Origin of the sequence: Candidatus Palauibacter australiensis, assembly GCA_026705295.1 — a bacterium.
GTDB lineage: Bacteria > Gemmatimonadota > Gemmatimonadetes > Palauibacterales > Palauibacteraceae > Palauibacter > Palauibacter australiensis.
The window spans coordinates 1-46,030 of sequence record JAPPBA010000074.1; the positions used below are offsets into that span (position 1 = coordinate 1).

32 protein-coding genes and 1 pseudogene are annotated in these 46,030 nt (G+C 68.2%); 18 read left to right on the forward strand and 15 right to left on the reverse strand.

The genetic code is table 11. From position 1 onward, the window contains the following. From OXN85_05425 to OXN85_05445, 5 genes are all read left to right on the forward strand, one after another. On the forward strand, positions 1-750 hold a 750-nt coding region (locus OXN85_05425), incomplete at its 5' end, for a hypothetical protein (protein MCY3599390.1). A 6-nt stretch (positions 751-756) separates the two neighbouring features. Further along, positions 757-1,197 (forward strand): arsenate reductase ArsC, encoded by a 441-nt coding sequence (locus OXN85_05430; protein ID MCY3599391.1) that lies wholly within the window; start codon positions 757-759, stop codon positions 1,195-1,197. Beyond that, positions 1,194-1,910 (forward strand): molybdenum cofactor guanylyltransferase, encoded by a 717-nt coding sequence (locus OXN85_05435; GenBank protein MCY3599392.1) that lies wholly within the window; start codon positions 1,194-1,196, stop codon positions 1,908-1,910. Before OXN85_05430 ends, OXN85_05435 begins: the two co-directional genes overlap by 4 nt. A gap of 272 nt (positions 1,911-2,182) precedes the next feature. Beyond that, on the forward strand, positions 2,183-2,851 hold the full coding sequence (locus OXN85_05440; protein ID MCY3599393.1) for a hypothetical protein: 669 nt from the start codon (positions 2,183-2,185) through the stop codon (positions 2,849-2,851). A gap of 663 nt (positions 2,852-3,514) precedes the next feature. Then, positions 3,515-4,270 carry a hypothetical protein gene (locus OXN85_05445; GenBank protein MCY3599394.1) on the forward strand — a complete coding sequence of 252 codons (756 nt, stop codon included), beginning with the start codon at positions 3,515-3,517 and terminating at the stop codon, positions 4,268-4,270. A 321-nt stretch (positions 4,271-4,591) separates the two neighbouring features. Here OXN85_05445 and OXN85_05450 read toward each other — a convergent pair whose 3' ends face one another. Genes OXN85_05450 through OXN85_05485 form a run of 8 tightly spaced genes read right to left on the reverse strand, consistent with a single transcriptional unit; the run spans position 4,592 to position 12,927 of the window. Then, positions 4,592-5,803 carry a kynureninase gene (locus tag OXN85_05450; protein MCY3599395.1) on the reverse strand — a complete coding sequence of 404 codons (1,212 nt, stop codon included), beginning with the start codon at positions 5,801-5,803 and terminating at the stop codon, positions 4,592-4,594. A gap of 10 nt (positions 5,804-5,813) precedes the next feature. Next, a complete protein-coding gene (locus OXN85_05455) occupies positions 5,814-6,617 on the reverse strand; it encodes a tryptophan 2,3-dioxygenase family protein (GenBank protein MCY3599396.1) in 804 nt (267 codons plus the stop codon). 37 nt (positions 6,618-6,654) lie between these two features. Then, a complete protein-coding gene (locus OXN85_05460; GenBank protein ID MCY3599397.1) occupies positions 6,655-8,991 on the reverse strand; it encodes a bifunctional salicylyl-CoA 5-hydroxylase/oxidoreductase in 2,337 nt (778 codons plus the stop codon). Continuing rightward, positions 8,988-10,148: an acyl-CoA dehydrogenase family protein gene (locus OXN85_05465; GenBank protein MCY3599398.1), complete on the reverse strand. Its 1,161-nt coding sequence runs from the start codon at positions 10,146-10,148 to the stop codon at positions 8,988-8,990. Before OXN85_05465 ends, OXN85_05460 begins: the two co-directional genes overlap by 4 nt. Further along, on the reverse strand, positions 10,145-10,945 hold the full coding sequence (locus tag OXN85_05470; GenBank protein ID MCY3599399.1) for an enoyl-CoA hydratase family protein: 801 nt from the start codon (positions 10,943-10,945) through the stop codon (positions 10,145-10,147). The genes OXN85_05465 and OXN85_05470 overlap by 4 nt, the downstream gene beginning before the upstream one ends. A 31-nt stretch (positions 10,946-10,976) precedes the next feature. Further along, positions 10,977-11,384 carry a RidA family protein gene (locus OXN85_05475; GenBank protein MCY3599400.1) on the reverse strand — a complete coding sequence of 136 codons (408 nt, stop codon included), beginning with the start codon at positions 11,382-11,384 and terminating at the stop codon, positions 10,977-10,979. Next, the gene (locus OXN85_05480) at positions 11,381-12,163 is read right to left on the reverse strand and encodes an SDR family NAD(P)-dependent oxidoreductase (GenBank protein ID MCY3599401.1); all 783 of its coding nucleotides are present in this window, start codon (positions 12,161-12,163) and stop codon (positions 11,381-11,383) included. Before OXN85_05480 ends, OXN85_05475 begins: the two co-directional genes overlap by 4 nt. Beyond that, entirely contained in the window at positions 12,160-12,927 is a 768-nt protein-coding gene (locus tag OXN85_05485; protein ID MCY3599402.1) for a creatininase family protein, read from the reverse strand. Before OXN85_05485 ends, OXN85_05480 begins: the two co-directional genes overlap by 4 nt. A 128-nt stretch (positions 12,928-13,055) precedes the next feature. Between OXN85_05485 and OXN85_05490 the strand changes: the two genes are divergently transcribed. Then, a complete protein-coding gene (locus OXN85_05490) occupies positions 13,056-14,669 on the forward strand; it encodes a benzoate-CoA ligase family protein (protein MCY3599403.1) in 1,614 nt (537 codons plus the stop codon). Positions 14,670-14,691: 22 nt separating this feature from the next. Here the strand turns inward: OXN85_05490 and OXN85_05495 are convergent, their stop codons facing one another. Continuing rightward, positions 14,692-15,951, reverse strand: a complete 1,260-nt coding sequence (locus OXN85_05495; GenBank protein MCY3599404.1) for a DUF1015 family protein — start codon at positions 15,949-15,951, stop codon at positions 14,692-14,694. A gap of 205 nt (positions 15,952-16,156) precedes the next feature. Here OXN85_05495 and OXN85_05500 point away from each other — a divergent pair, with 205 nt between their 5' ends. The 7 genes from OXN85_05500 to OXN85_05530 all read left to right on the forward strand — a co-directional run bounded on the left by OXN85_05500 (position 16,157) and on the right by OXN85_05530 (position 25,079). Further along, positions 16,157-16,768, forward strand: coding sequence for a hypothetical protein (locus tag OXN85_05500; GenBank protein ID MCY3599405.1), 612 nt, complete (start codon positions 16,157-16,159; stop codon positions 16,766-16,768). A gap of 16 nt (positions 16,769-16,784) precedes the next feature. Beyond that, positions 16,785-17,561: a DUF6065 family protein gene (locus tag OXN85_05505; GenBank protein ID MCY3599406.1), complete on the forward strand. Its 777-nt coding sequence runs from the start codon at positions 16,785-16,787 to the stop codon at positions 17,559-17,561. A gap of 151 nt (positions 17,562-17,712) precedes the next feature. Next, positions 17,713-17,925, forward strand: coding sequence for a cold shock domain-containing protein (locus tag OXN85_05510; GenBank protein MCY3599407.1), 213 nt, complete (start codon positions 17,713-17,715; stop codon positions 17,923-17,925). Positions 17,926-18,109: 184 nt separating this feature from the next. Continuing rightward, positions 18,110-19,015: a hypothetical protein gene (locus OXN85_05515; protein ID MCY3599408.1), complete on the forward strand. Its 906-nt coding sequence runs from the start codon at positions 18,110-18,112 to the stop codon at positions 19,013-19,015. Between the two features lie 140 nt (positions 19,016-19,155). Beyond that, complete coding sequence (locus OXN85_05520; GenBank protein MCY3599409.1) at positions 19,156-21,921, forward strand: TonB-dependent receptor; 2,766 nt, start codon at positions 19,156-19,158, stop codon at positions 21,919-21,921. Between the two features lie 162 nt (positions 21,922-22,083). Continuing rightward, a complete protein-coding gene (locus OXN85_05525) occupies positions 22,084-23,520 on the forward strand; it encodes an aldehyde dehydrogenase family protein (GenBank protein MCY3599410.1) in 1,437 nt (478 codons plus the stop codon). A gap of 71 nt (positions 23,521-23,591) precedes the next feature. Beyond that, positions 23,592-25,079 carry a CoA-acylating methylmalonate-semialdehyde dehydrogenase gene (locus tag OXN85_05530; protein MCY3599411.1) on the forward strand — a complete coding sequence of 496 codons (1,488 nt, stop codon included), beginning with the start codon at positions 23,592-23,594 and terminating at the stop codon, positions 25,077-25,079. A gap of 217 nt (positions 25,080-25,296) precedes the next feature. On the opposite strand, the gene OXN85_05535 is transcribed toward OXN85_05530, so the two are convergent. The 6 genes and pseudogenes from OXN85_05535 to OXN85_05560 all read right to left on the reverse strand — a co-directional run bounded on the left by OXN85_05535 (position 25,297) and on the right by OXN85_05560 (position 35,571). Continuing rightward, positions 25,297-27,432, reverse strand: coding sequence for a hypothetical protein (locus OXN85_05535; protein ID MCY3599412.1), 2,136 nt, complete (start codon positions 27,430-27,432; stop codon positions 25,297-25,299). A 113-nt stretch (positions 27,433-27,545) separates the two neighbouring features. Next, entirely contained in the window at positions 27,546-27,878 is a 333-nt protein-coding gene (locus OXN85_05540; GenBank protein MCY3599413.1) for an Ig-like domain-containing protein, read from the reverse strand. Between the two features lie 1,230 nt (positions 27,879-29,108). Next, positions 29,109-29,525, reverse strand: a pseudogene (locus tag OXN85_05545) (hypothetical protein). Positions 29,526-29,794: 269 nt separating this feature from the next. Next, the gene (locus OXN85_05550; protein MCY3599414.1) at positions 29,795-31,231 is read right to left on the reverse strand and encodes a calcineurin-like phosphoesterase family protein; all 1,437 of its coding nucleotides are present in this window, start codon (positions 31,229-31,231) and stop codon (positions 29,795-29,797) included. 64 nt (positions 31,232-31,295) lie between these two features. Further along, the gene (locus OXN85_05555; protein ID MCY3599415.1) at positions 31,296-33,980 is read right to left on the reverse strand and encodes a TonB-dependent receptor; all 2,685 of its coding nucleotides are present in this window, start codon (positions 33,978-33,980) and stop codon (positions 31,296-31,298) included. A gap of 205 nt (positions 33,981-34,185) precedes the next feature. Further along, complete coding sequence (locus OXN85_05560) at positions 34,186-35,571, reverse strand: sodium-dependent transporter (GenBank protein MCY3599416.1); 1,386 nt, start codon at positions 35,569-35,571, stop codon at positions 34,186-34,188. A gap of 117 nt (positions 35,572-35,688) precedes the next feature. Here OXN85_05560 and OXN85_05565 point away from each other — a divergent pair, with 117 nt between their 5' ends. From OXN85_05565 to OXN85_05585, 5 genes are all read left to right on the forward strand, one after another. Beyond that, a complete protein-coding gene (locus OXN85_05565; protein MCY3599417.1) occupies positions 35,689-36,645 on the forward strand; it encodes an adenosine deaminase in 957 nt (318 codons plus the stop codon). Positions 36,646-36,725: 80 nt separating this feature from the next. Continuing rightward, positions 36,726-39,902, forward strand: a complete 3,177-nt coding sequence (locus tag OXN85_05570) for a PD-(D/E)XK nuclease family protein (protein MCY3599418.1) — start codon at positions 36,726-36,728, stop codon at positions 39,900-39,902. Further along, entirely contained in the window at positions 39,895-43,101 is a 3,207-nt protein-coding gene (locus OXN85_05575) for a UvrD-helicase domain-containing protein (protein ID MCY3599419.1), read from the forward strand. Before OXN85_05570 ends, OXN85_05575 begins: the two co-directional genes overlap by 8 nt. Positions 43,102-43,645: 544 nt before the next feature. Further along, the gene (locus OXN85_05580; protein ID MCY3599420.1) at positions 43,646-44,884 is read left to right on the forward strand and encodes a Fic family protein; all 1,239 of its coding nucleotides are present in this window, start codon (positions 43,646-43,648) and stop codon (positions 44,882-44,884) included. Positions 44,885-44,920: 36 nt separating this feature from the next. Further along, on the forward strand, positions 44,921-46,030 hold a 1,110-nt coding region (locus tag OXN85_05585), incomplete at its 3' end, for an NCS2 family permease (protein MCY3599421.1).

Sequence of the window (46,030 nt, forward strand, 5' to 3'; positions counted from 1 at the left end):
CGCAACCCCGAATTGAAGTCGGTGGTGAATCTGCGCGCGTCGTACGCGCAGGAGCTCATGTACAACATCCATCCGGAGGAGACCTTCCGCGAGATCCGCCCGCACATCTCCTACTTCACCTTCCGGAGCGAAAAGACGGGAGTGACGCCGGGGTTCGAGGAGTCGGCCCGGCTCCACATCGACAACCACTGGGAGTTCAACGACGGGATGGAGGCCCACACCGGGATGAACTGGAATCGCGAAGGGCTGTACGAGCCCTTCACGATCTACGGCACGGACGTCACCGTGCCCGCCGGCACGTACGATGGATGGGAAACGCAACTGCGCTTCTGGACGAACGAATCGGCGAAAGTCTCCTTCCGCAGTGGGGCGAACATCGGCCAATTCCTGTCGGGTTCGCGCCGCAGCCTGAACGGTACGCTGACGGTGCGGCCGGGTTCCTCGTTCAGCACGTCGCTCCGGCTCGACTACAACAACGTCACGCTGGAGCAGGGGGACTTCGTCACGACGCTGGCGGGGGTGAACTTCGGGTACTTCTTCACGCCGCGGATCTACCTGCAGTCGCTCGTCCAGTACTCGACGCAGCTCGACACCTTCTCCGCCAACGTGCGGTTCGGGTGGCTCAACACGGCGGGGACCGGCCTGTTCATCGTCTACAACGACATCCAGGGGATCCAGGACCTGCACGGGCCGCAGGGGCGTTCGCTGGTCGTCAAGTTCAGCCGGCAGTTCAACGTCCTCGGCGGCTAGCAGCCCGTGCGCCCGCGGCTCCTCTTCGTCTGCGTGGAGAACTCCTGCCGGAGCCAGATGGCGGAGGGGTTCGCCCGCATGCTGGCGGGTGGCGGCGTGGAGGCGTCGAGCGGGGGCTCCACGCCTTCGGGCGTCGTGAATCCGCGGGCGATCGAGTCCATGGCGGAGGTGGGCTACGATCTCCGCGTCCACCGGTCGGAGGGGTTGGACGACGTGCCGGCCGGGCCGTTCGATGCGGTCGTCACCATGGGGTGCGGCGACGCCTGTCCGCACGTGCCCGCGCGGCGGCGCGAGGACTGGGAAGTGAAGGACCCGAAGGACCTGCCGCCGGAGGAGTTCCGCATGGTCCGGGATGACATTCGCCGGCGGGTGGCCGCGTTGCTGGCGGAGCTGGGCGTGGCGCCTGGGGCGCGGGCGGCCGGGCCCGACGGGCCTCCCGGAGCGTGAGTGGGCCGGACCGGTCGCTCGTGATCGTGGCCGGCGGACGTTCCCGCCGCCTCGGCCGCGACAAGCCGCTGGTCGAGATCGGCGGCCGCACCGTGCTGTCGCGGATCCTGGAAGCCACGGCGCAGTTCGCGGACGTGGTGCTGGCGGTGCGCGAGGTTCCGCCCTTCCGGCGCGCCCTCGCCGCGGAGGGCTGGGAGCCCGGCGCCGCCGGCGCGGAGAGCGCGGGCCCGCCCGGCTCGGTCGCGCTCCGCAGCCCGGAGGGCCGCGCCCTGCTCGTCGTGCCCGACCCGGTGCCCGACCTGGGCCCGCTCGCCGGCGTGGCCTCGGGGCTGGAGGCGGCGCGGGGCGCGATCTGCGTCGTGCTGGCGGGCGACCTTCCCTTCGTCACGCCGGAGCTCGTCGACCGCCTGAGCCGCGAACTCGCGATCGACGCCGACCTGGACGCCGTCGTGCCGCACGCGCGCGGCCGGGCCCAGCCGCTGTGCGCCGCCTATCGGCGGGAGGTCGGCCGGCTGGCCAGGCGGCTCTTGTCGCTCACCGCCGCGTCCGACGACCCGTCCCCCTCGATGATGAGCTTCCTCGATCGCCTGCGCCTCCGCCAGGTGCGGGCCGGCGACTTTCCCGCCGGCGTGGACCTTCGGGCGTCGACGCGCGGTGTCGACGTCCCCGACGATCTGGTGTGGGCCGCGCGCCGCGCGGCTCGAGACGGCTGACCCTGATCCTCGCCACGGGCATCCACTCTGGTTCCGGGGAGGGATCGCCAACGCCTCTTTTGCACCGATTTCGTCACAAATTCACCGATTCTGCCCGCTTTCGAGCTGTCGGCGCACTCCTAGATTCATGGGCAGCGTCACGCCTGGAACGTACGAGTTGGGGGCGACGGGGGCGTAGACGGCCCCGGCCGCCGGAGGCTCTGGAGCTTCCAGGCTGACGTCGACGGTCAGGCGTCACAAGAGGTGGCACGTCCCCAATGCGGGAGAACGCGATGAAGCTTCGATCAGGTATCCTCCGCTGGATTGGGTGGGGCGTACTCGTACTTGCGGTCGCCTGGACTGGATACCGCTTTAGCGTCTTGCGGACATTAGCGAACGAAATCGTCGTGCGGGCCCAGGAGCTGCAAACGGAGCAGACACGGTTGACGGGCACCTTGCGAGCTTACGAAGCCGGCTTCCTCCACCGCCCCGCCCGGGCGTTTACGCCGCAATTCATGGAAGCCTCGGAATGGGTATCCGAAACCACCAACATCGCACTCAACTGGGAATGGCCGACCGATGGGATTTTCCTGGTAGTGGACTGGGACTGCCCGTGGTCGGAGGCGGCTGTGGAAGCAGCACTTGCCCTTCGCGAGATGTCGCCGAAACGGGAAGTGTTTCTGCTCGATACGGATCCTCGCAACGGATCCCGCTGGCGTCGGGCGTACGGTGCCGAGAAGTCGAAGTTGCTCCGAGTCGTGACCCCCCATGACGGCTGGTGGTCCGTCGGTACACCTCGCGGTGTCACCCCCGTGTGGTTCGTGGTTGAGGGAGGTGAGTTCACCGGCGTCGGCGTCGGCGCCGACGGTTTGCGCGCGCTGAGTTCGTTTGAATTCGATCCGGCGGCGCCGATCGTAACGTCAATTGGCCCCGTTGAAGAACTGACTCTGAACGAAAGGTGATCTCCCATGCCGGCAAGACACGTTGCATCCTTCGCGCTTGCGCTGATCGCAGCAGCGCTGGTGGCGGTGACGGTCCCGCCGATTCCGTCGCTGCAGGCGATGAGTATGGCGTGCCAGGCGGGCCCCACGACGAAGTGCTGCACCTGCGGAGAGCAGGACGGAGAGCCATTCTGCAAGGGTGGAGCCTACATCGGAGCTGTGTCGTGCAGTGGCTCCTCCTGCCCGGATAATCCAGCCTGTCTGTGGATCCAGTAGGGACAGCGAGTGCTCTCGTCCCCTCGGCTGCGATTCATCGGGCCCCCGCCGCAGTTGCGTGGCGGCTACGTGAGAACTCGACGCTTCCATGCCTTGCGGCAGCTGTTACTGTGTTTCTCGGTTCTTGGCTGCGGAGAGGACAACCACCCGTGGCTAATACCCGGCTTGAGCGAGGTGAGGGCCGAGACGGCGGAGGCGGATTCCTCGTGGGTTGCCGTACCGCTCCGAGAATACGGTAGTCTATCCGGCGAGATATCCTTCGGCGCCCCTGTCGACGCGACGGTTCTCGCGGATGGCAGTCTCGTTGTAGCGGATCTATACGCCTGCACCCTTACGGTGATCGCGCGACCTGACGGTCGTTTGCGCCAGAAGCTGGGTCGTTGTGGCGATGGCCCCGGCGAATTCCGCATGATCCGAATCATCGACGCGTTCGCCGGTTCCCTCTTCGTTTACGATCAGGGCCACGGCGCCGTCGTCGTGTTGGACGAAACGGGCCATGAGACGAGGCGAGTACCGCTGGAGATCGTGGGCGGGCGGGGTGTGACCCTTTCGCATCTGGCCGTGCTGGACGATTCGACGCTAGTGATCGCCACCGAGTCGGTCGACCACGCCGGCGTGGCGCTGGTCGACAGTCGCACGGGAGCGTTTCGCAGGTCCTTGGTGGAAGCTCCGCCTATCGCCGTGCGCTCGGACGGCTGGATCAGGCACATGGCGGCTTGCGTTGAGCCCAACGGCCGGTCGCCTACCATCGTCGCGACAAGTGAATGGGCGCTTGAAGGTGTTGGACTCGTATCCGATACCGGCGAAGAACGGTTTCATTTTCTGACATCGCTGGATCTGCCTCCCACGCTCGCATCGGGCGGGGCATGGGTGCCGGGACCGGCCAGAATCGACGTTGCCTGTGGTCGCTCGCTCGCCCTTTTCCGCGCCGTGACCGTGGATCCGGACGACTTTACGGGAAGCATGGCGGACATCCGTGCATCGTCCGTGATTCTTGAAGCACGCGCGTACGACGGAGCCCTGCTGATGCGACGGTCGATCATGGACACGTCGTCCGTACTGCGGGCGCCCATGGGCGCCTTCAGGGGGGACACGGTTTTTCTCTTGGCCGACAGAGTCCGACCGTACCCGGTAGTGAGCGAGATCGTGCTCCGGCCGCGCTGAGTCGTCGCGGAGATGTGTTCCACGCTTATCTTGACAAGGTGGTGTACCATGAGGGACAAACAGAGCGACCTGGAGGGTCGGCGTTTCTTCGTTCTTGCCTCCGTGATCGCTGCGGGATTGATGGCGATTGTGATGCTGCCGGCTCCCTCCCCCGCACTCGGCTCGAGCGGGGCCGCGTGCAGTAGCTCGCCGACGACCAGATGCTGTGCTTGCGGCGATACTGACGGCGAATTCTACTGTCACGGTGGCGCGTACATGGGGTCGCCGTACTGCGACGAGGGCACCGAGTTTTGCGAAAGAAGACTCTGCAGATCGCCGCAGCTACAATAGACCGGAGCTTTCACCCAGAGCGGCCAGCGTGTCGTCCAGTTGCCGGTCGCTCAGATAGGGAGCCGGACCGAATCGCAGCAGATTGTCCCGATAATCCGTCGCGACGCCGCGCGCCGCGAGGGCCTCGTGGAAGTTGCACGCCCGCGCGGTGCGCAGCGCAAGGAAACCGCCCACCGTCTCGAGCGGCGTATTTCGGTCGCGGTCGATCAGTCCCGGGTCCAGGTCGAGCGCATCGAAACCCGCGGCCAGCCGGTCCACCTGATGCCGGCTCACTCCGCGCAGAAACTCCGGCGTCAGCCCCTGTTCGCGGAAGAAGTCGAACACCTCGGCCGCCCGGTAGTGGCTCGTCGGATCGTAGGTGCTGCCCGCGAACCGTTCAGCTCCGGGTCCGTACCCCACCCGCCCTTCTTCCTCTCCCCCGTGCAGCGCGGAGAACTCCGCGAACCACCCGGTGACGGCGGGGCGCAGCCGGCAGTCCGGAGGTACCCGGAGGAAGCAGTTCCCCTCGCCGAGCTGGCAGTACTTGTACCCGCCCCCCACCACGAACGCGCGTCCGAGTCCGAGGCTCGAGAGATCGAAGGGGATCGCGTTCAGCGCGTGGTAGGCGTCCACGAGGAGGTGGCACCCCACCTGTTCGCAGCGTTCCGCCACGCGGTCCAGCCCGCCGACGATCCGGGCGTCGCGGTAGAGGACGGCGGAGACCAGCACGCCCGCCGTCTTGTCGTCCGTCGCGAGACCGAGCCGCTCGGAGAGCGAGTCGATCGGGTCCACGGGCACGCGGACGATGGTGAGTCCCTCCTCCTCCAGCCGGTCGAGCTGGCGCCGGATGGAGTGGAACTCCCCCCCCGTCGTCACGAGGCGGGGCCGCGTGCGCAGGGGCAGGGCGGAGAGAAAGCGCACCACAAGTTCGTGCGTGTTCGAGCCCAGCGCGACGTCCCCGTCGTCCGGGCGCCCCGGGCGTCCGAGGAGTTCGGCGTACCCGGCGCGGACCCGGTTCCCCCGGGCGAACGCCTCCTCCCACTTCCCGTCCACGAGGCGGGCGGCGTCCTCCCAGGCCCGGAGCTGTCCCTCGAACCCGCGGTCGGGCCACGCCTGGTGCGAATGTCCGGTGAGGAGCAGCCGCTCCGCGACCCGGAAGCGCGAGTAGAACGGGGCCAGCGCGTTCGGCTCCCGGTAAAGGTCCTCCGGCGCGAAGCCGGTCACGGGAAACTGGTCACAGGTCGGTGCGGATCGCCCACAGGTCGGGAAACACCGGGCGGTTCAGCGACTTCCTGAGGTAGGCGGCGCCCCCTGTCTGACCGGTGCCGGGCCGCGCCCCGATCGTGCGCTCCACCATCTTCACATGCCGGTAGCGCCATTCCTGGAGCCCCTCGTCGAGGTCCACGAACCGCTCGCACAACTGGACGAGCTGCGGATCCTCCCGGTAGAGCCGGATGAGGGCCGCCCGCACGCCCGCGGAGGGTTCGGTCGGCGCCGTGACCTCCCGCTCGAGGTCTTCCGCCGGGATCGCGTAGCCGCGCGCGTGGAGGAACCGAAGAAAGGCGGCCCACAGCGACGGTTCCTCGTAGCGGGAGGCGAGCCGCAGGCGCGCGTCGCTCCCTTCCGGGTATCGATCGAATACGTCCGTCCGCTTGTGGCCGAGGATGAACTCGAGTTCGCGGAACTGGTACGATTGCAGGCCGCTCGCCTCCTCCAGCCGTTGCCGGAAGGCGAGGAACTCCAGCGGTCGCATCGTCTCCAGGATGTCCAGCTGGGCGACCTGGACCTTCAGGATCGTGAGGATGCGTTCCATCGTATGCAGGAGCCGCGGCATGTCGTCCGCGCCCATGCGGTCGCGCGCGAACTCGAGCTCGTGCAGGAGCTGCTTGAACCACAGCTCGTACACCTGGTGGATGATGATGAACAGCATTTCATCATGTTCCGGGTTCCCGCCCTCGCCCGATTGCTCTTCCTGGAGCGACAGCAACTCGTCGAGGTGCAGGTATCCGGAATAGGTCAGGTATTTGCCGTGCGCCATCAATCTCCTCCGGCGGCCGTTCCCCGGGAGGCCCGCGTCAGTACCCCCATTCGAATCTCGGCGTATAGCCGTCCAGCGACGAATACTGCGGCGGCCACGGGATCGGCGCCCCCGAAGCGTAGGCGGCGTGCCGGGTCCAGTATGGGTCCCAGAGGTGCGCGCGGGCGAGACAGCAGAGGTCCGCGCGCCCCGCCGCGAGGATCGTGTTCACGTCCATGAAGGACGAGATGTTGCCCACGGCCATGGTCGCGATCCCCGCCTCGTGCCGGATGCGGTCCGAGAACGGCGTCTGGTACTGGCGGCCGTAAACCGGCTCCTGCCAGGGGACGGTCTGGCCCGCCGAGACATCGACGATGTCCACGCCCGCCTCCTTCAAGCGTCGCGCGATCTCGACGGCGCCGTCGGCGCTCATCCCGCCCTCCGCCCAGTCCACCGCGGAGATTCGGACTGAAATCGGCTTCTCCGGCGGCCACGCCGATCGCACCGCCGCGAGCACCTCGAGCGGGAACCGCAGCCGTCCATCCACGTCGCCCCCGTACTCGTCCTCACGGAGGTTCGTGAGGGGAGAGATGAAGCTGGCCAGCAGGTAGCCGTGCGCGAAGTGGATCTCCAGCAGGTCGAACCCCGCCTCCTCCGACATCTCCGCCGCGCGGCGGAACTCGTCGGTCACCCGGTCCATGTCTCGCCGCGTCATCTCGCGCGGCACCGGGCTGTGTTCGAACCAGGGCACGGGAGAGGCGGCCATGATCGGCCAGCCGCCCTCCTCGAGCGGTTCGTTGTCGCCCTCCCAGGACAGGTGCGTGGAAGCCTTCCGGCCCGCGTGGCCCAGCTGCATCCCGATCGCCGCTTCGGAGTGGCGATGCACGAAATCGACGATCCGCTTCCACGCGCCCACATGCGCGGGAGCGTACATCCCCGTGCAGCCCAGCGAGATACGGCCTTCCCTACTCACGTCCGTCATCTCCGACATCACGAGTCCGGCTCCGCCGATCGCCCGGCTGCCGAGGTTCACCAGGTGCCAGTCATCCGGCGTCCCCTCGTCCGCGGAATACTGGCACATGGCCGAGACGACGACCCGATTCTTCAGTTCGAGCTCCCGCAGCCGGAACGGGGCGAGGAGAGGGGGCGGAGCCTGGCCGCGCCCGACGCTCTCGAGGGGAGATGTTCCGGCCGCCGCGGCTGCATCCGCTGTGGCTGCATCCGCTGTGGCGGCATCCGCCGCGGCCCGCTCCGCGAACCGGCGGTCGACGCGCGCGGTGAACTCGGGGTCGCGCAGGGCGAGGTTGGAGTGGGTGATGCGGAGGCTGCGCGTGATGAGGTTGAAGGCGAACTGCACGGGTTCCGTCTCCAGGAAACGCTCGGTGCCCTCGAACCACTCGAGACTGGCCTGGGCCGCCCTCTGCGCGCTCTCGACCTCGGGCCGGCGCGCCGTCTCGTAGGCCTCCAGCGCGGGAGCCACCGCGAGATCGTGCGCGAGGAGCGATTCGTGAAGCGAAATCGCGTCGATCATCGCCAGCCGCGTGCCCGACCCGATGGAGAAGTGGGCCGAGTGCGCGGCGTCGCCGACGAGCACGATGTGGCCGTGCCGCCACGACCGGTTCCGGACGGTCGGGAAGCCCCGCCAGATCGAGCGGTTTGCGATGAGCCGGTGGGAGTCCAGTTCCTCGCGGAACGCATCCTCGAGAAAGGAGACGGTCTCCTCTTCGGAGGCGGCGTCCATGCCGGCGGCGCGCCACGTGGCCTCGGTCGCCTCGACGATGAAGGTGGAGACGGCTTCTCCGTCCGCGCCATCGGGCCTGTACTGATATGCGTGCACCCGCCACAGGCCGTGTTCGGTCTCCCGAAAATAAAACGTGAAGGCGGGGAAGGGCTTCGTCGTGCCGAGCCACACGAACCGGTTCGGACGGAGATCGACGCGGGGGCCGAACGCGTCGGCGTATCGATCCCGCATGCGGCTGTTCACTCCATCGGCGGCGAGCACGAGGTCGGCGCCGGCGTACGCCTCCTCCGACCCGACTTCCACGCCGCACCGCAGATCGACGCCGAGTTCGCGCGCCCGCGACTCCAGGACCTCGAGGAGCGTGGTGCGGGCCAGGCCGCTGAACCCGTGTCCGGTCGACGTGAGCCGGTGGCCCCGGTAGTGGATGTCGATGTCGTCCCAGTGGTGGAAGGACCGCGTGATCGCCTCGTAACTCTCGAGGTCGGCGGCGGCGAGTTCCTCCAGCGTGGCGTCGGAGAAGACAACGCCGAAGCCGTAGGTGTCGCCGGGACGGTTGCGTTCGAGGACGATGACATCGTGCGCCGGATCCGAGCGCTTCATCAGGATCGCGAAGTACAGGCCGGCCGGCCCGCCTCCGACGCAGACGATCCTCAGAGGTCGCTCTCGCCGCGCGCGGCGTCGAGCAGATGACGCGCGATGATGAGACGCTGGATCTCGGTGGCGCCCTCGTAGATGCGGAGGGCCCTCACGGAGCGGTAGAGCCGGTCGACCGGGTGGTCCGCCAGCACGCCGCGTCCGCCGAGGATCTGCACGGCGTCGTCCACCACGCCCTGCGCGATTTCGGTCGCGAAGGACTTTGCCATGGCGGCTTCGAGGTCGGTGCGGTCTGCCCCGCCGTCGCGCTCCCAGGCCGCTCGATACACGAGGAGCCGGGCGGCGGTCAGGTCGGTGCCCATGCGCCCCACCTTCTCCTGCGTGATCTGAAAATCGGCGAGCGCTCGTCCGAACTGTCGGCGTGAGAGGGCGTGGTGGAGCGCTTCGTGCAGCGCGCGGCCCGCCATCCCGCAGGCCGCGGCGCCAACGGTGGGGCGCAGGCGGTCGAGCGTGGCGAGCCCGAGCTTGTACCCTTCGCCCTCGCCTCCGACGCGGGCCGAGGCCGGAAGCCGGCAGTCCTCCAGCGCGATCTCGCCCAGCGGGTGGGGGTCGGCCATCACGAGCGGCCGCACGAAGCGGAATCCCTTCGTATCGGCCGGGAGGAGGAAGGCGGAGATCCCTGCCACGCCTTCGCCCGGATCGGTGACCGCGAACAGGAGATAGAAGTCCGCGATCCCCGCGTTCGAGATGAAGGTCTTCACGCCGTTGAGGACGTAGTCGTTCCCGTCCCGGACGGCGGTCGTGCGCATGGCGGCCACGTCGGACCCCGCCTCCGGCTCGCTCATCGCGAAGGCGGCCACGGCTCGCCCGCGGATGGCGCGGTCGAGCCACAGCCGCCGCTGCCTCTCATCGCCGGCCAGTGCGATCGGGGTCGACCCCAACGCCTGGAGCGCGAACATTGCGTCCGCGAGCGGTGAGTAGAAGGCCAGCGTCTCTCGCGTCACGGAACAGGCCCGGAAGTCCTGTTGGGCAACCGCCTTCAGCCAGCCGCCCCGCCCCAGGGATGCGCAGATCTCCCGCGCGTAGCGGCGGGCGAGATCATCATCGTCCCGGTGCGCGTGTTCGGCGAACTCCGCCGCCGCATAGCGCCCGAGCCCCTCCCCGAGTTCGAGGTGCCGCGGTTCGAGGAAGGCGCGGACCGGGTGGAGATCGATCACGAGAACACCGCGGCCCGCTTCTCGACGAAGGCGCGGAAGCCCTCGCGGAAGTTCGGTTCCTCCATGCAGGCGGCCTGCAGGCGGGCCTCCTCGGCGAGCGCGTCGCGCAACGTCATGTGTGCCTCCGTCTCCAGAGCGCGCTTGGTGACGGACAGCGCGGCGGTGGGTCCCGCCGCCAGCCGCGCCGCCCACTCCGTCCCCGCGGCGAGCGCCTCGCCATCGGGCACGACCCGATGGTACAGTCCGACGCGGAGCGCCTCCCGCGCGTCGAGAAAATCGCCCGTCATCAGAAGCTCCGTCGCACGCCCGAGACCGATGATTCGCGGCAGGAGCCAGGCGATCCCCATGTCGGCGCCGGACAGCCCGACGCGCGTGAACAGGTAGGCGATCTTCGCGGATTCCGCCGCGATCCGCACATCGCAGGCGGTCGCGATCACGGCCCCGGCCCCCGCCACCGTGCCGTTCAGGGCGCCGACGACGGGCCTTCCGCACTCCCGCATGGCGGCGATCAGGTCGCACGTCATCCGCGTGAAGTCGAGCAACTCCGCGGCGTCCATCTCGAGGAGTGGTCCGATGATGTCGCGCACATCTCCGCCCGTGCAGAAGGCGGCGCCGGCGCCCGTGATGACGACCGCGCGAACCCCCGGCTCACGGTCGAGCGCGCGGAACGTGTTTCGGAGTTCGTCGTAAATCTCGAAGGTCAGCGCATTGCCCCGTTCCGGACGGTTCAGCGTGATCGTCGCGACGGATGTCGCCGCATCGACCTCGTACAGGAATGAACTCGGGTTCAGATGCACGGTGCGCTTCCTTCCAGGCGGTGGTGCGAGGTCATGGCAGGACGGCGGTCGCCTCGATCTCGACCTGCGCGCCGGTATCGACGAGCCCGCTGACCTCGACGAGCGCCATGGCGGGATAGTGCCGGCCCAAGCGGGCGCGCCACGCGGCCCCAAGCTCGGAACGGGCCTCCCGGTAGGCGGCGAGATCCGTCACGTAGATGGTCATCCGTCCGATGTGCGAGGGCTCGCCGCCCGCTGCCCGCACGACCGTCAGCACGCGATCGAGCGCGAGCGCGAACTGCGCGGCGAAGTCCGGAGTCTCAATCTGTCCTCCCGATCCGCTTGCGGTCTGGCCGGCAACGAAGAGCACGCGCCCGCCGGGAGGAGCGAGGAGGCCGTGATTCCAGCCCCTCGGCTCGCCAAGCGCGGCCGGGTTCAGCACCTCGAACGCGTCGGTCACGGGAGAGTCGCCGTGGCACCGCCGTCCAGCACGATGGTCTGGCCGTTGATGCTCCGCGCTTCGTCTCCGCAGAGGAACGCGATCGATGCCGCGACCTCCCCGGGGGCAATGAGCCGGCCCTGCGGCGTCGTCGCAAGGATCGCCTCGACGGCGTCGGTCTCATCCATGTCCGTTCGCTTCACGATGTTCTCGATCGTGGCGTCCGTCATCGGCGTGTCGACGTAGCCGGGACAGACCGCGTTCACCGTAACCCCGGCCCCGGCCACCTCGGCCGCGGCGGCACGCGTGAGTCCGAGCAGGGCGTGCTTCGATGCGGCGTAGGCGGCGATGTAGCGCGCCCCGCGCAGGCCGGCGACCGAGGCCACGTTCACGATCCGGCCCCAGCCGCGCTCCATCATGCCGGGCATCACGCCCTGCATCGCGAGAAACGCGCCGGTCGCGTTGATGCGCCACAGCCGGTCCCACTCCTCCAGGGCGAGTTTCACGACGGCCGCGGAACTGGCCACACCGGCGTTGTTCACGAGGATGTCCACGGCGCCGAGACGATGCTCGGCCTCGCGGCACAGGGCCTTCACGTTCGCCGGGTCCGACACGTCGCACGTCGCCGCCCAGGCCTCGCCGCCGCCGTCCCGCAGTTCGGCCGCGACGGCCTCGATCTCCGGCGTGCTCCGCGCCGCCAGGACCAGCCGGACGCCTCGATCCGCCAGCGTCCGCGCCGTCGCGGCCCCGATGCCGCGCCCCCCGCCCGTGACGAGAGCGCCACGTCCGGCAAGACTCACGACTCTTTCTCCTCCCTCAGGGCTTCTCTCACGGCCTCCGCGAGGATGTCGCCGAGCGTCTCAATGGTAGCACGTCCCTCTTCCGCCGTCGCCTGCGACGGGTAGCCGAAATAGGCGCGCGTCCCCCCCGCTTCCGCGAAGTCTCCCATCCCGGCCCGGATCGCGGCGGAGAGGGAGACGGGATTGTCCTCCAGTTCACGCATGATCTCCTCACGTACGCGCCGGGGGTCGCGGGCGAGGAGGATCGAACCCTCGTACCGCCCGGCATGACAGGCGCCGCTCCGGAACTCCTCGGTGAGCCGGCCTCCCCACGGCCGGAGCGTGACATCCGGAAACACGACGCGAATCGAGTCGTCCCCGCCGGTCGTCTCGGCGGCAGCCCGAAGCGCCTCGAGGTTGGCGGGATCGAAGTGGGCGTTCGCGATCGCCAGGGTGGCGATCCCGGCCCGACGCAGGCTGGCGGCGATGTCGGCGATGAGCGCGGTGAGCGTCGCGGTCCCGATATCGATCGTGCCGGGGAAGCTCGCCGAGAAGGCGGCCGGCGTGTACCGGAGGCCGTCGAGGAGCACGATCTCCAGACCCAGAGCCGAAAGCCGTCGCGCGCCGGCTTCCGCCATCGCTTCCGCAATGGTGACGTCGGTGTCGAGAGGCAGGTGGGGGCCGTGCGCTTCGGTCGCTCCGACGGGCAGGATCGCCACCGTTCGCCCGAGGTCGAGCGCCCCGACTTCCTCCCAGGTGAGGTCCGAAAGCCTGTGCAGAGTCATGGAGTCTCGCTACGCCCTGCCGGGGAAGGGCGCAAGTCCGGGCGGGCCGGGTCGGTTGTAGACGCTCCGGCCCGCGCATACCCTGCGAACCTCAGCCCGGACCGGACGACCCCCGCCGCTGGAGCCCGATGCGAGACGCCGCACCGCAGCCGATCTTCGATCCGCCCGAGCGCTTCAACATCGCCGAGTACTTCCTGGGCGACCGCATTCGAGAAGGGCGGGGCGGCCGCCGCGCGCTACTCACGGCCGGCGGCGAGCAGACCTACGCGGAAGTCGAAGCGCTGGCGAACCGTTACGGCCACCTGCTGCGCGGCGCGGGCGTGCGACCGGAGGAGCGGGTCCTCATCGCGCTTCCGGACGGACCGGACTTCGTCGGCGCCCTCTTCGGCACGCTGCGGATCGGCGCCGTGGGTGTCATGCTGAACCCGTGGCTTCGGCCCGACGAGATCTCGTACTTCTTTCGTTACACGCGCGGCGCCGTCCTTCTCGTGGATTCGGGCCGTGCGCCCTCCTTTCGCGAGGGAACGCCCGCGGCGCCGGCAGCGGCGACGGTGCGGGAGTCCGGAATCCCCTGGCGCGAGGACGCCTCCGCGCCGCGCGAGACCTTCGTCGTGGACGACCCCGCGTTCGTGGCACGGCTGCATGCCCAGCCCGCGACGCTGGACCCCAGCCCGACCCACCGGGACGACCCCGCCCTCTGGCTGTTCAGCGGCGGGACGACCGGCCGCCCGAAAGGCGTCGTGCAGACGCACGCCTCGTTCGCGAACACGACGGAGTGTTACGGCAAGCGGGTGTTGGGCCTGACGGAAGACGACATCACGCTCTCCGTCCCGAAGCTGTTCTTCGGATACGCCACCGGCTCCAACCTTTTCTTCCCCTTCTCGGTCGGCGCGACCGCGGTCCTCTTCCCGGAGCGGTGCAGTCCGGAGGTTCTGTTCGAGAGGATCGCACGATTCCGGCCCACGGTGCTCGTCAACGTCCCCACCATGATCCGGCACATGGTGGCGCACCCGGACGCCGCCGCGAGCGATCTCTCAAGCCTTCGTCTCGCGACCTCGGCGGGAGAGGCCCTCCCGCCCGAACTCCACCGGCGCTGGCGCGACCGCTGGGGGGTGACGCTCCTGGACGGCCTGGGGACAGCGGAGATGTGGCACATCTTTCTCAGCAACCGCCCCGACGAGGTGCATCCGGGAACGCTCGGGCGCGCGGTGCCCGGTTTCGAGGTGCGGGTCTGCGACGACGAGGGTCGAGACCTTCCGGACGGCGAAGTGGGTTGGCTCTGGGTCCGCGGGGGGTCGCGGGCGCTGGGATACTGGCGGCGGGCGAAGGCGACGGCGGAGGCCTTCCGCGGCGAGTGGTACGTGTCGGGCGACATGATCGTCCGCGACGAGCGCGGCGTGTTCCGCTACTGCGGTCGCGGCGACGACATGCTCAAAGTCAGAGGAAAATGGCTCTCACCCGGCGAGGTCGAGGATTGCCTGCTTCGGCACGCCGCCGTGGCGGAGGCGGCCGTCGTCGGCGTGCCGACTCACGAGGGCCTCGTGGAGCCGGTCGCCTGGATCGTCCCGACGAAGCGGGCCGCCGCGCGAGCCGGCGAGCTTGTTCCGGAGCTCAGGGAGTTCGTCGCTTCGCGACTGCCCTCGTACAAGACGCCCGCCGCCGTTCACGTCGCGGCCGACCTGCCGAGGACGCACCTGGGAAAGGTCGACCGCGCCGCGCTCCGCGACCGATCCCGGAGCTGACGCGGGGTCTTGCCACGGACTGCTAGTCGCCGTCGAGCTGCGCCATGACGAGTCCGCTCCGGATCTTGGGCTCGAACCAGGTCGACTTTGGGGGCATCATCCGCCGCTGCCGGCACACCGCGATGAACTGACGCATCGTCACGGCGGGAAGGGTGACCGCCAGGTCCGCCCGACCTCCGTCCACTTCGGCCACGAGCCATCCCGCATCCTTGTTCGCGCCCACGAACGTGAGCCGTTCGTCCGCCGCGTCCGCCAGACCCAGATCGGCGAACAGCGTCCGCTGCACGATGTCGTGGTCGATGGAGGCGGCGGCATCGGCCGCGTCGTACACACCGCTCCGGGGCGTCGCGCGCCGCCAGCCCCGCCCCGCCGCATAGACGCCGATCACGTGGGTCTCGCGAGGCTGTAGAGGTTCTTCCCCGGCGGGCGAAACCTCGAAGGAGCGCTCCAGCGCCGCATCGACCGCCGCATCGACGGCAGTCGCGTCGTGTTGGCGAGGGAGGCGGACCAGCCGGTTGTACGGGGAAATCCCCATCCGGTCCGCCGGAAAGAATACCGCGAGGAAAGACTCGTACCCCAGCATTGCGGCGGCCGCGCTCCGGTGGTTGCCATCGGCCACGTATGCCTCGGGCTCCGCGGCCAGCAGTCGCTGGAGGCGGGCGATGGCCCCCGGTTCCTCAACGAGCCAGATGCGATGGGATGTGCCTCCCGAGCCCCCGGTCTCGAAGTCGGGTGCGGTCCCGTCGGCGTGGCGCTCGAGGGCTGCCGCGAACTCCCCGGACGCGTCCGGGACCGCGTTGTTCACGGTCCCGATGATGGCGCCCGTCGCTTCGATGAGCCGGGCGCGTCCCCTCGCCTTGGGCGGGCGAACCCCTTCGTTCCGAATGATCGGCCCGGCCGGCGTGTCTTCCGTCCGGATCTCGTTCGTGCGGGCCAGCCCGCCCAGGCCGATCTGCCGCACGCCGGGGCGCCGCGGGTCCACGATCTCGTAGAGGTACAGGATCCGCTTCGCCTCGCGGGTGAGGCGCGAGGCGCTCAGCCGCTGGAAGTTGCGGCGCGCGAGTCTCATCGACGCCTCCGAGTCACCCGGCAGGACTGCCGTCGGGCTGTCGACCGCGCAGTGCGCCATCGTGACGCCGAGGACGGAGTCGGGTGCTCGCCGAATGGCCTCCCAGATCTCCACATCTCCCTGGAATTCGTCGTAGTTCCGCGCCGAGACGCGGCGGGCGGCGTCGGAGTCGACGGGTACGAGCGCGCGCGGGACGGGGCGTATCGTAAGCATGGCGTGAGGGACTCGGTCTGGAGTTGGCAGCCCGACGCAGGGTCTTGCCACTGGCTGCAAGGGACGGTTCGGCGACAACCCTGCCAAGCCGGACCACGCGGCGCAACGCCCGCCGCGCGCCCCGCGCGCACGCGGAGGGTTGCCGTAGTCCCCTCCCGACGGTTTCATAAGGGGCGACGGAGGCAGGTACGCCGAGTGCGGCGGCATGCCGCGGACGGTCCGCAGGCTACCGGCCGCCACGAAGGTTGGGGGTACGATGGGACTCTTCAAGGCCCGCGTCCGGACGCGAGGCATCAGCCGGGCGATTTCGGTCGCGGCCCTGTCGGTCGCCGTCACCGGGTGCGAGATCGACAACAACCCGTACGGACCCGCATACCGCACCGTTCATCACACCATCGTCGGTGCCTACCGGCCGCTCGAACTCCTCAGGCGCCAGGTGCCGCATCTTCCCGACGATTTTCAGCCCCTTCCACCCGGTTCCGATATCCGTCTCGTCCTGGGGTCGATCCAGAACCTGAGTTCACGGATCACCTTGACCGGAGTTGGGCCGGGCGGTGCGACCTTCGACACTCGGTACTACGGTTCGTGGGAGTACGATGTCGGTAGGCGACGGATTACGATGACGATCGACCCCACCGCGACGACCGCCGGGTTCGAAACGGTGCTTCAGGTCACGCTCCTCGACCGCTGGGTCCGCGTACAGGGCGTCGCGGAGATCGGCGGCCGGCTCGTGCCGCTGGATCTCGGCAAGTCGCTCGTCGAAGTTGCCGACGGCGGCACCGGGGGCGGGCCAGCGAACCGAGTCTCGGCGCGGTAAGGCGTACGGCTCCCCCGTGGCCAAGAAGACGAAGGCGCGGCCCGGGACCGCCCGCGGCATCGAACTGACGGCCTTCCGGGTCGCTGAAACCGCCCTTGAGATCGTGACGGGCGACCAGCGGCGCGAGTGGATGGACGAAACGCCCGATCGCTTCGCCTACCGCTGCTTGCCGCTCCTCATCGCGAACCAGGCCGGCTGGGACCTGCTCTGCCCCACGAAGTTCTGGCTTCGCTGGGACGGCGGGGTCGCGCTGGACTCCATCCGTTTTCGATGGGAGGACGAGCCGCACCCGGCCATCGCGAGCCATTTCGGGAGCGGAGTCCTGACCTTCACGCCCGGTTATCTGTTCCGTACCACGAAGGGACACAACCTCTGGGCGAGAGGCTGCCCCAACCTTCCAAAGGACGGCATCGCCCCGCTCGACGGGATCATCGAGACCGACTGGGCTCCCTTCTCGTTCACGATGAACTGGAGGGTCACGCGGCCCAAGCACTGGATCCGCTTCGACGAGGGGGAGCCGATCTGCCGGATCGTCCCCATTCCGCGGCAATATCTCGAAAACGTGCGCCCGCGCACCCGAGAGCTGTGGGACGACAAGCTCATCGCGAACCAGTACACGGCGTGGAATGAATCCCGAGCCCAGTTCATCGACGACCTCCACGCCCGGGAGGAGGAGGCGGTTCAAGAGGGCTGGCAGCGGACCTATATTCGCGGCCAGAACATGCGCGGCGTGCGGATGCAGGACCACCAGACGAAACTCCGGCTTCGCGATTTCCTGTCCGTAGGGAAATAGACGCGTCCCGCCCGGCGCATGGACAACCGCAAATTTCCCGTGTATTCTGGGCTCCGGAAAATGCGAACCGGATCAGGTTCGCCGGCATTGTGGTCGGCACGTGCGGCAAGCCCGTACTCTCGGCGACACCAATACCTTCAGGAGCACGGGCATGCGCAGAAGCGGCACAGTCAAGTGGTTCAACGATCAGAAGGGCTTCGGGTTCATCGCGCTCGATGATGGATCGGCCGAGGTCTTCGTTCACCACACGGCGATCCAGGCGGATGGGTTTCGGAGTCTGGCGGAAGGTGAGAAGGTCGAACTCGATGTCGTCGACGGACCGAAGGGCCCCAAGGCCGAGAACGTGGTCAAGCAGGCCTATTGATCCGCAGGTAGAATCGCGCATCGCGTTGAGAGGCACGTAGAAGGAGGGGGCGTCCGGGACGGGACGCCCCCCTTTTTTAGTGGCCTCGCGCGACCCTCCTCCCACCGCCACCTAGCGGTCTCGTGCCCGTTTAATCAACTTGAAGGCGTGACGGCCGCGTAACCTCCAGCGTCGGGAGGGAAGCATGGAGATCGACCGAAGGAAGTTCCTCGCATCGGTTGGTGCCGGTGCCCTCGCGGTCATGACGCCCGAGGACAAGGCGGAAGCCTTGGAGCACTACATGTGCGATCTTCTCGACGGCGAGGATCCGGGTCACGCCCACGACCATCACCACCATCACGGTCCGGTTCCGCGGACCGAAGACCTCGACCCGCGGCTCCTCGACGAAAACGAGTTGCTTGCGGAAGCCGCCGAGGCCGAAGCCGAATTCGCGGACGAAGACCACCACGACGATCACGATGCCGGACAGGAAGTCAGGCCCCCCCGCGGAACCGGCAACCTGTTCAGGCCCACCGACGAGGTTCTCGAACCCCTCCCCGCGAATCCCACGCTGGAGGATTTCTTCCGCCGCAGGTTCTGGCCCGCCCGGCATGTCCTGCAGAGCGCGACTCACGCGTTAAATGACGGGCAGCCCGAGGAGAACGTCCTCGCCGGCCTGCTCCACGACACGGTGCAGAACCTGATCAAGGTGGATCATGGCTGGTGGGGCGCGCAGCTCTACGAACCGTATGTTCCCGAGTACGTCAGTTGGGGCATCCGGTATCACGGCGCGCTACGTTTCTATCCGGACGAGGAGTACGGGTACGAATACCCCGAGCTGTACAACCGGATCTTCGGCGAGGACTACATCCCGCCGGACTACATCAAGCAGGCGGCGGAGTACGCGACAGGTCACCCGCTGTACGTTTCGGCCCGCATGATCTGCGTCAACGACACATATGCCTTCCAGGATGGCATGGAGGTCTCGCTGGATCCGTTCATCGACATCATCGGGCGACACTTCAAGCAGCCAAAGGAGGGTCTCGGGTACGACAACAGTCCGGTCGCACACATGTGGAGGTCACTCGAGATGCCCTGGGCGCCGCTCTAGTGCGGCGTCGCTACACCCAGGCATCTCCAGACGTTCCGGGGACCATCGGCTCGGGTCCGCGGGGGACGGGGAAGTGTCGAGCCGACCTGTTTTGAACCGACCATTCGGGATTTGATACGACCAAAACTCAGGAGATGAGTATGCTGAAACGAGCATTCCTCGCCCTTGCCTTTCTGGCGCTGCCGGCGGCGGCCTTCGCCCAGGGGACCATCGAGGGCAGGGTGACCAGTCCGACCGGCGCTGGCCTCAGCGGCGCGAGGGTCGCAATCCCCGGGCTCGACATATCGGTGGGCTCGGGCGCCGGCGGCGCCTATTCGATTTCCGGCGTCCCGGCCGGCGACCACGTGGTCGAAGTCCGGCTCATCGGTTACGCGATTCAGGCGCAGACGGTGTCGGTCACGAGCGGCCAGACGTCGAACCAGGACTTCGCGCTGGAACTCCAGGCGATCAACCTCGGTGAGCTGGTGGTGGTCGGAAGCCGTACGCAGCCGCGGACGGTGACCGAGTCGATGGTGCCCGTGGACGTGATCCCGGTGTCCGAGATCACCAGGCAGGCGGAGACGAACATCGACTTCCTGCTCCGCACCGCGGTCCCGTCCTACAACGTCCGGGTCGAGCCCATCAGCGACGCGGCCACGATCACGCGTCCTGCGAACCTGCGAGGTCTCGCGTCCGATCACACCATGGTGCTGATCAACGGGAAGCGGCGGCACCGCGGGTCGATCATCACGTGGCTCGGGGCCGGTCTCTCGGACGGGGCCCAGGGCGTGGACATCGGCTCCATTCCCGGCATCGCGCTGCGGCAGGTGGAGGTGCTGCGCGATGGCGCCTCGGCGCAGTACGGTTCCGACGCCATCGCCGGCGTGATGAACTTCATCCTGAAGGACGACCGCGACGGCGGCATGATCGAGGTCAAGAGCGGCAGCTACTACGAGGGCGACGGCGACATGCTCACCGTCTCCGGCAACGTCGGGGTCCCCCTGGGGTCTACCGGCTTCGCCAACCTCAGCGTGGAGTACGGCAACCAGGATCCGACCGACCGGGCCATCCAGCGCGCCGATGCCATCGCGCTACTCGCGGCCGGCAACAGCGCCGTCCGCACCCCCACGGCCCAGATCTGGGGGTCGCCCGAGGTCAACGACGACCTGAAGGTGTGGCTCAACACCGGCTACACGTTCAGCGACGACGAGCAGTTCTACGCGTTCGGGAACCTCTCCACCAAGGAGGTGGACGGCGGGTTCTTCTTCCGTAACCCGAACACGCGCGGCGCCGTGTTCAGCGGTGACGGCGGGGAGTCGCTTCTCATCGGTGACGTGCTGATGGCGAAGGGCCTCGGGACGGCGAACTGCCCGGAGGTCCTCATCACCAACAATGTGCCGGACCCGGTGGCGCTGGCGCAGGTCTTCGCGGATCCGAACTGCTTCTCGTTCCAGGAGATGTTCCCCGGCGGCTTCACGCCCCAGTTCGGCGGCAACGTCACCGACTGGTCCGTCGTGAGCGGCGTCAAGGGCGGCAACGATGACGGCTTTACCTGGGATGCCAGCGCCGGCTTCGGCAGCCATACCGCCGACTTCTTCATCTACAACACGGTGAACGCGGCACTCGGGCCGGAGACGCCCACGCATTTCGACCCGGGGCTCTACCGGCAGGACGAGTTCAACCTCAACTTCGACGTCGCGTACGAGGCCAGCGACCAGGTCCACCTCGCCGGCGGACTCGAGCGGCGGGAAGAGCGCTTCACGATCGGGCAGGGGCAGGACGAGTCGTGGAAGATCGGGCCCTACGCCGCGCAGGGCTTCAGCTCGTCCTCCAACGGCTTCCCCGGCTTCAGCCCGATCGCGGCGGGGAACTGGGACCGCCAGAACGTGGCGGTCTACGGAGATCTCCAGCTGGGCGGGAGCGAAGATCCGTGGACGATCGGCGCCGCGCTGCGGTTGGAGGACTTCTCCGACTTCGGAACTCAGTTGACGGGGAAGGTCTCGGGCCGCCTGCAGGTCAGCGACGCGGTCGCCCTGCGCGCCGGCGGGAGCACCGGCTTCCGCGCGCCGACGCCGGGGCAGCAGAACGCCTTCAACGTGTCGACGGTGTTCGACGCGACGATCGGCGACCTCGTCAACCGCGGCACGATTCCGTCGACGTCCGCCGTGGCGGCCCTTCGAGGCGGGCGGCAGTTGACGCCCGAGAAGGCGTTCAGCCTGACCGCCGGGACGGTGTTCGACGCGGACGCGTTCAAGCTTACGGTGGACTACTACCGGATCGCGATCTCGGACCGCTTCGCGCAGACGCAGACGTTCTCGCTCACCGACGATGAGGTCACGCGACTGCTGGGCGAGGGGATCACGAGCGCGGCGAACCTCGCCGAGTTCCGGTTCTTCACGAACGACTTCAGCACGAGGACGCAGGGGCTCGACATCGTGGCGAACTACACGCCGCCGTCGATGGCCGGCGCGACGAGCTTCAGCGTGCTCTTCAACTACAACGGCACGTCGGTCACCGATTTCAACCCCGACGTCATCGACACGGACCGGGTGGACCAGCTCGAACAGTCCGTCCCCTCGTGGCGGGGTTCGCTCAACGTGCTGCACGCGCTGGGCGGAGTGCGCACCCTCCTGCGCGGTACCTGGTACGATTCGTGGGTGGATGTCGGCGGCGTGGTGATCGGCGGCGTCGAGGGCACGGCCTTCCCCGGCCGGTTCCTGATCGACGTCGAGTTGTCGACCGACCTGACGGACGATGCCGAGCTCACGATCGGCGCGAACAACCTGTTCGACACGTATCCGGCGACGCAGGCTCCGGACACGGCCGACGACGTCGGTCTGCTCTATCCGGAGAGCTCGCCGTTCGGTTTCAACGGCGGCTACTACTACGTCCGCGTGAACTACCGGTGGTCGTGGCTGACCGGGTGAGTTCCGAAGCGTAGTCGGACGGAATCCGGGGTCGCCGGTAGTCGAGGGCGAGCCCGGAGAGTAGGATCCGACCCCGGCGGGAGGCGAAGGCCGCCCCCCGCCGGGGTCGTGTTTTACGGAACCATCATGACGCCGCGTCGCGCGGCGCGGGAAAGGGCATCCGTGGGGAACTTCCGCAGATTTTATGTCAATGGGGCGTGGGTCGAGCCGTCGGCCGAGGAGACGCTGGACGTGGTCAACCCGGCCACCGAGGAGGTGATCGGAACCATCGCGATGGGCGGGCAGGCCGACGTGGACGCCGCGGTGGCGGCCGCGAAGGCGGCATTCGACGCGTTCTCGCTGACGGGCAGGGAAGAGCGGGTCGCGCTGCTGGAGCGTATCTGCGACGGCTACGCGGCCCGTGCGGCGGAGCTGGCCGCGACCGTCAGCGCGGAGATGGGCGCGCCCATGGCCCTGGCGGCGCAGGCACAGGTCCCGTCCGGCCTGGCGCACTTCCGAACCATGCTGAAGATCCTCGCGGACTTCGAATTCGAAACGGACCTCGGGACTTCGCTGCTGGTGCGGGAGCCGGTGGGGGTGTGCGCCTTCATCACGCCGTGGAACTGGCCGCTGAACCAGATCGCCTGCAAGGTGGCGCCGGCGCTTGCGGCGGGATGCACGATGGTGCTCAAGCCGTCGGAGGTCGCGCCGCTGAACGCGCTGATCTTCACGGAAATCCTGGATGAGGCCGGCGTGCCGGCGGGGGTCTTCAACCTCGTGAACGGCGCCGGTCCGGTCGTGGGCGCGGCGCTGGCGTCGCACCCCGACGTGGACATGGTCTCCTTCACGGGCTCCACGCGGGCGGGGGTGGAGGTGGCCCGGAACGCGGCGCCGACCGTGAAGCGCGTGGCGCAGGAACTGGGCGGCAAGTCGGCCAACATCATCCTGGACGACGCCGATTTCGGGCGCGCGGTGTCCCGGGGCGTCTTCGCCGTGTGCAACAACACGGGACAGTCCTGCAACGCGCCGACGCGCATGCTCGTGCCGAATTCGCGGATGGACGAGGCCGCGGACATCGCGGCCGCGGCGGCCGGGAAGGTCGTCGTCGGCGACCCGGGTGCCGAGGGGACGACGATCGGCCCCGCGGTGTCCGACGTCCAGTTCGGCAGGATCCAGCGGCTGATTGAACAGGGAATCGAGGAGGGCGCGCGCCTCGCGACGGGCGGACCCGGCCGGCCGGAGGGACTGGAGCGGGGGTACTACGTTCGCCCGACCGTCTTCTCGCACGTGAGCAATGAGATGGTCGTCGCACGCGAGGAGATCTTCGGCCCGGTGCTCGTGCTCATCGGATACGAGGATGATGATGACGCGGTTCGCATCGCGAACGACACGCTGTACGGTCTCGCCGGCTACGTATCGGCCGGAGACCGCGACCGCGGGCGGGCCGTCGCGCGCCGGATCCGGTCGGGCCAGGTTAACCTGAACGGCGCGCGTCCGGACTTCCGGGTGCCGTTCGGCGGCTACAAGCAATCCGGCAACGGGCGCGAGTGGGGTCGCCACGGACTCGAGGAGTTCCTCGAAGTGAAGGCGATCCTCGGCTATCACGAGGGGGCGAAGTGAGCACCGTACTGTCTTCGACGACGACGTCGTCGCCGGCGGCGGAGGCGGCCGGAGACGCCGCGCCGGCGACGATCGAGCGTATCCCGCACCTGGTCGGCGGCCGGGCGCGGCCCGGCGCTTCAGGCCGGACGGCGCCGGTCTTCAATCCGGCCACGGGACGCCGGACGGGCGAACTGCCGCTGGCGGGGGCCGGCGAAGTCGACGAAGCCGTAGCGACGGCCGTGGAGGCGTCCGAAGAGTGGCGGGGCGTCAGCGTCGCGCGGCGCACGAAGCTCATGTTCGCGTACCGCAACCTGGTCGCGGAAAACGCCGAAGAAATCGCGAAGCGGCTCACGGCCGAGCACGGCAAGGTGCTGGCCGATGCGATGGGCGAGGTCGCCCGCGGGCTGGAGAACATCGAATACGCCTGCGGCCTCGCCGAACACCTGAAGGGTACGTACAGCGAGCAAGCGTCCACCGGCGTCGACGTCTACTCCGTCCGGCGGCCCCTCGGGGTCGTGGCCGGGATCACGCCGTTCAACTTCCCGGCCATGGTGCCGCTCTGGATGTTCCCGAACGCGGTCGCGTGCGGGAACGCGTTCGTGCTGAAACCCTCACCGCGCGATCCGAGCGCCGCCAACTTCATCGCGGACCTCTTCAACGAGGCGGGCTTCCCGGCGGGCGTCCTGAACGTCGTGCACGGCGACCACGTGGCCGTGAACCGGCTGCTCGAACACCCCGACGTGCAGGCCGTCAGTTTCGTGGGGTCGACGCCGGTCGCCCGGCATGTGTACGAGACGGCCACCGCGCACGGAAAGCGGGTGCAGGCGCTCGGCGGCGCCAAGAACCACATGGTCGTGCTCCCCGACGCGGACATCGACCTCGCAGCGGACTCCGCCGTCTCCGCCGCGTACGGGTCGGCCGGCGAGCGGTGCATGGCGATCTCCGTCGCGGTCGCGGTCGGCGACAGCGCCGATCCGCTCGTCGACGCCATCCGCGCCCGCATGGAGAAGCTGCGCATCGGCCCCGGCGACGATCCCGCGTCCGAGATGGGCCCGCTCATCACGGCCGAGCACCGCGACCGGGTCGCGGACTACGTGCGCCAGGGCGCCGAGGCCGGGGCGCGCGTCGTCGTCGACGGCCGGGCCGCGCCCTTCGAGGGGGATGGGTTCTTCCTCGGCGTCACCCTCCTCGATGAGGTGACGCCCGACATGACCGTCTACCAGGACGAGATCTTCGGTCCGGTACTCTGCGTCGTGCGCGTGGGGACGTACCACGAGGCGGTCGACCTGCTGCGGGACAATCCCTGGGGGAACGGGGCCGCGATCTTCACGCGCGACGGAGGCGCCGCGCGACAGTTCCAGGAGGACGCCGACGCGGGCATGGTCGGCCTCAACGTCCCGATTCCGGTTCCGGTGGGATACCACTCCTTCGGCGGCTGGAAGGAGTCGGCCTTCGGGGCGCACGCCATCTACGGCCCCGAGGGCGTGCACTTCTACACGAAACCGAAGGTGATGACGACCCGCTGGCCCGACCCCGCCGGCAGCCGCGTCGATCTGGGCTTCCCCACGAACCGCTGATCAGCGCTGTCCGGGCTCCCACGCTCCGCCTGGTTCGGCGGTGTCATGATCGCGGCCACGGCGGTCAGCGGTGGCTACCGGGTCGCGACGCGGGATCGGCGAAGCTACGCCCGAATCGAGGGGTTGGACGTAGAGTACTGGTAGAGGGCCGAATGTCGACAGCCCGCCGCGACGTTCCCGCGGGAACGCGTTTTCAGGTAGCGTGGCGGACGGAGGGTCAACTTCCCGAGCCGCCGCCCGCGGTGGTCACGCCTGGCGTCTCGAGGTTGCCGCTGTCGTCCACCGCGCGGCTCAGGATCGAGACCTCGTCGCCCGCCGTGGCGGAGTCGTACTCGTAGCTCCAGGCCGTCCGCCCGCGGGCCGGGCGCCACGTCTCTCCTCCATCGAGCGAGACTTCGACGGCCGCGACGACGCCACCACCCGAATCCGAAGCTGTCCCCGAGATCGTGACCATCCCGCTCTCGGCGTCCGGCGGCGAGGGCGGCCCGAAGGACGACACGGGCGGGTCGGAATCCGTCGACGCGGTCGCCGGGACGAGATCCGACTGCATCGTGGCGGGCTGCACCCCCATGTCCGCGAACAGGTTCATCGTCGCCTGCTGCAGCACCAGGTCCGGGCCGTGCGGGTCGACACCGACCCGCGTGTTCGCGCCGTTCATCCGTTCCGGCGGTACGCCGGTCTCGGTGTCGTGGTGCGCGTCCAGACCCCACGACCACTGCAGCGTCCCCGAGCCGAACACGAGCGCGCCGCTCTCGTGGCGGTACAGCACCGAGTGGTGCGTCGCGGTCGCCGTCTCGCAGTCACGCCCGGGGTGCACGCAGTAGAGCGTGTTGTCGATCGTCGTCGCGGCGACCCGGAAGAGCCCCGGCGGGCGGAACCCGTTGTCGATGTCGGAGTCCCACTCGTGGCCGAGGATCCCCTTGATCGATACGTAGCGCTCGCCGGCCTGCAAGCGCGCGACCTCCGTGTTGCGCCAGAACCGCAGGTCGGCGAACTCGGCGTCCACGATGATCGGATCGTTCCGCCATGCGTTCACGGTGAACAGCGTCCCGGTGAGCGCGTTCTCCGGCCACGGCCCTTCGGCGTTGATGGATCGGTGGTCGCGGAACTCGCCGGTCCATTCCACGGGGTCAAGCCGCCGGTGGTCCTGTGAGTCCTTGTACGTTACGAGCGTCCGGTAGGGCTCGCCCGAACCGTCGATGCTCGCCTCCCAACGCACCTTCCAGTAGACCTCGTTCGAACTGAAGAAAGCGAGGTGCAGGCCGGCGGCGCGGGCCGCCTCCACGTTGCGCCGCTGCCGTCCCGTCCAGTATTCGTCGTGGCCCACCGAGAGGAAGACCTTGTGCTCGAGCAGTTCCTCGCCGCGCCGGTCGGTGTCGATGCCGGAGGAATAGCTGACATCGTAGCCGTTCCGTTCCAACCAGCGCACCATCGGGTACTCAGAGTTGAACACCTTGTTGACCGCGCGATAGTGCCGAGTCTCGAACGGCCGGTTGTAGCTCACCTTCGGCGCCCGAGGCTCCCCGCCGTGCAGCCGCAGACGCTCCGGGTTGAGCCGACCGTATACACTGTGGCCGCCGTAGCGGTTGTACGCCTGCCAGGTGAGGTCCGATGTCTGAAAGAGCATGTCGGACTCACCGTCGTCGTCCCGCACGACGAAGTAGATGTGGCTGGCACGCGCCTCGCGGAGCGGATTGCGCATGACGGCGCGGAAGCCCGGCGCCTCCCACAATGAGTCCTCGCCCGTCGGCGGCAGCGGCGTCGGCTGGAACTGGTCGTTCTTGATCCAGCCCTCGATCGGGTCTTCGCGCACGAGCCGGGCGAAGTAGATGCCCGAGGTCGCGTCTTCCGGAGCCTGCCAGGACGCCGATACCGCCCAGTTGCCGCAGTCGACGAGCGGCGCGGGCCACGTCTCCATCCCGCCCCCCTCGGCCAGCACGGGGATCGGGCCCCGCAGGCATTCGGGCTGGATCTGGGGCAATGTCGCGGAGGGCTCGAACGAGTCGACGCGGCGCGCGCCCATGCCGCCGTAGTAGCCCATGCGGTAGATGTCGATGCGGTAGTCGTCCGAGTCGGTGTCGACCTTGAACTCGATCGTCTCGCCCTGGGCGATCGCGATGTCGGTGCCGAATCCCTGGATGCTGGGGTCGCCGTAACTGTTGATGTCCCACTCCGTGGGCGGGTGTCCCTCCAGACAGTTCTCCGCCACGATCTCGTTGGCGGGGTTCGCGCACGGATCCCCCAGGGAGACCTGCAAGCTGCAACTGGATCCTGCGAGGGCCGCGATCAGCAAGACGACGGAGGCGGGGAACGCAGCGGGGCGGTTGCCACGGGCTGCCAGGTACGCGGTCATGGAGACATCTCCCGGACAGAGTAGAGCGCCGACCGGCCTCCCCGGCCGCCGCGTCCCCGGAACATGACTCCGCGCTCGAAAGTCTACAACGGGCGGCGGGGAGCCCCGTCGGCTCAGCCGCCCTCGCCCGGAGTCTCGAGGTTGCCGCTGTCGTCCACGGCGCGGCTCAGGATCGACACGTCGCCGCCGGTCACGTCCGGATCCCACGCGTAGCTCCAGGTCGTGCGGCCGCGGGCCGGGCGCCACGTCATCCCTCCGTCCAGCGAGACCTCGACTGCGGCGACCACGCCGCCCCCGGCGTCCGAGGCCGTCCCGCTGATCGCCATCAGGCCGCTCTCCGCATCGGGACCGGAGGGCCCCTCGAAGGACGAGGTCGGCGGGACGTCGTCCGTCGAAGCCGTGGCCGGCACCAGGTCCGCCTGTATCGTGGCGGGCTGCACGCCCATGTCCGCGAACACGTTGAGCGTCGCCTGCTGCAACACCCGATCCGGACCGTTCGGATCGACGCCGACCCGCGTGTCCATGCCGTTCTGGCGCTCGGGCGGGACGCCGGTCTCGGTATCATGATGGGCGTCGAGGCCCCACGGCCACTGCAGCGTCCCCGTGTCGAAGACGAGCGCGCCGCTCTCGTGCCGGTACAGGACCGCGTTGTGCGTCGCCGATCCCGTCTCGCAGCCCCGGCCCGGGTGGACGCAGTATTGCAGGTTGTCGATCGTCGTCGCGGAGAGCCGGAACAGCCCCGGCGGGCGGAACCCGTTGTCGATGTCCGAATCCCACTCGTGCCCGAGGATCCCCTTGATCGACACGTATTGCTCGCCCGGCCGCAGCCGAGCGACCTCTGTGTTGCGCCAGAACCTCAGGTCGGCGAATTCGGCGTCCACCATGAGCGGGTCGTTACGCCATGCGTTGACCGTGAACAGCGTTCCGGTGAGCGCGTTCTCCGGCCACGGGCCCTCCGGGTTGATCGAACGATGATCGCGGAACAGCCCCGTCCACTCGACCGGATCGAGCTTCCGGTGGTCCTGCGTTTCCTTGTACGTCACGAACGTCCGGTACGGCTGTTCCGATCCATCGATGCTCGGCTCCCAGCGCACCTTCCAGAAGACGTCGTTCGAACCGAAGAAGCCGAGGTGCACGCCGGCCGCGCGCGCTGCCTCCACGTTGCGCCGCTGTTGGCCCGTCCAGTACTCGTCGTGTCCCACCGAGAGGAAGACCTTGTGCTCGAGCAACTCCTCGCCGCGACGGTCCGTGTCGACCCCGGACAAGTAACTCACATCGTAGCCGTTGCGCTCGAGCCAGCGGACCATCGGGTACTCGGAGTTGAACACCATGTTCACCGCGCGGTAGTGCCGCGTCTCGAAAGGCCGGTTGTAGCTGACTTTCGGCGCGCGCGGGGGTCCCCCGTGGAGCCGGAGGCGCTCTGGATTCAGGCGTCCGTACACGCTGTGGCCCCCGTAGCGGTTGTACGCCTGCCAGTTGAGATCCGAGGTCTGGAAGAGCAGGTCGGATTCGCCGTCGTCATCCCGGACGACGAAATAGATGTGGCTGGCGCGCGCCTCGCGCAGCGGGTTCCGCATCACGGCGTGGAAGCCCGGCGCCTCCCATAGCGAGTCCGTTCCGGTCGGCGGGAGCGGGGTCGGCTGGAACTCATCGTTTTTTACCCAGCCCTCGATCGGGTCCTCGCGCACGAGCCGGGCGAAGTAGATGCCCGAGGTCGCGTCCCCCGGTGCCTGCCAGGAGGCGGAGACCGCCCAGTTGCCGCAGTCGACGAGCGGCGCGGGCCATGTTTCCGTCCCGCCCCCCTCGGCCAGCACGGGAATGGGTCCTCGCAGGCACTCGGGCTGGATCTGGGGCAGAGTGGCGGAGGGCTCGAACGAGTCGACGCGGCGTGCGCCCATGCCGCCGTAGTAGCCCATGCGGTAGATGTCGATCCGGTAGTCGTCCGAGTCCGTGTCGATCTTGAATTCGATCGTCTCGCCCCGGTTGATCCCGATGTCGGTCCCGAATCCCTGGATGCTGGGATCGCCGTAGCCGTTGATGTCCCACTCCGTGGACGGGTGACCCTCGAGACAGTTCTCCGCCACGATCTCGTTGGCGGGGCTTGCACACGCCTCCTCCACGGTCATCCGCGGGGGGGCGCAGGCACTCGCGAGGAGCACCGCCGAGGCGAGGAAGACGAGGAAGACGAGGAAGGACGGACGGAAGCGCGTGCGTGGCTGGGTCATGGCGACGTCTCCGGGCCGGAGTCGGCATGCGGACGGCCGACCTCCGGCCGCCCCATCCTCGAAACATGGACCCACGCTCGGAAGTCTACAACGCCCGCTGTGCGTCTCGGCACCGACGTATGGTTTGCCGCGGGCTGCTAGGTCAGGCGCAGAGCCTCGGAGTAGACGCGACCAACGCGGTCCGTGGCCTCTACCCGCACCTCGGCCACGCCCGGGTCGACGGGCGCGTAGAACATGTGGTTCGTGATGCGGGGTTCGACCCACGACCGGCGCGGCGGAAGGTCCTCTCCCGTGTGCAGTTCGATGCTGAGCGGATCCAGTCCGTTGCGTCTAGTCATCAGCCCCCGGGCCTCGCCATCGGCGAACCAGCGCACCGTCCACTCCGGGTCCCAGTCCCACACGTTCGCGATGACGGCCCCCGGCGCGTTTGGGTCGGCCCCGGGTGCATACAGCCGCATCTGGTGCGTCGCATCGAATCCCGTGGACTTGTAGCGCCACGAGATCTCCTCGCCCGCCGCCTCGTAGACGCAGTATCCGTTCGGGGCGCCGTCCCAGCAGATCGGCCCGCTCCACCACGCGCCGCAGATTGCGCCCGCCACGTGCTCGTGCGTCCCCGCTTCGAACACATGTTCGAGTTCGTGCGTGTGCCCGGTGAGGATATGTGCCTGGAAGGGCTCCAGCAGACGGTACAGCGCGTCGCGGTTCATGATCGCGCCGGGCGGATCGGGCGAGGTCAGGCCGCGTCGAACGTGGTTGCTCCCGAGCGCCGGGATGTGTGTGGCCACGATGACCGGCGCCCCTGCCTCCACCCGGCGGAGATCGGCCTCCAGCCAGGTCAGCGCGTCGGCATCCAGGTATCCGAGGTATCCGCTCCCGTGCCAGAACACGTCGTCGAGGACCACGTAGTGCACCGCCCCGCGGTCGAACGAGTAATAGCGTGGCCCGAAGTGGCGGGAGAAGGTGTCCGAGGACGCCTCGTCCGTCGGACTCTCCTGGTCGAGGTCGTGATTCCCGATCACCTGGAAGAACGGAACCCCAATCCGCTGCACGCCACGCTCATACTCGGGATAGAGCTCCAGGTGATCGTACATGATGTCACCATCGGAAACACCGAATACGTGGACGTCGCCCAGTTCCCGCACGGTCTGCACGAGGTCGGGGACGGAGCGCTCGTGGAACCACGCCATCTCCTCATCGGTCTCGGTCTGAATGTCTCCGAGCAGGAGAAGCGTGTGCCGCTCGTCCGACACGCCGAGCGGCGCGAGGTCGAACGCGACGGACATCTCGCTCGCGGATGGGTCGATGCGTTCGTAGAAGCGCGCGGTGCCGGATGGGTTCGTCGGGATCTGGTATCCGGCCGGGACCCGGACCCACACGAAGCCCCGGTCGGCCGAGGTCACGAGTTCGAAGCGGCCATCGGCGTCCGAATCCACGACCTGGAGTCCATCGGAGACCGCGACGCGCCCCACGCCCCGCCCCCCCGCGCGGACCATCCCCTGCACGCGAATCGGGTTCCCCGTCGGGGGAAGACGGGGAAGAGGATCGTAGGGGGCGGCCAGGACGCGGTCGGCCAACCACGCGGCTCCGCCAGCGGCGAGTGCTCCGCTCTTGAGAAACGTTCGTCGGGTCAGCGTTCTCTCAGAAATCATAGCGCACCCTAATCAAGGCTAACCTCCCCAGCTCCGGCGCCCCCACGAACTCCCGATGCAGGTTGTTGAGCAAGTTGTACACCGTCAGTTCCAGGCGAGCGTTAGGCTGGAAAGGAAGCTGATAGCCGGTCGTCAGATCCAGGACGTGGTAGGCGTCCACGGCCCCGGCGAACACGCCCGACCTCATGTCGAAACCATCGGTGAAGCGCCACCGCCCGTCGAGCACGAATCCCCGGGCGCGGTCGGTGAACGCGAACCCCACGGAGCCCTTGTGGCTCGGGGCATTGAGCGCCAGGTCGTTGCTCCCGGGGCAGTCCCCGTCCTCGTCGAAGTCGAAGCACTCCCTGCTCTGGAAGGAGTAGGCGGCAGTCAGGCTGACCCGGTCGGAGACGATGAACTGGGTGGAGAAGTCGGCGCCCCAGTAGCTGGCCGAGCCGAAGTTGCGCGAGGCCAGCAGCAGGTCCGGCGCGTCGAACTGGTCCGGAGTGACGGCACCGACCGGCACTTCGGCGAGACCGGCGGCCAGTTCGGCGATCTGTTCAGTCGTGACACGCCCGGCTTGCACCAGCGGTGCGAGACGGCTCGCCAGGAACGCGCCCGTGGAGGCCGGGTCGAGGAAGACGTTGGGGGATTCGACCTTCAGCGCGCCGACGAAGTTCTCGACGTTGGCGAAGTACAGGTCGACGGCCAGCCGTACACGGTTCCGGATCAATCCCTTGTACCCCGCCTCGATGGTGTTGAAGACGGTCGGCACGAGTTCGGGCAGCTCGACGGGCCCGGAGTCGAGGGGGAATACCTCTCCACCGGCCGGTCCGAGCGCATCGGTGTTGAGACGCCGGAAGACCGTGCCGAGCGCGGGATCGGTCGGCCGCATTCCGGGTCCCAGCAGTAGAGGCCGCAGCGCTGCCGGCGCGAACTGCTCGATCAGCGAATCCCAGAACAGCGCGGCGTTGGCGGGGAGTTGGCCCGGGAGGAACGGGGAACGCATGCAGTGGTCCATGAGTCCCCCCTGGCACCGGTCCGAGAAGGTGATGCCCCCGGAAGGGACGCCGTGTGCACGCAGCGTGTATCCGACGCCGGGCGCGATCGGGACCGTGCCGGTCGGGATGTCCAGGAACATGGCAGACGTCGAGGGCGTCGCGTACGCCTGATTGTAGGTGAGGCGCAGATTGTGGCCCTCCCCGGGACGAAACACGAGAGCCGCCCGGGGCGAAAGGTTGACGTCGGTCAGGCGGTTGTGGTGGTCGACCCGCAGGGCGGTCACCAGGTCGAACCGGTCGCCCAGACCCGTCTCGGAGTGCAGGTAGGCGCCGGTTTCGACCAGCAGATCGTCGTCCTCGTTGCGACCGTAAATCGTGCCCTCGGAGCGCGGCTCGGTGCGTTGCCAATCGAACCCGTAAGTGAAACGCTGCCTGGGGCCCCAGTCGAACCCGTGTTGCACCTGGGCCGCCATGGTGCGTGACCGGTCGACGATCAGCTCCCCGCTCCGCAGCAGATAGCTGTTGTCCCCCGAGTGCGTCTGGTTGAGAAAGAACTGGGCGAACAGCCGGCCCTTGAGCAGCCGCGCCTGCCCGTAGCGGTACTGCCAGTCGTGCGTCTGCGCGGATCCGACGCTGGTGAGGTTGATGCTGCTCAGTGAGTTGTTGAGACCGCCCGACAGGATGAATTCGCCGTCGTCGGAGAACCGGAAGTCGGTGCGGAGATCCGCGAAGTAGCGCTCGTTGACCGGGTCGCGCACGCCGATGCGCGGATGGCCGGGACTGGCCTCGCGCGCCGCCTCCTCCCAGGGATCCACATACGCCCAGTCGTTCCCCCGCAGGTATTGGCCGGAGACCTTGATTCCGAAGCGCTCCGACACGGCGTTCGCGCTCCGGAAGAGCATCTGGAAAACGGACCGCTCTCCGCCGGCCATGGACACCGTCGTGCCCGGCCTGTCGATCGGCGAGGACGTGATGATGTGCATGACGCCCTCGGCCGCGTTGGGACCGTAGAGGGCCGCCCCCGGTCCGCGCGCCAGCTCGATCCTCTCGATGTCCATGTCGGTGGTGGGGATCATGTTGATGGCGTTGATCCTCAGCGCCGGGATGCGGGCGTAACGGTTGTCCACGATGCTGAGTAATCGTCCGGACGAGACGTTGTTGAATCCCCGCACCACCATGTAGCTCTGCGTCAGTCCCGTTGCGGCGAGGTCGACCCCGGGCAGCGTCTTGACATGGTCCGCCGGAGTGCGCGCGATGATCCTGGACAGCTGTTCGCCCGTGAGGGTCGAGATGGATGCCGGAGCGTCGAGCTCCTTCTCCTCGCGGCGCGATACCGTGACGACGAGCTGGTTGAGGGCCAGCGCCCGGGAGCGGAGTTCGATCGCCACCGACACTGTGCCTCCCGCCCCGACGCGCACTCCGTCAGTGCGCGATGTCTCGTAGCTGATCCGGGTCACCAGGATGGAATGCGTACCCGGCGGCACGGAGAGGCGGAAAGCGCCCAACTCATCGGTGGCGGCAGGCCCGGCCGCCAGCCCGAGCACCCGGACGGCGGCGCCGCTCACGGGCCTGCCGGTCTCCAGGTCGGTCACTCGGCCCGCGATGTTGGCCTGCTGGGCGAGGAGCTCGAGGGGGCTGAGCACGGCCAGAGCCATGATGGCGCACGCCCCCGCGACGGTAGCCCTGGTGTGCATTCTCGGTCTCAGCCGCCTGGCGCGTGGTGCTGGCCTCGACTCACCATGGCTGGCTCCCCCGGCCGCGGCTGCGAATCGATCCAAACTCTCCCGCTGACGTCCCATTCTTAACGATAGCAGTTTTCCCTGGACGGTACACTGCCTGGGAGGACGGCTACGCCACGGGTTGCCGGCCCGTCACCTCACGGTCGTCGGTCGTCTCCCCTCAGCTGAAGTCGCGGCCCAGGATGACGGCGACGATGATCGCCCCCACCGCGAGCGGCGCCACCCAGCGGATGAAGAAGCGCCACGCCCCGTAGCGGAACCAGCGCGGCTCCGTGCCGTCCACCAGCTCCCGCTCCGTCGCGTTCCGGGTCATGAACCAGCCCGCCGCGAGCGTGATCGAGAACCCGCCGATCGGCAACATCCAGTTCGAGACAAAGTGGTCAGCGGTCGCGAACCAGCCGGCCTTGCCCGCGAAGATCTCCAGCGTGGAGAGGAACGGCGTGCCCGTGAAGGAGAGCGCCGCGAAGATCGTGAACACGAAGATTGCCGTGCCGCAGAGGACCGTCGCCTTGTGTCGAGGGAGGCCGTGCTCGTCGATGACGTAGCTCGACACGACCTCGAGGAGAGAGATCGTCGAGGTCAGCGCCGCGAGCGCCACGAGCACGTAGAAGAGCGGCCCCAGCACGACGCCGAACGGCACCGCGGTGTAGAACAGCTCCGGCAGCGAGATGAAGAGCATCCCCACCGGCGATCCGCTCACCTGGTCGCTCATCCCCGCCACGGAGAAGATGACGGAGAACATGATCACCGTCGCCACGAGCGCGATCAGCGTATCGAGCGCCACGATCGCGCCTGACGCCTTCACGATCGACTGCTTGCGCGAGATGTAGGAGCCGTAGGTGATCATCGCCCCCATCCCGAGGGAGAGGGTGAAGAAGGAGTGTCCCAGCGCCTCGAGAACCCCGCTCATCTCCAACTCCGAGAAGTTGGCGCGGAAGATGAAACGCAGCGCCTCCCCGGACCCGCTCATCCCCAGCGCGCTGACGAGCAGCAGGAGGAGGATTCCGAACAGGATCGGGAGGAAGATGCGGGCGATCCGCTCGATCCCCTTGCTCACGCCGAAGTAGACGACCGCGATCGTGGCGACGCTGAAGCTGAGCGAGAGCGCGAGCTGCAGGCCGGCGTTCCCCACCTGCTCGTTGAACAGGTCGCCCGCCGCCATCCCGGCGGGATAGCCCCCGAACGTCCAGCCGATCGACTGGGCGAAGTAGTACAGCGACCAGCCCGCGATCACCGTGTAGTAGCTGAGGAGGATGAACCCGGCGAGCACGCCCCACCCGCCGACGACGCCCCACCAGGGTCCGGCCGCCTCCTTGAGCGCCCCGACCGCGCTCTTCTGGCTCCTGCGCCCGATGAGCAGTTCCGCCATCATGATCGGCAGGCCGACGGCGAGAATGCAGACCAGGTAGACGAGGACGAAGGCGCCCCCCTCGTTCTCCCAGGTGATGAACGGGAACTTCCAGAGGTTGCCGAGGCCGATCGCGCTGCCGGTCGCGGCCAGCACGAGACCGACGTTCGAACTCCAGTTATCGCGGGGTTGGCTCATGGGACATGTCCAGTCGGGCGTTATCCGGGCAGGGGCTTATCAGCCCGTGGCAAACCCCTGCATGAGTTCGACGATCCAACCTACTCCGTCGTCACGAGACGCCACCAGACGCGCGCCATGCCGAACCTGAACGAAGTCATCCGGAGCACGCCCAAGGCGGAACTCCACATCCACGTCGAAGGCTCGCTGGAGCCGGAGATGATGTTCGACCTGGCCCGCCGGAACGAGGTGTCGCTCCCCTACCGCAACGTCGAGGAGGTCCGCCGCGCGTACTCGTTCGGCAACCTCCAGGAGTTCCTCAACCTCTACTACGAGGGCATGAACGTTCTGCGGACGGAGGAGGACTTCTTCGCGCTGGCCGACGCGTACCTGCGGCGGGCGGCGGCGGACAACGTCGTCCGCGTCGAGATGTTCTTCGACCCGCAGGCCCACACCGGGCGGGGCGTGCCGCTGCGGACGCTGATGGACGGCCTGGAGCGGGCCATCGCCCGCTCACGCGAGCGGGGCGTGCGCGTCTCCCTCATCCTCTGTTTCTTGCGCCACCTGACCGAAAGGGAAGCGTTCGAGACGCTCGAAGCCGCGGCCCCCTACCGCGACCGGCTGCTGGGCGTGGGCCTGGATTCAAGCGAGGTCGGACACCCGCCGTCGAAGTTCGCCCGCGTGTTCGAGGCCGCGCGCGACATGGGGCTGCGGCTCGTCGCGCACGCCGGCGAGGAGGGACCGCCGGAATACGTATGGGAAGCGCTCGACATCCTCGGCGTGGAGCGCATCGACCACGGCAACCGCGCCCTGGAGGACGACGCCCTGGTGGCCCGCCTGCGCGAGGACCGCATCCCGCTCACCGTGTGCCCGCTGTCGAACCTCGAACTCCGCGTCGTGGACGACCTCGCCGCGCACCCGATCAAGCGCATGCTCGACCTCGGTCTCCTCGCGACCGTGAACTCCGACGACCCCGCCTACTTCGGCGGCTACATCAACGAGAACTTCCGCCGCGTCGCCGAGGCCGTCGACCTCTCGACCGACGACATCGAAACGCTTGTCCGGAACTCCTTCGCGGCCTCGTTCGCCGCTTGACGCGACAACCGTTCGTGACAACCGTCGGGCTTGAATTCCTCGCCGAGGAGGTGACCATCGATTCACGCGATATCTGACGCGTGCCTGTCAACGTAGTTCGAGCGCCGGCGGCAGCCCCGCTGTGGGAGGCGTGCGCCGAGCGTTTTCTGGCGGGGGCGGCGTCACCGGCTGAGCCCGGCGTCGAGGCGTCGGCTTGGATCTGGCTCAACAACGCACACCTTCGCGACCTCCTGTACGAAGTCTCCCAGGCACGCGGCCATCCGGGGTGGCTCGACCCGCCCGTGACCCTGTTCGGGGACCTTGTCGACCGCTTCGGCATCCGGGAGAAGTCCGTCGGGCTCCTCACGCGCCGCCGGCTGGTGAGCCGGCACGCGGCGCGGCTGGGGCGGCGAATCCTCGCGCGGGAGCCCGGCCGGGGCGACGGCGTGATCCGCGGGCACATGCTCGACCGGCTTTTCGGCGACCTGCTGCCGGAGGGCGTGCCGCCGGAGCGGCTCGAACGGGCGCTGGATCGGCTCGGGGGTGACGACTTCGCACGACGCCGCAACCGGTGGGCGGTAGAGGTCTACCGCGCGTATCTCGATTCGCTGCGGGAACGCGACCTCCTGGATGCCCGTTCCGTGAACGCACACATCGCGAACCGGATCGAGGCGGGTGGACTCCCCGGGGCCGTCGGGGGCGCCCGCGAACTGCACATCTACAGCATCGGGAGTCCGCGCACGCGCCGCCGCATCATCGAAGCGCTCGCCCGGCAGGAGGAGGTCGACGTCCATCTCTATCTCCCACTGGAGCCGGAGCCCGATCCGTTCTTCGACGGACTTGCAGCCCGAACGGAGGTCGTTGACGAATCGGGCGGGGGCACGCAGCCGCTGAAGGTACAACCCGTCCCGGACGCGGCGCGGGAAATGGCCTGGGTGGCGCGACAGGTCAAGGAGATTCTGGTATCGGGCGCCGCGGAGCCGCATAAGGTCGCGGTTGTGGCGCGCTCCGGCCGCGATAACACGCACCGCGCATACCGGGCTCTCCGTCGGGCCGGCGTTCCGGCCACGGCACGTATCCGGACGCCGCTGGACGAGGTCCCGGCGCTTAAGGCCCTCCTCCTCCTCCTGCGGGGAGCGGCCCGAAACTGGGACTACCGGTCCCTGCGGGCTCTCCTCGAGCACCCCTATTTCAACACGCGCGTAGACCTCCGGAGCGTCGATGCGATCGCCGCGAACCGGCGCGTCGTGGGGCTCGAAGCCTGGGCGGAAGGCCTCGTCGGCCTCAAGCAACTCGTCATCGACAAGGCGCGCGAGATCCGTGGTCGGGGGCTCTTCCTCGACCGGGTCGAGAAGGACATCGACGCGTTCGCGGCCATGTGCGAGGTGCTTGCACCGCTGGACCGGGGCCGCACCGAGGCCGAGTGGATCGAGCTGACCCTGGCCCTGCTCGCGGAAGACCGCGGCGTTTTCAGCCTGAGGCGCAGAGTGTGCGATGCCGTCGAGGAACGGTGGGAGGTCGTGCGCTCCGACCAGCGCGGGATCCTTCTCCTGGAGCGGCTCCTCAGGGAATGGCGGGATCTCGACCACTCGGACGATCCGCTACGCCCGGCGGCGTGGCATGCGCTGCTCAGGAAACTCCTGCAGGCGAACGAACTTTCCCTCTCGACGCCGGGACAGAAGGGAGTGCAGGTGCTCGAGGCGCACGACGCGGCGCTCGTTCCCTTCGCCCATACGTTCGTTGTGCACGCGAACGATCGCGAGTTCCCGCGCACCACCGGCTTCACAGGGGTGTTCACAGACGCGGAACGCCGCCGTCTCGCCGATTTCGGGCTGCCGGTGAGCCATCGCAACGAGGCGCTGCGCCGGGAGCGCGGGCTGTGGCGCGCCGTCACCCAGCAGGCGGGCCCCGTGTGCGTCAGTTACCGGACGACAGATGCCGGCGGCACCCCTCTGCTGCCGTCCCTCATGGTCCCGCCGCATGACGACGCCATCGAGTTGCCACGAATTCGCCGGCCTTCCGACGAGGAGGAGCCGGTCACCCCGGCCGAGGCGGACCGTCGCGCCGCCTTCGCACTGTTCGAGACGCTCGGCCGACCCGATGCGGAGGGATCGACCCGTATCGCCCCCGCCCGCCCCGAGCGGATCGCCCGCGCCATCGTGGCGGCCGCGGCGGAAACGCACCGCGGCCCGGGGCTTGAGCGCTACCCCGGCTTTCTCCTGCCCTCCGGGCGCCTGGACGAGATGCGGCATCCCGCCTATCGGCCGAATCCCTGGAACGGCCATCTGCGGGATCCGGACGTGCTTCGGGAACTGGCGCGTCGCTTCGACGACGGCCACCGGTGGTCCGCCGGCAAGCTCGAAGCCTACGCCCGGTCTCCGTTCACCTTCCTCATCGAACGTGTGCTGTGGCTCGAAGGCGTTGAGGAGGCGGAAGAGGAGACGACGCCCCTCATCTTCGGAAGCATCGCGCACGAGATCCTCGAGCGCTTCTACGCGGAGTTCAAGGACGCGCTCCCTGTCTCGCTTTCGGGCGCGGCCGAGGATCGTCTGGCGGAGATCTCCGAGGCGGTCTGCGCCGAACGCGTGGAAAAGGGAGAATGGCTCGGCGTCGAAGCCCTCTGGGAACAGACGCGAGGGACGATCCTGACCGCGGTGCACGACTACATCGCGTGGGAACTGGGGCACATGGCCGCGAAGAGCGAACGGCCCGTGTACACCGAGTTCGCGTTCGGGTTCGACGACGAGCACACGTTCCTCGAAGGTGAGGATGTACGCGGCCACGCTGCCCGCGTCCGGCTCTGCGGGTTCATCGATCGCGTGGATCGGAGCCTCACGGCCGACGGACTGCACCACGTACTGGATTACAAGAGCGGCGGAACCCCGGGTGCGCCGAAGTTCGATGACGGCACCGCCCTTCAGGGCGTTCTCTACGCCCAGGTGATGGCTGAACGTGGCTACGCGATGGGCTCCTGCCGCTACCGGTCGATCAGGAGTCCCGGAAAGCCGCTCAACGGAGGTCGCGTCGAGTTTGGCGAGGAGCGGTACGAGCGGGCCCTTTCCCTGGCGTTGTCCATCCCCGGCCGTGTGCGGGCCGGGTGCTTCGAGGCGGTCGCCTCATGGAAGGGCGGTTGGGCGCCCTGGGATCCCAGGCCTGAGATCCGTCGCAACGAGGCGCGACTCGACGGGAGACACCGCTTCGGAGACTTCGGAGACGACCCCGAGGACGATGGCGTGAGCGGGGGGGCAGACAGCGGCGAGGCAGGCACCGATGGCTGAGATCCGGTGGACTCCCGAACAGGTGCGGGCGATCCGGACCGAGGATGACACGCTCCTCGTCGCGAACGCCGGTACGGGCAAGACGACGACCGTGGTCGGCAAAATCATGTGGCGGCTCGGACTCCCGTTCGGCGTCAGCGAGGAGACGGGCGAACCCATCGAACCGCCCGCCGACCCGTGCGGGCTCGACGAGATCGCCGCCATCACGTTCACGGAGAAGGCGGCCTACGACCTGAAGCGACAACTCAGGAAGCAGATCGAAGCATCGGATCGCGCAGACGACCTGCGCTGGGAGATCGACCGCGCTTCGGTCGGAACCATCCATTCCTTCTGCGGGGAGCTGCTACGCGAACACGCGCTGCGGCTGGGGATCGATCCCACGTACGAGGTCCTGGACGAGGACAGCGCCTGGGCCGAGCAGGACGAACTGATCAAGGCGCTCCTCCTCGAAAGGCTCGAGGCGGAAGACCCCGCGGCTCAGGCGCTGCTCCGCCGCTGGAAGCTGACCGGCGGGGAGCGCTTCCGAGGCGCGACCGATCATGTGCGGGACGTCCTGCGCGACCTGCGGTGGCGCGAGAGGCGTTACGCGAGGTGGCTGCAGCCCGCACTGCCCCCGGTGGAGGACGGTACGCTCGACCTGTTCGAGGCACACGGTCGCCCCGGCGCGCTGGACGTGCCGGCCGTGTTGGCCGCGAGTCCTGAGCGCGAGGAAAAAGACGAAGAGGCGCTCGCGATCTGTTCGCAGCTCCTGGATGTGGCCCGCGAAGCCCGCGGGCGCTGGAACGCCTGGCTGGAAGAGGAGAACCAGCGCGACTTCGACAGCCTGGTCCTCGGGGCGGCCGAACTCCTGGCCGGCGTGTCCGGCGACGCCGCGCTCGCCGCGATCCGCGACCGCTACCGGATGCTCATCATCGATGAGTTCCAGGACACGGACTTCACGCAGCGGGACATCGCCTTCGCCATCGCCCGGGGCACGGACCGCCCCCAACTCTTCCTCGTGGGCGACCCGAAGCAGAGCATCTATCGCTTCAGGGGCGCCGATATCTCCGTGTGGAACGACGTCGCTGCCGATTTCGCGGAGGAAGGCGAAGTCCTGGATCTCTCCCGGAACTTCCGCAGCGCCCCCCCGATCGTCGATTTCGTGAACGTGGTGAGCGGGGCCTCAATGAAGGAGACGGGAGATGCCCTCGCGGAGGAACGACTTCCGAGCCGCATCGGCTACACGGATCTGGTGGCCGGCATCCCCGACCATTCGGAGACCGGGGTGGATTGGATCGGCGTTGAAGGCAGGACGGTGGACGCTCGGCGCGAGGCCGAAGCCGTCCGCATCGCCTCCTGGATTCTGCAGGCGCGGGACCGGGTCGAAATCCGGGATCCCGACACGGGCAGCCTGCGCCCACTCGCATTTCGGGACATCGCGCTCCTCTACCGCTCCCGCGGCGGGCTGAAGCACTTCGAGACGACGCTCAAGCGCTACGGCATCCCCTACTTCGTGTCGGGGATGGCGCACCTGGGCGAGCGTCAGGAGATCCTCGACGTCTTGAACGCCCTCCGGCTACTGCAGAACGAGCGGGACGATCTGCGGGCGTTCGGCTACCTGCGCTCACCGTTCGTCGGACTCAGGGACGAGACCATCGTACGTCTGCGCATGCTGGGGCGCCGCGGGCCGCTCCTTCGGCAGGCGAGTCGGTGGCTTGAGAGTGGCGAGTGGCCGGAGGCTCCCGACCACCCGCGGCTCACCGCAATCGAACGGGAGGCGCTCGAGGAGGGTCTCTCGGTTCTCGACGATCTGCGCCAGCTCGCGCCGCGGCTGGGACTGGACGAGGTCATCGAGGAACTGCTTGTACGCACCGGCTACCGCCTTCACATCCTTCTCATGGAGGGTGCGGAGGAGGTCCTCGGGAACCTCCAGAGTCTCATTCACTTCGCGGCGTCCCATCGAGCGCACGACCTCACCGCGTTCTTCGAGGTGTGGGACCGGTCGATGAGCCGCGACATCGGGCTCCCGCAGGCCCCTCTCTACTCGAAGGAAGATGACATCGTCACGCTCTCGACGATTCACCAGGCCAAGGGACTGGAGTGGCCCGTCGTCTTTCTGGTCGGGGTCGAGAAAGCGCTGTGGCGTCAGCCTTCGAACGTGTACTGGTCGGATCCGGAACTGGGCCCCCTTTTCTGCCTGAGAGCGGATGCCCGCGGGAGGCGGGGCAACCGCCTGGTGCGCCGCGAAGAGCTCGAATCGAAGGCGGAGGAAGCGCGTCTCCTGTACGTGGCGACGACGCGGGCCCGCGACCGCCTGGTCATCGTGGGGCCGACCGGCGGCAACAAGGGCTACGACCGCTGGCTGGCCGAAGGTGATGCCACGACACGGCAAGACGCGGGGGTGAGTGCCGCCCCCGAGACGAGCCGCCCGCCGACGCTGGAGTGGCTGGACCGGTACGAGACGGCGACGCCGCCGGCGTTGATCCAGCCGCTCCCCGAGCCGCCGCTGCGCTGGACCCGCTCGGCGACCGAACTCATGCTCCTGGAGGAAGATCCGGAAGAATGGGAGCGCCGGTACAGGCACGGCGCCCTCGCCCCCTGGCACTTCGCGCCCGAAGCCTCGGCGGAGGAAGCGGGACTCCCGGCCCTGGTCCGGGGCCAGATCATCCACGGCGTGCTGGAGCGGCTGGAGGCGGAAGCGGAGATCGCCCGCGTCGTTGAAGAGACCATCGGTTCGCTCGACGAGCCCGAACTCGAGGCCATGCTCCGTCCGGGGAGCGAATACCGCGAGCAACTGGAGGAGGAGATCCGCCGCGTGGCCGCGAGCGAGGAGTGGGCCTGGTACACGGCGGGCGACCTCGGCCGCGACTACTGGAAGGAACTCACCTTCACGCACCTCGTGGGCGCACGGGACTGGCGGTTCGGCGCCTTCGACCTGTACCGGCGTCTCGCCGGCCCCGGCCCCGGCCCCGGCGTCGGCCCCGCGCCTTCCCGCCTGGCTGGAGCCCTCGGCCTGGACGACGGACTGGATGCCCTCGTCATCGACTTCAAGACGCACCCCATCACGGCGGCCCAGGCGCCGCATACCGCTCGCGGCTACCGGATCCAGGCCGACGTGTACCGGGCCGCCGCCTCGAGCATGGCCGGCCGGGTCGCTGTGGGCCTGCATTTCACCGGCCCTAACGAACTCGTCTCGATGCCGGAAGAATCCCCCGCCTGATTCGGTGAGCGTCCTTCGCTTGCCGCACATCCGTGAAGAGACCGGCGAATCCGTGAAGGTTTCTTGGCGTTTGGCGCTCACCGTGAAACGATTCGCAAATCTGCGAAAGATTTTTGACGATTAGGGTCCGTTTGTGATCGTTTTCCCCACAGTGGAAAAATTGTGAAGATTTTCTTGCGCTTCGCTAGATTTGTGATAGTTTTCGGCGATCCGTGAAGGTTTTCTTGCGAGAACGGGCAACTCTGTGAACTATGCGGTTTCTTCCATGAACTTCCGATGGCGGCCTCCAGAACCCGGGCAACCTGCGGGTTACGCTGCGCTCATCGCGCGGTACGACCTTGAAGTTCCGCTGCCGCCACGCATGGCTGCCATCGCCAAGCGTCATCGCCCCACCTCGACACGCGAGTGGATGTTGCTTTCTCCGGGCTACGCCCCGGAGGAGAGTCTTCGAGGACACCTCGAGTTCGCTTTGAAGTGGGAGGGGGTGAGCTTGGGGGTCCTCGCTGCTCTCTTCAGGCAGATCGACCCGCGAGAGATCGTGCGTATGGTGCGTGCCAAGCCAACGGGCGCCTACGCCCGCCGCATCTGGTTCCTGTACGAATGGCTGCTGGACACGCGCCTGGATCTTCCCGACGCCGGGACGGTGAAGGCCGTTCCGGTGGTGGATCCAAAGCAACAGTTTGCTTCGGCGAGCGGCCCTCTCTCACGACGGCATCGTGTGCGCAACAACCTGCCCGGTACGAACCGGTTCTGTCCGCTCGTCCGGCGGACTCCCGAGCTTGAGCGCTATTCGGACATGCGCCTCGGCGAGCAGGCTCAAGTTGTCGTTGGTCGTACCCATCCGGATATCGTTCGGCGCGCCGCGGCGTTTCTACTCCTCGAGGACAGCCAGGCATCGTTTCAGATCGAGGGCGAGCACCCGACGCCGGATCGCGGACTCCGGTGGGGCCGGGCGATCGGCGAGGCCGGCCAGCGAGACCTTGGGGTCGATGAACTGGTGCACCTGCAGGAACTCGTGATCGGGGACTCGAGATTCGTCGAGCTCGGGCTCCGGACCGAGGGCGGGTGGATCGGCGAGCGGGACCGGCGCACCCGTAACCCGATCCCGGAACACATCAGTGCACGCCCGGAAGACCTTCCGGATCTGATGCGGGGGATGGTCGAGTATGGCCGGATGGCGGAAGAAACGTCGGTCGATCCCGTCATATCCGCGGCGGCCCTGTCCTTCGGGTTCGTGTACATCCATCCCTTCGAAGACGGGAACGGGCGCCTCCACCGGTGGTTGGTCCATCACGTCCTCTCCCGTGCGGGCTATAGTCCGCCAAGCCTGGTGTTTCCGGTGAGCGTGCCGATGCTCAGGCGGATCTCGGAGTACCGCGAGGTTCTCCGGGGCTACTCCTCGAGAGTTCTGCCCCGGGTTGAACGGCGCGCGACGAGTGGACACAACGTCGAGGTCCTGAACGAAACGGCCGACTTCTACCGGTTCTTTGACGCGACGGCTCACGCCGAGTTTCTGTATAGCTGTGTGGAAGAGACGGTGACACGGGATCTCCCCGGAGAAGTCGAATACCTGGAGAAGTACGACGAGTTCTCGCGACGGGTCCAGGAGGAAGTGGCGGACATGCCGGACCGGACGATCGATCTCCTGTCGACGTTCCTCCGTCAGAATCACGGCACGCTGTCCAGGCGGGCGCGCACCCGCGAGTTCAAGCGATTGACGGCGGATGAGGTGGAGCGGGTCGAGGCGCTCTATGCGCGTTGCTTTTCTGCAGAGATATCTTGAGGGACAGGTCACCACGGAACAGCCGGAGGAGAGGCGATGACCGGGACGCTGGAACGCTGGTTCGGGTTGTCGGAGCGCGGCTCCGACGTGCGGACGGAGGTGACGGCGGGGGTCACGACCTTCCTGACGATGGTCTACATCGCCTTCGTCAATCCGTCGATCCTCTCCGAGGCCGGGATGCCGTTCAGCCCGGTGTTCGTCGCGACCTGCCTCGCCGCGGCCTTCGCCACGCTCGTGATGGGGCTGTACGCGAACTACCCGATCGCGCTGGCGCCGGGGATGGGTCTGAACGCCTTCTTCACCTACGGCGTCGTGCTCGGCATGGGGTACGCCTGGGAGGTCGCGCTCGGGGCGGTGTTCCTGTCGGGGACGCTGTTCGTCACGCTGAGCGTGCTTCCGGTGCGGCGTTGGATCATCGACGCGATCCCGCGGGGACAGAAGATGGCGATCTCGGCCGGCATCGGGATCTTCCTCGGGGTGATCGCGCTGCGGGACGCGGAGATCATCGAGGGGAGTCCGGCCACGCTCGTCACCATGGGCGAACTGACGGCGCCGCCGGCCGTGCTCGCCCTGCTCGGCTTCTGCGCGATCGCGGCGCTCTCGGCGCGCCGCATCCCCGGTGCCGCGATCCTCGGCATACTCGGCGTGACGGCGCTCGGCCTGATCCTCGGCGTTTCGGAGTGGCACGGCTTCGCGTCGCTGCCGCCGGATCCGACCCCCACGCTGCTCGCGCTGGACATCGGCGCCGCGCTGCAACTGGGCATGATCGCGGTCATCTTCACCTTCCTCATCGTCGACCTCTTCGACACGGCGGGCACGCTGATCGGCGTCGCGCACCAGGCCGAACTTCTCGACGACGCCGGGAGGCTGCCGCGCATCCAGCGGGCCCTGATGGCCGACTCGACCGGGACCGTGGCGGGGACGCTGCTGGGCACCTCGTCGGTGACCAGCTACATCGAAAGCGCCGCGGGCGTGAGCGCCGGCGGTCGCACCGGCCTGACCGCCGTCGTCGTGTCCGGACTGTTCCTGGTCTGTCTCTTCCTCTCGCCACTGGCGGAATCCGTCCCCCCGTTCGCAACCGCGGCCGCGATCCTGTACGTCGCGTGTCTCATGGCGCGCGCGTTGAAGGACGTGGAATGGGACGAC

Coding starts and splice junctions, on each gene's coding strand:
- OXN85_05440 (MCY3599393.1), top strand. CDS start 2,183: ATGAAGCTTCGATCAGGTATCCTCCGCTGGATTGGGTGGGGCGTACTC.
- OXN85_05445 (MCY3599394.1), top strand. CDS start 3,515: ATGATCCGAATCATCGACGCGTTCGCCGGTTCCCTCTTCGTTTACGAT.
- OXN85_05455 (MCY3599396.1), bottom strand. CDS start 6,617: ATGGCGCACGGCAAATACCTGACCTATTCCGGATACCTGCACCTCGAC.
- OXN85_05485 (MCY3599402.1), bottom strand. CDS start 12,927: ATGACTCTGCACAGGCTTTCGGACCTCACCTGGGAGGAAGTCGGGGCG.
- OXN85_05490 (MCY3599403.1), top strand. CDS start 13,056: ATGCGAGACGCCGCACCGCAGCCGATCTTCGATCCGCCCGAGCGCTTC.
- OXN85_05495 (MCY3599404.1), bottom strand. CDS start 15,951: ATGCTTACGATACGCCCCGTCCCGCGCGCGCTCGTACCCGTCGACTCC.
- OXN85_05500 (MCY3599405.1), top strand. CDS start 16,157: ATGCCGCGGACGGTCCGCAGGCTACCGGCCGCCACGAAGGTTGGGGGT.
- OXN85_05510 (MCY3599407.1), top strand. CDS start 17,713: ATGCGCAGAAGCGGCACAGTCAAGTGGTTCAACGATCAGAAGGGCTTC.
- OXN85_05515 (MCY3599408.1), top strand. CDS start 18,110: ATGGAGATCGACCGAAGGAAGTTCCTCGCATCGGTTGGTGCCGGTGCC.
- OXN85_05520 (MCY3599409.1), top strand. CDS start 19,156: ATGCTGAAACGAGCATTCCTCGCCCTTGCCTTTCTGGCGCTGCCGGCG.
- OXN85_05535 (MCY3599412.1), bottom strand. CDS start 27,432: ATGACCGCGTACCTGGCAGCCCGTGGCAACCGCCCCGCTGCGTTCCCC.
- OXN85_05540 (MCY3599413.1), bottom strand. CDS start 27,878: ATGGGCGTGCAGCCCGCCACGATACAGGCGGACCTGGTGCCGGCCACG.
- OXN85_05555 (MCY3599415.1), bottom strand. CDS start 33,980: ATGCACACCAGGGCTACCGTCGCGGGGGCGTGCGCCATCATGGCTCTG.
- OXN85_05560 (MCY3599416.1), bottom strand. CDS start 35,571: ATGAGCCAACCCCGCGATAACTGGAGTTCGAACGTCGGTCTCGTGCTG.
- OXN85_05565 (MCY3599417.1), top strand. CDS start 35,689: ATGCCGAACCTGAACGAAGTCATCCGGAGCACGCCCAAGGCGGAACTC.
- OXN85_05575 (MCY3599419.1), top strand. CDS start 39,895: ATGGCTGAGATCCGGTGGACTCCCGAACAGGTGCGGGCGATCCGGACC.
- OXN85_05580 (MCY3599420.1), top strand. CDS start 43,646: ATGGTGCGTGCCAAGCCAACGGGCGCCTACGCCCGCCGCATCTGGTTC.